62 protein-coding genes (1 of these 62 only partly in view) are annotated in these 54,678 nt (G+C 70.6%); 7 read left to right on the top strand and 55 right to left on the bottom strand.

The annotated features are described in order from the left end of the window. From AQJ46_RS46540 to AQJ46_RS46560, 5 genes are all read right to left on the bottom strand, one after another. On the bottom strand, nt 1–1,897 hold a 1,897-nt coding region (locus tag AQJ46_RS46540), incomplete at its 3' end, for a PHP domain-containing protein (protein ID WP_159064193.1). Next, complete coding sequence (locus AQJ46_RS46545; RefSeq protein ID WP_063803940.1) at nt 1,890–3,413, bottom strand: Y-family DNA polymerase; 1,524 nt, start codon at nt 3,411–3,413, stop codon at nt 1,890–1,892. The genes AQJ46_RS46545 and AQJ46_RS46540, both read right to left, overlap by 8 nt. Nucleotides 3,414–3,419: 6 nt before the next feature. Next, the gene (locus AQJ46_RS46550) at nt 3,420–4,085 is read right to left on the bottom strand and encodes a hypothetical protein (protein WP_225887611.1); all 666 of its coding nucleotides are present in this window, start codon (nt 4,083–4,085) and stop codon (nt 3,420–3,422) included. A 223-nt stretch (nt 4,086–4,308) separates the two neighbouring features. Beyond that, complete coding sequence (locus AQJ46_RS46555; protein WP_059211412.1) at nt 4,309–5,226, bottom strand: trypsin-like peptidase domain-containing protein; 918 nt, start codon at nt 5,224–5,226, stop codon at nt 4,309–4,311. A 22-nt stretch (nt 5,227–5,248) separates the two neighbouring features. Continuing rightward, the gene (locus AQJ46_RS46560; protein ID WP_059211508.1) at nt 5,249–5,695 is read right to left on the bottom strand and encodes a hypothetical protein; all 447 of its coding nucleotides are present in this window, start codon (nt 5,693–5,695) and stop codon (nt 5,249–5,251) included. A 266-nt stretch (nt 5,696–5,961) separates the two neighbouring features. Between AQJ46_RS46560 and AQJ46_RS46565 the strand changes: the two genes are divergently transcribed. The 4 genes from AQJ46_RS46565 to AQJ46_RS46580 all read left to right on the top strand — a co-directional run bounded on the left by AQJ46_RS46565 (nt 5,962) and on the right by AQJ46_RS46580 (nt 8,245). After that, the gene (locus tag AQJ46_RS46565) at nt 5,962–6,450 is read left to right on the top strand and encodes a hypothetical protein (protein WP_059211413.1); all 489 of its coding nucleotides are present in this window, start codon (nt 5,962–5,964) and stop codon (nt 6,448–6,450) included. A 94-nt stretch (nt 6,451–6,544) separates the two neighbouring features. Next, nucleotides 6,545–6,730 (top strand): hypothetical protein, encoded by a 186-nt coding sequence (locus AQJ46_RS46570; RefSeq protein WP_059211414.1) that lies wholly within the window; start codon nt 6,545–6,547, stop codon nt 6,728–6,730. After that, nucleotides 6,727–7,038, top strand: coding sequence for a hypothetical protein (locus AQJ46_RS46575; RefSeq protein WP_079072775.1), 312 nt, complete (start codon nt 6,727–6,729; stop codon nt 7,036–7,038). Before AQJ46_RS46570 ends, AQJ46_RS46575 begins: the two co-directional genes overlap by 4 nt. 226 nt (nt 7,039–7,264) lie before the next feature. Beyond that, nucleotides 7,265–8,245, top strand: coding sequence for an ATP-dependent DNA ligase (locus tag AQJ46_RS46580; protein WP_079072776.1), 981 nt, complete (start codon nt 7,265–7,267; stop codon nt 8,243–8,245). Between the two features lie 167 nt (nt 8,246–8,412). Here the strand turns inward: AQJ46_RS46580 and AQJ46_RS58635 are convergent, their stop codons facing one another. The 15 genes from AQJ46_RS58635 to AQJ46_RS46655 form a co-directional block, all read right to left on the bottom strand. After that, a complete protein-coding gene (locus tag AQJ46_RS58635; protein ID WP_059211415.1) occupies nt 8,413–12,093 on the bottom strand; it encodes a LysM peptidoglycan-binding domain-containing protein in 3,681 nt (1,226 codons plus the stop codon). Between the two features lie 7 nt (nt 12,094–12,100). Next, nucleotides 12,101–12,556, bottom strand: a complete 456-nt coding sequence (locus AQJ46_RS46590) for a pilus assembly protein TadG-related protein (RefSeq protein WP_059211416.1) — start codon at nt 12,554–12,556, stop codon at nt 12,101–12,103. After that, on the bottom strand, nt 12,553–13,002 hold the full coding sequence (locus AQJ46_RS46595; protein WP_059211417.1) for a TadE/TadG family type IV pilus assembly protein: 450 nt from the start codon (nt 13,000–13,002) through the stop codon (nt 12,553–12,555). Before AQJ46_RS46595 ends, AQJ46_RS46590 begins: the two co-directional genes overlap by 4 nt. Continuing rightward, complete coding sequence (locus AQJ46_RS46600) at nt 12,999–13,406, bottom strand: TadE family protein (RefSeq protein ID WP_059211418.1); 408 nt, start codon at nt 13,404–13,406, stop codon at nt 12,999–13,001. Before AQJ46_RS46600 ends, AQJ46_RS46595 begins: the two co-directional genes overlap by 4 nt. After that, entirely contained in the window at nt 13,406–13,633 is a 228-nt protein-coding gene (locus AQJ46_RS46605; RefSeq protein WP_059211419.1) for a hypothetical protein, read from the bottom strand. The genes AQJ46_RS46600 and AQJ46_RS46605 overlap by 1 nt, the downstream gene beginning before the upstream one ends. Nucleotides 13,634–13,660: 27 nt before the next feature. Then, entirely contained in the window at nt 13,661–14,557 is an 897-nt protein-coding gene (locus AQJ46_RS46610) for a hypothetical protein (protein ID WP_059211420.1), read from the bottom strand. After that, complete coding sequence (locus tag AQJ46_RS46615; RefSeq protein WP_059211421.1) at nt 14,554–15,450, bottom strand: type II secretion system F family protein; 897 nt, start codon at nt 15,448–15,450, stop codon at nt 14,554–14,556. The genes AQJ46_RS46610 and AQJ46_RS46615 overlap by 4 nt, the downstream gene beginning before the upstream one ends. Further along, nucleotides 15,451–16,992 (bottom strand): CpaF family protein, encoded by a 1,542-nt coding sequence (locus tag AQJ46_RS46620; protein ID WP_059211422.1) that lies wholly within the window; start codon nt 16,990–16,992, stop codon nt 15,451–15,453. Further along, on the bottom strand, nt 16,989–17,837 hold the full coding sequence (locus AQJ46_RS46625; RefSeq protein WP_059211423.1) for a P-loop NTPase family protein: 849 nt from the start codon (nt 17,835–17,837) through the stop codon (nt 16,989–16,991). The genes AQJ46_RS46620 and AQJ46_RS46625 overlap by 4 nt, the downstream gene beginning before the upstream one ends. Before the next feature lie 6 nt (nt 17,838–17,843). Then, entirely contained in the window at nt 17,844–18,524 is a 681-nt protein-coding gene (locus AQJ46_RS46630; RefSeq protein WP_059211424.1) for an SAF domain-containing protein, read from the bottom strand. Between the two features lie 28 nt (nt 18,525–18,552). After that, nucleotides 18,553–19,572, bottom strand: coding sequence for a hypothetical protein (locus tag AQJ46_RS46635; protein ID WP_059211425.1), 1,020 nt, complete (start codon nt 19,570–19,572; stop codon nt 18,553–18,555). Next, nucleotides 19,566–20,165, bottom strand: a complete 600-nt coding sequence (locus tag AQJ46_RS46640) for a hypothetical protein (protein WP_059211426.1) — start codon at nt 20,163–20,165, stop codon at nt 19,566–19,568. The genes AQJ46_RS46635 and AQJ46_RS46640 overlap by 7 nt, the downstream gene beginning before the upstream one ends. Nucleotides 20,166–20,300: 135 nt before the next feature. Beyond that, nucleotides 20,301–20,807: a helix-turn-helix transcriptional regulator gene (locus tag AQJ46_RS55805; protein ID WP_059211427.1), complete on the bottom strand. Its 507-nt coding sequence runs from the start codon at nt 20,805–20,807 to the stop codon at nt 20,301–20,303. A 594-nt stretch (nt 20,808–21,401) separates the two neighbouring features. Beyond that, nucleotides 21,402–21,713 carry a hypothetical protein gene (locus tag AQJ46_RS46650; protein ID WP_059211428.1) on the bottom strand — a complete coding sequence of 104 codons (312 nt, stop codon included), beginning with the start codon at nt 21,711–21,713 and terminating at the stop codon, nt 21,402–21,404. Next, a complete protein-coding gene (locus AQJ46_RS46655) occupies nt 21,706–22,803 on the bottom strand; it encodes a hypothetical protein (RefSeq protein WP_059211429.1) in 1,098 nt (365 codons plus the stop codon). The genes AQJ46_RS46650 and AQJ46_RS46655 overlap by 8 nt, the downstream gene beginning before the upstream one ends. Before the next feature lie 301 nt (nt 22,804–23,104). On the opposite strand from AQJ46_RS46655, the gene AQJ46_RS46660 reads away from it, so the two are divergent. Then, a complete protein-coding gene (locus AQJ46_RS46660) occupies nt 23,105–23,689 on the top strand; it encodes an Erv1/Alr family FAD-linked sulfhydryl oxidase (RefSeq protein ID WP_059211430.1) in 585 nt (194 codons plus the stop codon). A gap of 167 nt (nt 23,690–23,856) precedes the next feature. Here AQJ46_RS46660 and AQJ46_RS57985 read toward each other — a convergent pair whose 3' ends face one another. After that, the gene (locus AQJ46_RS57985; RefSeq protein ID WP_225887613.1) at nt 23,857–24,150 is read right to left on the bottom strand and encodes a hypothetical protein; all 294 of its coding nucleotides are present in this window, start codon (nt 24,148–24,150) and stop codon (nt 23,857–23,859) included. A gap of 106 nt (nt 24,151–24,256) precedes the next feature. Here AQJ46_RS57985 and AQJ46_RS57990 point away from each other — a divergent pair, with 106 nt between their 5' ends. Beyond that, complete coding sequence (locus AQJ46_RS57990) at nt 24,257–24,496, top strand: hypothetical protein (protein WP_225887614.1); 240 nt, start codon at nt 24,257–24,259, stop codon at nt 24,494–24,496. Between the two features lie 160 nt (nt 24,497–24,656). Here AQJ46_RS57990 and AQJ46_RS46670 read toward each other — a convergent pair whose 3' ends face one another. The 32 genes from AQJ46_RS46670 to AQJ46_RS55810 all read right to left on the bottom strand — a co-directional run bounded on the left by AQJ46_RS46670 (nt 24,657) and on the right by AQJ46_RS55810 (nt 51,240). Continuing rightward, nucleotides 24,657–25,625, bottom strand: coding sequence for a hypothetical protein (locus tag AQJ46_RS46670; RefSeq protein ID WP_159064194.1), 969 nt, complete (start codon nt 25,623–25,625; stop codon nt 24,657–24,659). Between the two features lie 137 nt (nt 25,626–25,762). Then, entirely contained in the window at nt 25,763–26,245 is a 483-nt protein-coding gene (locus AQJ46_RS46675; RefSeq protein WP_059211432.1) for a hypothetical protein, read from the bottom strand. After that, nucleotides 26,242–26,373: a hypothetical protein gene (locus tag AQJ46_RS58640; protein ID WP_263972915.1), complete on the bottom strand. Its 132-nt coding sequence runs from the start codon at nt 26,371–26,373 to the stop codon at nt 26,242–26,244. The genes AQJ46_RS46675 and AQJ46_RS58640 overlap by 4 nt, the downstream gene beginning before the upstream one ends. Further along, nucleotides 26,373–26,918: a hypothetical protein gene (locus AQJ46_RS46680; RefSeq protein ID WP_059211433.1), complete on the bottom strand. Its 546-nt coding sequence runs from the start codon at nt 26,916–26,918 to the stop codon at nt 26,373–26,375. The genes AQJ46_RS58640 and AQJ46_RS46680 overlap by 1 nt, the downstream gene beginning before the upstream one ends. Beyond that, nucleotides 26,915–27,415 (bottom strand): hypothetical protein, encoded by a 501-nt coding sequence (locus tag AQJ46_RS46685; protein WP_159064195.1) that lies wholly within the window; start codon nt 27,413–27,415, stop codon nt 26,915–26,917. The genes AQJ46_RS46680 and AQJ46_RS46685 overlap by 4 nt, the downstream gene beginning before the upstream one ends. Nucleotides 27,416–28,190: 775 nt before the next feature. Continuing rightward, nucleotides 28,191–29,381: a hypothetical protein gene (locus AQJ46_RS46690; RefSeq protein ID WP_159064196.1), complete on the bottom strand. Its 1,191-nt coding sequence runs from the start codon at nt 29,379–29,381 to the stop codon at nt 28,191–28,193. A 73-nt stretch (nt 29,382–29,454) separates the two neighbouring features. After that, nucleotides 29,455–29,913, bottom strand: a complete 459-nt coding sequence (locus AQJ46_RS46695) for a hypothetical protein (RefSeq protein WP_059211436.1) — start codon at nt 29,911–29,913, stop codon at nt 29,455–29,457. A 335-nt stretch (nt 29,914–30,248) separates the two neighbouring features. Then, nucleotides 30,249–31,031 carry a hypothetical protein gene (locus AQJ46_RS46700; RefSeq protein WP_059211437.1) on the bottom strand — a complete coding sequence of 261 codons (783 nt, stop codon included), beginning with the start codon at nt 31,029–31,031 and terminating at the stop codon, nt 30,249–30,251. Further along, a complete protein-coding gene (locus AQJ46_RS46705; RefSeq protein WP_059211438.1) occupies nt 31,028–31,279 on the bottom strand; it encodes a hypothetical protein in 252 nt (83 codons plus the stop codon). The genes AQJ46_RS46700 and AQJ46_RS46705 overlap by 4 nt, the downstream gene beginning before the upstream one ends. An 89-nt stretch (nt 31,280–31,368) precedes the next feature. Next, a complete protein-coding gene (locus AQJ46_RS46710) occupies nt 31,369–33,654 on the bottom strand; it encodes an HsdM family class I SAM-dependent methyltransferase (protein WP_059211439.1) in 2,286 nt (761 codons plus the stop codon). Nucleotides 33,655–33,960: 306 nt separating this feature from the next. Beyond that, nucleotides 33,961–34,602, bottom strand: a complete 642-nt coding sequence (locus tag AQJ46_RS46715; protein WP_059211440.1) for a TetR family transcriptional regulator — start codon at nt 34,600–34,602, stop codon at nt 33,961–33,963. 141 nt (nt 34,603–34,743) lie between these two features. Next, a complete protein-coding gene (locus AQJ46_RS46720) occupies nt 34,744–35,859 on the bottom strand; it encodes a DNA-processing protein DprA (protein ID WP_059211441.1) in 1,116 nt (371 codons plus the stop codon). 167 nt (nt 35,860–36,026) lie between these two features. After that, nucleotides 36,027–36,407, bottom strand: coding sequence for a hypothetical protein (locus AQJ46_RS46725; RefSeq protein WP_059211442.1), 381 nt, complete (start codon nt 36,405–36,407; stop codon nt 36,027–36,029). Between the two features lie 162 nt (nt 36,408–36,569). Further along, entirely contained in the window at nt 36,570–37,130 is a 561-nt protein-coding gene (locus AQJ46_RS46730) for a hypothetical protein (protein WP_059211443.1), read from the bottom strand. 229 nt (nt 37,131–37,359) lie between these two features. Further along, nucleotides 37,360–37,920 (bottom strand): hypothetical protein, encoded by a 561-nt coding sequence (locus AQJ46_RS46735; protein ID WP_059211444.1) that lies wholly within the window; start codon nt 37,918–37,920, stop codon nt 37,360–37,362. A 185-nt stretch (nt 37,921–38,105) separates the two neighbouring features. After that, complete coding sequence (locus AQJ46_RS46740) at nt 38,106–38,516, bottom strand: hypothetical protein (RefSeq protein ID WP_059211445.1); 411 nt, start codon at nt 38,514–38,516, stop codon at nt 38,106–38,108. Nucleotides 38,517–38,636: 120 nt separating this feature from the next. Further along, the gene (locus tag AQJ46_RS46745) at nt 38,637–39,623 is read right to left on the bottom strand and encodes a DUF6884 domain-containing protein (RefSeq protein WP_059211446.1); all 987 of its coding nucleotides are present in this window, start codon (nt 39,621–39,623) and stop codon (nt 38,637–38,639) included. A gap of 27 nt (nt 39,624–39,650) precedes the next feature. Then, nucleotides 39,651–39,998 carry a hypothetical protein gene (locus AQJ46_RS46750; protein ID WP_059211447.1) on the bottom strand — a complete coding sequence of 116 codons (348 nt, stop codon included), beginning with the start codon at nt 39,996–39,998 and terminating at the stop codon, nt 39,651–39,653. Then, on the bottom strand, nt 39,985–40,971 hold the full coding sequence (locus AQJ46_RS46755; RefSeq protein ID WP_059211448.1) for a DUF4007 family protein: 987 nt from the start codon (nt 40,969–40,971) through the stop codon (nt 39,985–39,987). The genes AQJ46_RS46750 and AQJ46_RS46755 overlap by 14 nt, the downstream gene beginning before the upstream one ends. Nucleotides 40,972–41,005: 34 nt before the next feature. Next, nucleotides 41,006–41,347 (bottom strand): hypothetical protein, encoded by a 342-nt coding sequence (locus tag AQJ46_RS46760; RefSeq protein ID WP_059211449.1) that lies wholly within the window; start codon nt 41,345–41,347, stop codon nt 41,006–41,008. A gap of 199 nt (nt 41,348–41,546) precedes the next feature. Further along, a complete protein-coding gene (locus AQJ46_RS46765) occupies nt 41,547–42,566 on the bottom strand; it encodes a hypothetical protein (protein ID WP_059211450.1) in 1,020 nt (339 codons plus the stop codon). A gap of 233 nt (nt 42,567–42,799) precedes the next feature. After that, nucleotides 42,800–43,288: a hypothetical protein gene (locus AQJ46_RS46770; RefSeq protein WP_159064197.1), complete on the bottom strand. Its 489-nt coding sequence runs from the start codon at nt 43,286–43,288 to the stop codon at nt 42,800–42,802. A 181-nt stretch (nt 43,289–43,469) separates the two neighbouring features. Then, nucleotides 43,470–44,474 (bottom strand): hypothetical protein, encoded by a 1,005-nt coding sequence (locus AQJ46_RS46775; RefSeq protein WP_059211452.1) that lies wholly within the window; start codon nt 44,472–44,474, stop codon nt 43,470–43,472. Between the two features lie 67 nt (nt 44,475–44,541). Then, the gene (locus AQJ46_RS46780; RefSeq protein WP_063803945.1) at nt 44,542–44,835 is read right to left on the bottom strand and encodes a hypothetical protein; all 294 of its coding nucleotides are present in this window, start codon (nt 44,833–44,835) and stop codon (nt 44,542–44,544) included. A 102-nt stretch (nt 44,836–44,937) separates the two neighbouring features. Further along, nucleotides 44,938–45,828: an N-6 DNA methylase gene (locus AQJ46_RS54940; protein ID WP_059211454.1), complete on the bottom strand. Its 891-nt coding sequence runs from the start codon at nt 45,826–45,828 to the stop codon at nt 44,938–44,940. A gap of 204 nt (nt 45,829–46,032) precedes the next feature. Next, complete coding sequence (locus tag AQJ46_RS46790) at nt 46,033–47,334, bottom strand: Eco57I restriction-modification methylase domain-containing protein (RefSeq protein WP_059211455.1); 1,302 nt, start codon at nt 47,332–47,334, stop codon at nt 46,033–46,035. Between the two features lie 78 nt (nt 47,335–47,412). Continuing rightward, nucleotides 47,413–47,748 (bottom strand): hypothetical protein, encoded by a 336-nt coding sequence (locus AQJ46_RS46795; protein ID WP_059211456.1) that lies wholly within the window; start codon nt 47,746–47,748, stop codon nt 47,413–47,415. A 59-nt stretch (nt 47,749–47,807) separates the two neighbouring features. Continuing rightward, nucleotides 47,808–48,356 carry a hypothetical protein gene (locus AQJ46_RS46800; protein ID WP_059211457.1) on the bottom strand — a complete coding sequence of 183 codons (549 nt, stop codon included), beginning with the start codon at nt 48,354–48,356 and terminating at the stop codon, nt 47,808–47,810. Between the two features lie 157 nt (nt 48,357–48,513). Next, complete coding sequence (locus AQJ46_RS46805) at nt 48,514–48,936, bottom strand: hypothetical protein (protein ID WP_059211458.1); 423 nt, start codon at nt 48,934–48,936, stop codon at nt 48,514–48,516. A 131-nt stretch (nt 48,937–49,067) separates the two neighbouring features. Next, entirely contained in the window at nt 49,068–49,865 is a 798-nt protein-coding gene (locus tag AQJ46_RS46810) for a hypothetical protein (RefSeq protein ID WP_059211459.1), read from the bottom strand. An 81-nt stretch (nt 49,866–49,946) separates the two neighbouring features. Next, on the bottom strand, nt 49,947–50,516 hold the full coding sequence (locus tag AQJ46_RS46815) for a hypothetical protein (RefSeq protein ID WP_059211460.1): 570 nt from the start codon (nt 50,514–50,516) through the stop codon (nt 49,947–49,949). A gap of 109 nt (nt 50,517–50,625) precedes the next feature. Next, a complete protein-coding gene (locus AQJ46_RS55810; protein ID WP_159064198.1) occupies nt 50,626–51,240 on the bottom strand; it encodes a hypothetical protein in 615 nt (204 codons plus the stop codon). A 398-nt stretch (nt 51,241–51,638) separates the two neighbouring features. Between AQJ46_RS55810 and AQJ46_RS46825 the strand changes: the two genes are divergently transcribed. After that, entirely contained in the window at nt 51,639–53,243 is a 1,605-nt protein-coding gene (locus tag AQJ46_RS46825) for an ADP-ribosylglycohydrolase family protein (protein WP_107117476.1), read from the top strand. Nucleotides 53,244–53,336: 93 nt separating this feature from the next. Here the strand turns inward: AQJ46_RS46825 and AQJ46_RS46830 are convergent, their stop codons facing one another. Then, nucleotides 53,337–54,050 carry a hypothetical protein gene (locus tag AQJ46_RS46830; RefSeq protein WP_059211462.1) on the bottom strand — a complete coding sequence of 238 codons (714 nt, stop codon included), beginning with the start codon at nt 54,048–54,050 and terminating at the stop codon, nt 53,337–53,339. Further along, on the bottom strand, nt 54,047–54,678 hold the 3' portion of the coding sequence (locus tag AQJ46_RS46835; protein ID WP_059211463.1) for a MerR family transcriptional regulator. It continues 490 nt past the right edge of the window; only the last 632 of its 1,122 coding nucleotides appear in the window; its start codon lies beyond the right edge, outside the window — the gene reads right to left on this strand; it ends in the stop codon at nt 54,047–54,049. The genes AQJ46_RS46830 and AQJ46_RS46835 overlap by 4 nt, the downstream gene beginning before the upstream one ends.

Below are 54,678 nucleotides of genomic sequence, written 5' to 3' on the forward strand. Positions count from 1 at the left end.
CCGGTCCTGGGCGTACAATCGAAACCGCGATGACCAGATCGTTGAAATTCTTCGGTTTGAGTCTCGGAAGCATCGACATCTGCGCTCTTGATTCAACCTGGAAAACTCCGTGAGTTTCCGCGTGCGCGATCATCGAATACACATCCGGGTCGTCCGGGGGGATCGATGAGAGATCATATTCGACGCCGTGGTGCTCGCATATCAGATCGCATGCCGTGTGCAGGGCCGACAAAATCCCCAGTCCGAGGATGTCAATTTTCAGGAAGCCTGCTGCCGCGCAGTCATCTTTATCGCCCTGCAGAACCGATCTTCCCTTTGCGGTAGCCCACTCGACGGGCATGAATTCGGCTATTCTGCGGCGGGTGAGAACCATTCCGCCCGAGTGTACACCGAGGTGGCGCGGGAGCGTGTACAGCTGGGATGCGAGGTTCCGGACGTCGTCCGGGATCTCGGCTTCCTTGCCCGGCGGCTCGTGGTGGATGTGCCGTGTCATCTCGTCGATGCGTGCGGCCGGATATCCGAGAACCCGCGCGGAATCCCGGACGGCCAGGCGCGGCTGGTAGCTGATGATGTTCGCGACCTGAGCGGCGTGATCCCGGCTGTAGCGCTCGTAAATGTACTGGATGACTTCTTCGCGGCGGCCGTTCTCGAAATCCACGTCTATATCCGGGTCCGTCTTCTCCAGGTGAAGAAAGCGTTCGAAGAGAAGACCGTGGCGGATCGGGTCGACGCCGGTCACGCCGAGCACATAGCAGACCACGGAGCTGGCGGCCGATCCGCGGCCCTGGCACCATATATTCGACCGTCGTGCGAAGTCGCAGATATCGGCCACAATGAGAAAGTAGCCCGCCATTTTCATGGATTTGATCATGGTGAGTTCGTGGTCGAGCTGCCGCCACGCGGCCCGTGCGGACGGCTCGCCGCGTGGTCCGAACCGGCGCGTACACGCCTGTTCTGCCAGATGCCGCAGCCACGAATCCTCGTCGTACCCGTCCGGGGTGTCGAAGCCGGGCAGCTCGGGCCGCAGCCGGCCCAGGTCGACCACACTGGCGCGGCCGAGCTCGACGGTGGCCTGCCACACCCCGGGGTAGCGGGCCAGCGCGCGGGCCATCTCGTCGCCGGAGCGCAGGTGCGCGGTCGGCGCCGGCATCACCACCCCCGCCGCCCGCTCCAGGTCCTCCCGCCGGCGCAGCGCGGCCAGCGCCTGGGCCAGCGGGGCCTGCCGGGGCCGGGCATGGCGCACCGCACCGGATGCCACCACCGGGCAGCCCACCCGCCGCGCCGCGACGTACGTCAGGTCGTTGCGCGTCGAATCCAGCGGCAAGAAGTGGTTCACGATCTCGGCGAACACACTGCCCGCGCCGAACACCTCCATCAGCCGCTCGAGGCGGCGGGCGATCCCCACGACATCGCCGGCCTCGTTGTGCGCCTCCGGCGCCAGGCACCCCGGCAGCACGGCCCAGTGCCCGCCGGCCGCGGCCTCGGCGAGCGCGGACAGGTCGTAGCGCGGCGCACCCTTGGCCCCGGCCAGCTGCGCCGCGCTGATCGCCACCGACAACCGGGAGAACCCCTCCAGGTCCCGCGCGATCACCACCGGAGTCCCCAACTCCGCATCGTGCAGGGACAGCTCGGCGCCGTACACCGTGCCGATCCCCGCCTGCGCTGCGGCCTCGGCCAGGCGCCGCGCCCCGTACAGGCCGTCGCGGTCGGTGAGCGCCAGGCTGGTGATGCCGAGCCGGGCCGCCTCCTCGGCCAACGCGCCCACATCCGACGCCCCCTCCAGGAAGGAAAAGGACGAGTGCACGTGCAGCTCGGCCCACTCCCGCTCCCCGCTCCCGCGGTCCGGTTCGGCCGTACGGGGCGGCAGCGGGAGGAGGGCGGCGAAGCGGTCAGCCATAAAAGGCCTCCGCCAGCCACTGGCTCCGGCTGATCACCAGCAGCCACGCACGGCCGTCCTGCGTGGTCACCTGCATCCGGGCGATACGCCGGGCCCGCCCCGGCTCCCACCACTGCTCCAGCACAGGCCACGGCCCGGCCCAGCCGGTCACCGCCGCCTCGCCGTGCCCCTCGATCCGCAGCACAGCCGGCGCCGACGGCACCTCCAGCCGGGCCGAGACCTCCACCAGCGACCCGCGCGCATCCGTGAGCACCGCAGGCAGCGGACGGGCGAACACCATGGCCGGGTGCGGAGCGGGCAGGCGGCCCGGCCACGGGCCCGCCGGACGCCGACGGACCAGGTCGTCATCCCCGAAGGGGATCCGCCGCACCCGCTCGGCCGGACCGCGGCCGCCGCCGAACTCGACGCGCCTGACGGCCTGGTGGCCGAGCAGCGCCTGGAGCCGAGCGGCCGCCCGCTCCACCTCCTCCGGAGTGAGGGCCTCGCCGAACAACGCCTGCTGGCGCCCCGAAGCCGCACTCAGCGCCTCCGGACGCAGCACCAGCTTGGCGATGCCGCCCGCCACGTCCCCGCCGAACGCTCCGGCGTCCGCCCATGCCTGCAGCACGCCGCGGACCCGCTCGGCCACCGCCAGCGCCGACAGACGGCCCTCGTGACGAAAGACCCGGCTCAATCCCGCCCCGCCGCCTGCGAGTTCGACCGCGACTTCCAACCGGGCGCAGGTCAGTGCGGCCTGCCCCAGCCGCTCATGCAACTGCTCGGCCAACGCCTTCGCCACGAACGTGACCGGCTCGATCCGCTGCTCGGGCGGCTCGAAGGCTTGCGCCACCCCATACCGCTCTCCGGCCGGCAGGGCCGTCAACGGGCGAGCCTCCACGCCGCCCGCCGTACGGTGCGCGTCCGCCGCAGCAGCCCCGAACCGGGCCGCGACCCGTTCCTCGGGCAGGGCCGCGAAGGCTCCCACCGTCCTCACACCGAGCCGCTCTAGCAGTGCGGCCAGCCGTGGCAGACCGAGCACGCCCACGGGATAGGGAGCGAGGAACCCGGCCGTGGCGCCGGCCGTCACAATGCGGTCCTGCCGAGCGGCCAGTGCGGCCGCGAACACCGTGTCCGCCATCCCCACTAGCGCAAGATGCCCGCACTCGGCCACCGCCGCGCGCAGCCGGTCCGCCAACTCCTCTTCACCGCCCCAGTACCGGGCCGGCCCCCTCGACGGCGCCGCCACAAGCCCCGGCCGGATCACTTCGAGCTGCGCCAGAACGTGCTCCTCCAAGTGACGCACCACGGGCTCGAACGCCCGAATCTCCGCCTCGAGGTCGCGGTCCACCACCCGCAGTTCCGCACACCGGCCCTGCGCCACCCGCACGCGCATCCGCCGTCGCACGCCCGCCGCCCGTGCGGCCGCCGAGCACGCCAGGACCACGCCCTTGGACACGACGGCAACGGCGGCCTCCGGCTCCGCTTCGGCCACCACGACCGGCCAGTTCGGCACCCACAGCGCCACCACTCTGCCCACCGCGGCTCACCCCACTACCCGCAGGGCAGCCCGCCCCGCCGCAGGCACACGCACACCAGAGGTCGGCTCCCCGGTCGGCTTCGCGATGGCCGTCACCGACCCGTCGGGCCCGGGAAGCCACAGATCCGCCTGCCGCGGGCGTGCCGCCGCACCGCGGCCCGTCGAGGTGACCGTCACGCGACGCCCCCGCAGAACCCCGAATCCGTGCTCAACCCCGACCCACACCGGAGAGCTCACCTGCAGGGACAGGTCCGCGCCCTCCCACGGCTGCACGGTCAGAAGCACCGCGCCACTGCGCCGCATGATCGCGGCCAGCCGCCGCGCGATGCGGGCCGGCGCCGGGGGCACCGGGCCCGTCAATACCACCGGCACCGCTTCGAGGAGGGTCGCCAATACCTGCGGCCACTGCCGCCCCGGCTCGTCGACCCACAGACCGGCGCCCACGTCCAGTCCGGCATCGGCGGCCGCGAGCGCCCCCAGGTCGGGCAGTCCGACGGCTGCCCAGCCGGCGGATTCCGCCGAGACCTCTGCCGCGAGGGCCAGCAGCAGCGGCATGTCCCCGCCAGCGCTCACCGCCGTTCCGGGGCGGACGTGGCCGCCGGGCAGCAACGCACCGAGCGGCGACTCTGCCGGATCACCAGCGCCGCCTTGCTCCGTCTGCTCGATCGCCACCGGTCCCGCATGCACACCATCGAATTTCGGTCATCAGTTCGATTAATGCAAGTCGAACGCATGAGCGAGCATGAAAGAGTGATCTTCTGATGTCCTATGTCAGGTATGCGGCTTTTTGAAGCAATTGATGCTGCCCGCGCGTAGGCCGCGGCAGACGGACCGCAACTCGTCAGCCGATGATTCCGGACAGGAGACGGAGTAATCCAGGAGCGTGCGGGGGGCCTCAGGATCCTGCCTGGTCGGGCACCTTCGAGGCGGGATCGGTGAGGAGCTGCCGGTCGACCGACTCGTCGAACGGACTCACCAGCGGCTTCAGCGGCCTGTGCCCCCGCTCCACGATCGCGTCGATCGCCGAGCGCTTCCATACGATCCCGACGTCGCTCCCCTCGGCGATACGGCCGCTGTAGATGCCCACCAGATCCCAGACCGGGCCCGTTCTGCGCACACCGTCGGCCGCCAAGTACGTGGTGTGCGCGTCGGCATAGAAGACCACCGGAGAACCGGACTGGCCGGGACGCGCACGGCAGTCGATAAGAGTGCTGGGCAGGTCCTCCCAGTCCATTCCCGGCGGCCAGGCAACCGTTCCCCTGGCCCACACACCGATGGATGCGCTCGCACGGAACGGATCGAAGCCGATCGGGTAGCCGATGACGAACATTTCCGTGGTCAGATCCACGCGCGCACACGCCGGGCCTGCGGCCGAGTAGGCGATGAGATCGAGGTTCTCCTCAGACTCCGAAGGCAGAGGGTAGGCGACGACGTCGACGTCCTTGCCGTGATCAGGGTGCTCGAGCCACAGCGGCCGGCCATCCTCGTCACCGAGCTCCAGCACCAGGGCCGTCCACCGCAACGTCGGCCCCGCCATCTGCACCAGCACTCGGAGCGCACTGATCTCTGCGCCACTGGGCCGATCGTTGTCCTTGCTGTTGCGCCCGGTCACCACATGACGATTCGTGATCAGGAACGGCTCTCCCGCACGGTTGCGTACGACGAACGCCGTCGCTGCCCGGCCACGCTCGACCGTCGCCATGGGCGAGAGGGGCTGAACGTAGAGCGAGGCAAGCGCGGGCACCTCCAATACCCGGCGCGAGCCGCTGCTCAGGCCGTCGTCGACACGTCGGGAGGAGGCATCCGTTGTCATGGCGAGAGGATATGCGGCGGGTCTACGGCCGCACCTCTCCCGCAGGGGGCACCCCGAAGCTGAGCGAATCCACAGTGCGCGCCTGAATCACCGGGCCGTGCTGCACGCCACCGCTGATCGTGTTGTGGACTTCCACGACGTGCTGGTCGTTCTGGCGGGGTGCCAATTCGTCTAGCACTGCCCGCAGTTCGGACGCGGCGGCAGGATCGGCCAGCAACGTACGCCGCAAACGCGTACGCCACTCAGCCTGGACATCCGAGACGGTCTGCTCATCGCCGGACTCCATCGCCGCCGTCAGTTCTCCGCGCGAGGTCTCCAGCTGCCCTTCGATCGATTCCTCCCCAGCGCCGGCACGGCGGGAAAAGAACGAGACGATGCGGTCACGCGCACGTCCCCAGGAATCCGTTGCCATCTGCTGAACGACTGCTGTAGCACCTGCGGCAGCCAGCGCCATCAACTCCGCTTCCATCAAACCCCCTTCGCAGCAGCTGAGGCGGCCACCGTACTCCCTTACGCAGGCCAGGACAGGGGGCGGTCGACCGTGGCCCACCGCGGCGACCGGGCCGTCGCCGACACCCTTACCGCGAGCTACGCCCGCCCGGCGCCACCAGCCGCACCAGCACCCCGCCCAACGGTCCGCCTCTCGACGGGCGCTCTGGTCGCGGTTCCGCCAGCGCGGTGCGCGGTGATGGACGCGAGTGTGGCGCGTGTGGTGGGCGCGGCGGCCCGGGGGCCGTGGCCGGCGGCTGGGTCTCCGTTCTCGGTCAAGGGCGCCAGCAGCAACGGCAGTTGCAGTCCGACCGAGAGCATCGGTGTGAAGCTGCGCGTCGGGAGGCCTATAGCGCGTGTATCGCGAGCACGAAGCTGCTGTCGGCGGCCTGGTGGCGGTTCTCCAGCCTGGTCTGGGACGAGCAGTCCACGTCGGAGCAGCGGCGAGCTTCCTTCACCGAGGTGCACGAGGCGTGGGTCCGGTTCAGCACCGCAGTCGCGTCCGTCGCCGTCGCCGGGCCGGTGTCCGCCGCAGAGGCGGCAGATGAGTTACGTGTGGCCATGTACGACTGGGAGAAGGCCGGCATGGACTGGTTCGCGGCGGCCCTGCGTGAGGGACACGGTCGGCTCCCTGAATGCGACGAGCGCTTCAAGCAGGCGTGGCAGGCGAAACGCGCTCCTGACCGCGCCTTCCAGCAGGCCGCGCGGAAGGCCCTGGGCACGGACCAGCCATAGCGAGATCCCCTTCGACGTCCACCGCCGCGCCGCGTTCGGAGTCCGTCATGAGCACAGCTATCGTGATGGCACTTTTGCCACTAGATTTGACGTCATGACTGCCATCACTCTGCGGATCCCCGACGCCATGGACAAACCGCTGCGCGACGCCGCAGCCGGCGCCCCGTCGCTGAACGACTACATCTTGCGCGCCGTCCGGCGGCAGATGACCCTCGACGCCGCCCGCAAGCTCGTCTCCATCGCTCCCCTCGACCTGGCAGGTGAGGGCGACGCCCTGTGACCATCCGCAAGGGTGACGTGTGGGACGTCGACACCGGCAAGGGCACCCGTACCGTCCTCATCGTCAGCCTTGACGGGCTCGCTGAGGCCTACAGCGCTGTCGTTGCCCTGGTACTCCACGCTCCGGCACAGCACCCCGACACGGCGATGAGTGTCCATCTGACCACTCCGGTCGACGCCTCCCTCGTCGCCGTCAACCTCCTCCAGCTCTCCGCCATCCGCTTCGAAACTGGCACGCTGCACGGCAATATCGGCCCCGAACAGCAAGAACTCGTCGACAATGCCCTCCGCGCGGTCCTCGACCTGTAGACGGCACGCCGCCCGCGAACGGCTGCGAGGGAGCGAGCTGTGCTCGCGGGGCGTCCCATGGGGATATGGCCGTCTCCACGATCGTCCCGATGCGATCACGTTCAGCTCGTGACCTCTCTGCACCCGCTCCGAGGCGAACGTCCGTTCCGTGCGCAAAGCCCTGTCTGAGTCCATTGACCGGGCGACACTGCTCACCGTCGCCCGCTTTCGGTGGAGGACGTTGACCATGCCCCCCACCTGGTCCCTGCCGGAGCCGATGCTTGCCACTCCCACACCCGGCCCCACGCTCCACCCCGGGCACGCGGCCGAGCCGAAGTGGGACGGCTACCGGGCACTGCTGGGTCGGTGGACCGGCGACCGGGTCATGATCCGTTCCCGCAGCGGAGGGAACCTGACGCCGGCGTTTCCCGAGATCGTTGCTGCCGCCTCCGAACTGCCAGACGACACCGCACTCGATGGGGAGCTGGTCGTGTGGGAGGACGACCGGCTGGCCTTCGAGCGTCTTCAGCAGCGTGCGCACCGCAGGGCGGCGACCGCTGCGCGTGCGGCCGAGCAGTGGCCGGCCCACTTCGTCGCCTTCGACCTGCTCCGGGCGGGCACCGACCTGACCTCGCAGCCGTACAGGACTCGCCGCGCGGCGCTCGAACGGCTCTTCGCCGACCACAGCTTGCAAGCTCCGTGGACGCTGTGTCCCTCCACTACCGACCCGAAGAAGGCCGCCGAGTGGTTGGAGTGGTCGGCGGTCGGGCTGGAGGGGCTCGTCTTCAAGCGCCTTGATCAGCAGTATGTCTCCGGCTTCAGGGCGTGGCGGAAGTACCGGTTCCGGCACACGACCGAGGCCGTAGTAGGCGCGGTCACTGGCGCCCCGACCGCTCCCACTACGGCCCTGCTCGGTCGCCTCGACGCCAGCGGAAGACTCCAGTACGTGGGCCGCACCACCGCCTTGAACCTGTCCGTCCGCCAGGCCCTGGCCGCCGAGCTCCAACCGGGTGGGACCGCGCACCCATGGACTGGATGGACCTTCTCCGCCGGATGGGGCTCACGTGAACAACTTGCCGTACAGCTGGTCGAGCCGGTCATGGTCGCCGAGATCGCGGTCGACGTGTCCCGGGATGCGGCCGGGCGCTGGCGGCACCCGGTCAGACTGGAACGCGTCAGGAGCGATCTGATTCCTGACGATGTCCCGCTGTTCGGGAAGGACGCCTGATCTTCGTCGGCTGGCCGCCGACCGCGCCTCGGTGCGGACGGACAGGTCCTGCGCGGACTGGGCGGCAGGGGACCAAAGGTGGGATGGGCCGGACGTCGGCGACCATGCCCAGGGACCCGACCAGAGACGTATACGCCGTCGTTGCTCGCGGAAGCACGGGCCCTGTACTAGGCGGAGGCGATGCGGTTGGCGTCCCTCAGCGCGTTGATCAAGGAAACGGTCTCGGGGGCGGCGTCGCATCCGCTTTCCAGAGCGATGCGGTTGAGTTGCTGGGCGGTGCGTTCCAGGCCGGCCTGGTCGCCGGTTTCGCTGTAGATGGTGAAGAGGTCCCGGTAGAGCAGTTCCGACTGGACGTCGCAGGTCAGGCCCTTTCCTGCCGAGGTCGCGGCCGCCCGGTAGTCGCCGGCGGCCATGCGGCGGACGGTGAGTTCGTGGGCGACGTCGACGACGGCGGAGATCATCTCCTGGATGTCCTGCTCGGCCCAGACGTACTTGGACTGGTCGATGTTGGAGAACGGCCTGCCGCGGACGAGGGCGAGCGCCTGGGCGAGGGCGATGTCGGCGTCGGAGCCGGTGTGGTGCATGCCGTAGCGGTAGAGCTCCTGGAACTGCGCCCAGTCGCTGGTGACTTGGTCGTTGAAGGCGTACACGCCGCCGGCGATGGGGGGCAGGTAGGCGCCCTGCGGGTCGTCGGCCGGCAGCCGGGGGTCGCGGCCGAGCCAGGTCCGCAGTTTGCTGACCATGGAGTTGCGGGCGTTGGCCAGGATCCGCTGGCCGGGCCAGACCGCCTCGTCGAGCTCGTGACGGGTGCCGCCGGGGTGCAGGACCATCCAGGCGGCGATCTCGGTCAGTGCGTTGCGGCGGTAGGACTCCACCTTGCCCAGCGTGCCGACGACGTCGACGGGGCCGAGCACGCGGATCTGTGGAGCGGCCGGCGGATCCGGCGGCGTGGTCAGGGCGGCCAGCACGCTGGAGGTGGACGCGGTGACCCGCGGGGCCGGTCGGCTGGGCGCCTCCTCCTGCCCCCTGCTGCCGGACTGCGTGGCGGGCGCGAGCGCGGATGCCTCCTCGGTCTCCGGGTCCGGGGCGCCGTCGGGCTCCTCGGTGCCGGTCGGGGCCGGCTGCTGTTCCTCCAGGACTTCGGTGAGGACCTGCCCGAAGTCAGCGTTCCCCGCGGGCTTCTCGCCGTCGCCCGTCTCCGGGGCGTCGCCGTACGCCTCGCCGTGCGGGTCGTCTTCCTCGTGCGGATCCGGTTCGACCGGCTCCTCGTCGTAGCCGCCGGTGTGGTCGGGGACGCCCTGGGCGGCCAGCGACAGGCCGGAGACCGTCGGCGCCAGGGCGCTCATGCCGGGAAGGGCGGTGGCCAGGTCCTCGCCCGCTTTGGACATGGTCACGCTCACGATGCCCGGCACCGGCTGGGCGGCGCCGGTCTCCGGAGCGAGGGCGGAGTCGGCCGGCGCGGGGAGCGGGACGGGGCCGTTGGGCGCCGGCGTGCCGTCGGGGGCGTGCGTCCAGGCCGGGGCGGGGACGTCGTCGGTGCGGTTCGCGGTGCTCAGCAGCTGCAGGAGCGGCTGGTAGGTCTCGTCGTCCACGCGCTGGAGGTCGACGGCCAGTTCGTGACCGGGGAGTTGGACCGCGTCTCCGGGCGTCGCGGGGAGAGTCCAGGAGCTGGGCATCTGGGGCGCGGCGTCGGCTGCGGTGATCACGGCGATGGCGGTGCGGGGCCGTGAGGCGAGCAGGTCGGCCAGGACGTCGGCGTCGGCCTGGCTCGGCACGCCGGGGCACAGGAGGATCTTGGGGATCCAGGTGTCGCCGCCGTCGTCGGTCAGTCGTGCCGCGGGCAGGTGGTCGAGGTCGGCGGCGCCGAGGGCGCCGCGCTGGAAGGCGTCGTGGGCCACGAGTTCGTTGACGGCGTCGGTGACCTGGTCGTGGTACTCGACGTGCGCGGGGAAGACCGAGGCGAGTTCTTCGCCGATGCCGGCCAGGATGACGGTGGCGTCGTCGGTGAGCTGGGAGTTGGCCAGTTCGAGGGCCAGGGCGAGCAGGACGGCGCGCACGTCCGTGCTGGTGCCGCCCAGGCGCAGCAGCCCGACGGACTCCAGGTTGACCAGGACGGGGTCGTTGCCCTCGGTCTTGCCGAGGCTGACCAGTGCCGGGTAGGGGGCGGTGACGTCGCGGGCTTCGTCGGGGGTGAGGAGATGGGCGCCGCGGGCGGGGCACCACCACACGTCGGGCTGGCCGTCGAGAAGGGCGAACGGGGCGACGGGCGGGGTGGGGGCGGCCAGGTGCAGGGCGATGCCCTTGCTGGTGATGCGGACGGCGTCGACCTCGGGCAGCGGCCGGCCGGCCTGGGCGCAGTTGGCGGCCAGGGTGCGCAGCGCGAGGCCGACGAGGTCGAGGCCGCTGGCGTCGGAGGCGGCCCGCAGCTCCTGCTCGACGTCGGCGGCCGGGGTGTTGGGGTCGGGCATGGGGATGCGCCGCTTGTGCCGGCGGCGGCGCTGCTGCTGGGCCCGCCGGGCGCCGAGGACTGCGAGGACGGCCGCGGCGAACAGGCTGGTCACCGCGACGGCGGTGGTGAGAACGGAGGAGTCCTCTGCCTGGTCGTCGGCGGGTTCGTCGCCGGCGGTCTCGGGGGCGGCGGTGTCGTGCGGGGCGGCGGTGGCCGGGGTGTGCGGTGCGGTGCTGGCCTCGGGGGCTGCCGTGTCGGGGGTGGCGCTGGCCTCGGGCGCGGAGGTTTGCGGAGCGGGAGTCGATGCCTCCGCCTCCGGCTTGTCCTGCTGGCCTTCGGCGTGGCCGGTGCCCTGCTGCGTGTCGTCCGGGGCGGTCGGGGTGTCGGCGTGCGGTGCGTCCGGAGTGCCTTCCCGGTCGTCCTGCTCGGGCGCGGAGGGAGTCTGCGGCGGGGCGCTCTCGCCGGTGTCGGCCTGCGGGTTGGGCAGATCGAGCTTCCAGCCCGGGTAGATCTTGTCGGGGTCGCTGAAGGTGCGGCCGTCGGCCTGCTGGTGGCCTTCGTTGAGCTCGGCGATCTCGGGGTACGCGTCGGCGTCGCCCAGCTCCTCCTCGGCGATCCCGGAGAGCGTCTCGCCGGGCCGGACGGTGTGGGTGTCGGTCCCGGTCTGCGGCGCCAGGCCAGTTGAGGCGTTCCAGTCGTCGGGCATGGCGAGCTTCCAGCCCGGCTGCAGGACGCCGCGGGTGGAGAACCGGGTGCCGTCCACCATGGTCTTGCCGTTGTTCAGGGCCGCGATCTCCCGCCAGCGGGTGGCGTCCCCGAGCTCCTGGAAGGCGATCTTGGACAGGCTGTCGCGGGGCTCGACCGTGTAGCCCTTTGCGCGGGTCGTCTGGGCCGGGGACGTGGCGGAGGCGGGCGTGGCGGCTGCTGTCTCCGTTCCGGCGGTGATGGGGGCGCTCACGCTGGTCGGCGCCACCGGGGTGGCGTTGGTGGCCGCGGAGGCGGGGGAGGCGATGGCGGTGCCGGTGGGCAGCAGGATCAGGACGCCGCCGACGAGGAGGGCGGCAAGCCGCTGGACGCCGAAGGCGGGGACGTGGACGTCGGGCCGGCGCCCGCGCAGCTGTGCGGGGATCTCCAGCAGGGTGCATACGGCGAAGACCAGCCAGCCGATCCACCCGCCGGCCAGGACGACGGCGAAGAAGGGCGCGCCGAGGTTGCGGGTGGTCAGCAGGCCCGTTATCTCGTCGACTGAGATGCCGTCCGGCAGCAGGACCCTGGTCAGGAACCACAAAAGCACCGGCAGCCCGGCCAGCAGGGCCACCAGGGCCACCAGGCTGGCCAGGCTGCGGACGACGTCGACGGCCCGGATCTTCTGCTTGGTGCGGGAGCGGGACGAGGTCATGGCAGGCTCAATTCTCCGGTGCGCCGACGCCGTGCAGCAGTTCGGCCGAGGCGTGGCCTTCGACGTCGAGGGTGGACTGGCCGATGATCTGCAGGAAGACCGTGCGGCGCTGGGTGGTCACGTCGACGTTGATGGTCGTGCCGTCCGCGTCGAAGGTGACCGTGCCCTTCACCCCGGCGTTGGCGAGGTAGCGGCGGGCCTCGCGGGCGGCGGCGGCCGTGTCCAGGACGACGGCGTCGCCGGTGATGGCCTGGGCGGGGTCGATGGCCTGGCCGCCGGCCCGGGCGGCCTCGGCGGCGACGGCATCGGCGTGCTCGATGTCGCGCAACTTGCCCCCCAGGTCGAACGCGATGCCGATCATGATGAACATCGGGATGACCATCATGATCCACCACAGTGACAGGGACCCTCGGTCACTGCGCAAGATATCCCGGCGCCGGAGATGTTCGTCGGTGGTCTTCATCGCTGCCTGTACTTGTCGATCACGGAGGTGAATTCGGACTCGACGGTCTTGCTGCCGAAGCCGGTGCCGAGGTCGGCGAGGTTCACGGTGCAGGTGACCTTGGCGGTCACGGCGCCGTAGGCGCCCAGCGGCGCGGAGAACCCGGAGGTGTCGACGGTGATGCGGGTGCTCTTGCAGCGCAGCTTCTGGTCGCTGAGAGTGGCGGCGGCCGCCGCGCGGGCGTTCGCCGCGGCTTCGCCGGCGTCTCGGGCGATGGAGGCCTCGCGGGCCGCGTCCGCGGCGGCCGCGTCCACGGCCTGGTCGGCCGTGACGATCCGTCCTCCGGCAAAGGCGATCATCAGCACGAAGATGGCGGCTGGCACCCACAGCACGAACTCCACGGCGACGCGGCCGCGGTCATCCCCGAGCCGGGGCCCGCGACGCGCCGGCCGCTGCCTGGCGGTCACGGATTTGTCCACCTCTCCACGGGGCCGGTGGCGCGCTCGGACACCGTGATGTTCAGGCCGATCACGGACTGGGCCTTGCCCGTGACGGTGAACTCCACGCGCTGGCCCGTCGTGCCGGCCGTGCTCACGCGGGGGTTGATCAGCGTGTCCCCGATGCGGTCGAGGACGTGGTCGGCGCGTTCGACGCCCTCGCCGAGCTCGTCGCCGTAGCCGCGGGCCCCGGCGACGCCTTCACGGGCGGCGGTGGTGGCCGCGGACTTCGCGAAGTACACGTTGCACGCATCCACCACCATGAACACCAGCAGCAGGACGGCGGGGAAGCACCACAGCATCTCTATGGAGGCGTCGCCGTCGTCGTCTCTGAGCCGGCGCCGTACGCGCCGCGCGAGTGCGGGAAGGTCCATCACAGCCCAGTCATGTCGTCGAGCTTGCTCTGGCCGAGGGTCTTGAACGCGGCGATCGCGAGCGCGGCGAAGGCCACGATCCCGACGATCCACATGATCATGGAGATGTTGTTGTCGCCGCGGTCGTCGTCGGCACGGGCGTCGGCGATGTTCCGGGCGGCCGCGCCGAGCAGCCGCTCGACCTGGGCGTGGGCAGCGACCGCGAGGCGCAGGGGGAGGTTGTTCATGAGCAGTAACTCCTTCAGTTCACAAGGTCAGACGAGGAAGATGCGCAGGACGGCCGGGAAGCCGAAGAACACCAGCAGGACCATCGACAGCAGGGTCACCGGCACGATCAAGCTCTCGCTGGCCGCGTTCGCCCGCGCCTGGTCGGCGGCGGCCTGTTCGTTGGCCAAGCTCTCGGCGCGGCTGCGCAGCGTGGAGTAGATGGCAGCGCCGTCGGTGCCGGCGCTGGAGACGATGTCGGCGATGTCCTCGGCCGCGGGGACGTCGAGTTCTTCGGCGATGCGGCGCAGGGCCTCCCAGGCGGGCACCCGGTCGAGGCGGGCCTGCAGCAGGGCACCTTGGATCCGGCGGAACACCCAGCCGGAGCCGACCTCGGCGGGCCGCTCCAGGGTGTCCTGGGCGCCGGAGGAGGAGACCCGCTCCATCGCGGCGAGTTCGGCGTAGGCCATGATCGCCTGGGTGGCCTCGGCGCGGGCCCGGGAGGCCCGCTTGGCGAGCTGGGCGTCGGGAACGAACCACATGCCCACGCCCGCGAGCAGCCCGACCAGTCCGGTCAGGACGAGCGGCAGCTGGATGTCGGCCAAGGCGAGGATCAGGGTGAACATCGACGGCAGCAGCAGGCCGACGCCGAAGTGCAGCACCTTGGCGCCGAAGAACTCCCCGACCCGCTCGCCGACCAGGTTCAGGTTCTTCACCGGCACGGTGATGCCGGGCCAGTCCTTGACGCGGCCGGCGACCAGGTCGCCGATGCGCTCCAGCAGCGGGGCCTGCCCGTCCGCCCGGCGTACGGGAGCCACCGCCGGGCCGTGCAGCCGTTCCAGGGCGGGGCCCAGGGCGGGTTCGGCCGGGAAGAGCTCGCGGATGACCAGGAAGAGGCCGAGGCCGAAGCCGGCACCGACCGCGATCGCGAGAGCTAGCGGGGTCATACCGCCACCACCTCCTCGTGCTGCTCGGTGCGGCCTGCGGAATCGGCCTGGTCGCCGAGGAAGCCGGGCAGCGGCTTGTCGGCGCCCAGCTGGCTCATCCACCAGAACAGGGCCATGACCGAGGCCATCAGCACCACCATCACGACCATGCCGATCGGCGTTCCGTAGGGGGCGACGTAGGACTTGTTGAAGCTGAAGCCGAGGATGACGGCCACCGTGATGGCGCAGATCCACCGGGTGGTGGTGCGGTGCTTGGCCCGGTCGGCCTCCACGTCCCGGCGGCGGCGCACGACGTCCTTGGTGCGGTCGCCGAGATCGGACAGCACATCGGCCAGACCCGGTCCGCGGTCCTTCATCCGCAGCAGCAGGGCCGCGGCCACCAGGTCGGCGCGGGGGTCGCCCAGCGCCTGGGCGAACGCGGTCAGCGCATCGCGGGCCTCCACCCGCGACTGGAGCCGCACCGCCAGGTCGGCCACCTCGCGCTCGATCTGCTTCGGCGCGGTACGCACCGAGGTGGCGATCGCGTCCTCGATACCGGTACCGGTCTTGACCAGGTCGGAGAGGCGCTTGGTCCACTGCGCGAGCGCGTCGAGGCGCTCGATCTGTTCGTTCGCCGCCTTGTTGGGGTTCAGCAGCCACGGGAGGAAGAAGGTCGTGCCGGCGACCAGCAGCGCCGACGGAAGCCATCCCGTGATCAGCCAGACCAGCATCGCGGCGCCGGCCGCGGCGGTGATCTGAAGGCGCAGTCGGCGCCGGGCCTGCGGCGGGCGGGCCCGCTTGACCTTCACCGGGCGCGCCACGGCGGGCGCCGTCGTGCCACGAAGGCCCGCGATCAGCAGCCACAGTCCGCCGGCCAGGCCGGCGGAGACGATTCCGGCGATCAGCACGCCCATCTACGCCACCCCCCGCCGTTCCGCGGCCGGCCAGGAGCCGACACCGGTGTAGGAGGTCAGCCAGTCGGGGTTGAAGCCCACCTGCATCAGCTCGTCCAGGCAGGCCGGGTGCGTGCCGGTCGGCACCGCCCGCAGGTCACCGGGACGCGGCGCGAAGATCTTGTTGGTCGAGGGGGCGCCGGACAGTTCGCTGAACTCGCCGGTCACCTCCAGGACCTGGGAGACGTAGCGCTGCTTGCGGCCGCCGCGCTCGGACTGGTCGTCCATGTGGATGTGCACGATGAAGTCCAGCGCCATCCCCGAGGTCAGGTAGGCCAGTTCCTGCGTCATCCCGCCGCCGTGCTGGATGCACAGCTGCGCGATACGGGAGAACACCGCGTCGGCCCTCTTGACGTGGATCGTGCACAGCGAACCGCCTTCACCGGCGGACATCGCCTGCAGCATGGGCACGATCTCGCGGGAACGGACCTCTCCGACGATCATGCGGCGCAGCATCATGCGCAGCGACGGGGCGATGAGGTCGGCGAGTTCGATCTCACCGACTTCCCGGCCGTCGACCCGCTCGCCGTTGCCCTCACGGGCCTCCATCGGCACGACCTGCTGGAGGTGACCGATCTCGTGCAGGAAAAGCTCGTACTCGGTCTCCAGGGTGCCCACGCGTTCCTGGGGGTCGATCTCCCTCGCGAGCGCGATGAGCATCGTCGTCTTGCCCACGCCCTGAGTGCCGCTGATCATGATGTTCTTCCGGGCCGCCATGGCGGCCTTGAGGAAGTGCAGCAGGCTGTGGTCGATCGTCCCGGTCTCGGCCAGCTTCTCCAGCGTCACGTCACGGATGCGCTGCTTGCGTACGACAACGTGCGGCCGGTGGGTGACCTCGATCATCGCCTGCAGTCGGGAGGTGTCCGACAGACGAAGCGCCAAGGTGGGCTTGTGTTTGGACAGACTGCGCTCGCCGGCACCGTGGCGTCGGCCGAGCATCTGCAGGAATTCGACGAGTTCCTCATCGGATTCCGCGATCGGGTCGACGAGCTGGTTGGGGCGGTCGGCGTAGTCGATCCACACCTGGTCACAGCCGTTGATCAGGATGTTCTCGACGCCGGGGTCGTCGAGGTAGGGCTGCAGACGCCCGTGGGCGAACTGCGCGTTGAACACGGCCTGGGCCAGGCTGCTCTCGTCCTCGGGCGTCGGCGACACCTGGCGCACGGCCGCGAAGTCGGCGGCCCACCGCGCCACGAGGTCGTAGATGTGACTCCAGCCGAGCTGCTCGGCGTCCTCGGCCGGCATCTCACGCTTGTGCTTCTCCTTGTAGGCCGCGTGCTCGGGCGCCATCAGGCGGCTGAGGTCGTCGCGCAGCGACCGCACCGTGCCCCAGTCCCACAGCCGGCGCAGGCCTGTAGCGCGGCCGGGGCCAGCCGCCGGAACCGGCGCCGCGGCGGTGCCCGGCGAGAACGCGGAGGCGGCGCCGGCGGTGGACGCGGGGGCGGCCAGGGGGTAGGACTCGGGCCCCGCAGCGGGGTACAGAGGTCTGCCACGCTGCGTCATGCGTTGCTCCCCTTCAGTCGGTCGAGTGCGGTCAGGGGACGCAGGCCGGGCGTGTGCAGACGCTGCTGCTCCTGCACGGCCAGGTTCTGGAGCTTGCCGGACATCACCGCGGCAGCCCGCAGCAGCTGCGACTTGCCGAAGCCGCGGCCGCCGTCGCCGCCGTGGGTGAGGACCTGGGCGGCCTTGGGATCGAAGGGCAGCTCGGCGAAGACGGGCAGCTCGAGCTTCTCCGCGATGTCCCGCGGCGAGTAGGGGCCGTCGTCGATCACGATGAGTCCGAGGCGGGTGGCCTCCCGGCCGTGGTCCATGAGCATCTTGCGCAGCGCCTGGACCCGCGGCTTCGCGGCGTGGGTGGAGCGCAGGGTGCGCCGTACGACCACGGCGGTGATGTCCGCGCTGCGGGCGACCGCGTTGGCCGCGCCGGTCGCGCCGGAGCGGCCGAGGTCGATCAGGACGTCGTGGCCGGGCTCCTGGTGCTGGAGGCGGTCGGCGAAGAACTGCCCCAGCCGGGGCCAGGTCTGGTGCAGTCCGGCAGCCTGGGCCGGGTCGGTGAGCCCGGGCAGCAGCAGCCGCTCGAGGGACCCCGGCTCGGAGAGGTCCATCACCTGATGCCAGAAGTCCTGCTCGAGGTGGCCGCGGCGGTCGGAGACCTGCAGATGGTGCAGGCCGAAGTCGCCCAGAACGCGGGACTCGAGGTAGCCCGCCGCGACCGACCCGCCGTCCGGGTCGCACTCGGCCAGCAGGACCCGGCGCCCGTCACGCAACGGCCAGGTGAGCAAGGCGGCCAGGGCGGTCGCGGTGACTCCGGGCCCGCCGCTCGCACCGCTGAAAGCGATCACTGCCATCGGTGGTCAGCTCCCCGAATCCGGGACGATGACGAGGGTGACCGCGTCGTCGGCGGCCCACTGGGCGAGCGTGGTGCCGTCGATCGAGTTGACGGCCAGGTCGACCACGCGGTCGCCCGAGTTGTCCGCGGCGCTGACTTGGATGACGGTGGCCTGCAGGCGCTCCGCCTTGCTGTCCGCGTCGTCGCCGCTGGCGGCCGCCGATTCCTTCGGGGTGTGCACGGCCTCGACCTTCTGCCCGGGATCCAGACGGGTCGCCGGGAGACGCGAGAGGGTCACGCCCACGAGCTGCTCGCCAGCCTTGACCAGCGGATCATCGGTCACGGACGAGGCGGTGAGCAGGCTGCCCTCCTCCAGGCCGACCGTGGTCCGCTTGCCGATCAGCTTCTTCAGGTCGTCGGCCGGCACCGGCTTGAGCGCCGGATCGGTGGCGATGCGCGCCTCGACGAGGTCCTCGGCCTTCAGCTCCGCGCCCATCGGCACGTCGCGGGCGACGGCGACCACGGCCTCGCGGTCGCTGGTGGCCAGCCACAGCCAGCCGCCGCCGGCCCCGCTGACCGCGATGAGGGCGACGCCCAGGGCGATCCAGCTCGAGCGGCGGCGCCTGACGACGGGCTGGCGCACCAGCGGCCGGGGCGCAGGCACCCCGGCGGCGTCCTGGGCCGGGTTCGTGGCGGTGGTGCTCATACCAAAAGTTCCTTCGGACGGGAGCGGTTCACGGCTTGGCGACGACCTGGGCCTCGCCCACGGTCAGCTGAACGGTTGCCGAATCACGGGTGGTGGTCAGGTCGCCCTGCTGGCCGCCGCCCTCCCAGTGAATGGCCCAGGTGGTGGTGGCCTTGACGTTGAAGGCGTCCTCGGACTGACCGGCGGAGGTCTTCGTGTAGCGGTAACCGCAGTCGGGGGAGGCCTCGCCGCCGTACTCCTTCTTGTACGGCGTGCCCGCCGTGGTGCAGACCTCGGCGCCGCCGTCGCCCATGTCGTAGACGATCTTCTTGACCGTGGCGGTCGCGGTGACGGTGATGCCGGGCGCGGACGCGCTCTCCGTGACCGGACCCCAGGTGCTGGCGCTCTTGTTGTTCCAGATCCACACGGGCATGCCGACCAGGCCCGTCTTGCCCTCGCCCGGGGCGGTGCCGATGTCCGCGCCGAGCAGCCGCATCTTCTTGATGGCCTCCTGGGCCAGTTCCTCCGGCGTGGGGCCGCCGCCGAAACCGGGCGGCGGGTTCAGGCTCCAGGTCGTACCGCCGGTGAGCTCCCGGCCAAGACCGGGGCAGGTGCGGTTGTAGACCTTGCCCTTCGCGCGCTCCTCCTTGCCCGCGGGAGCACCGGTCATGTAGTCCCACTCGGGGGAATCCGGGTCCGGCTGCGGGTCCACCAGATCCCAGTAGCACTCGTCCGAGGAGTTGAACCACCCCACGCCTTCGCGATAGCAGGGGACCTCGCCGACGATCTTGCCGTCAGGGTTCTTCCAGTTGATCACGCACTTCGCGCTGCCACCGCCGCCCGTGCTTCCCCCGCCGGCGGAGTCACCGCCCCCGCCGCCGGAGCCGCCGCTGCCGGCGGATCCCCCTCCGCCGGCGTTGATGTCGCAGTCCGGGACGAGTTCGGGGCAGGTCACCCCGCCGCTCGGGTCGCCGTCGGCGAGCGCGGCGCCGCCGGGCACCGTGGCGGCCAGGAGTATCGCGGCCAGGACAGCGCCCGTGACCGCGAGCGGTCTGCTCGCGCTCAGCATGTGCTGTCCTTGTCTATCGTGGAGTCGATGATCAGCCACTGCCTGCCGGTCCACTGGACCTTGGACGTCTGCGTGTGACGGCGGTTGTCGCCCTCGAGCTCCGACTTCTTGCCGGTCTTCTTGTTCTCGGGCACGAAGTTGGTGCTGTCCACGCAGTCCACGACCGTGGCCGTCTTCGGGTCCGTGCCGATCGAGAGCGCGGTGACCTTCGGCGACAGCTTCGGCTCGCCCTTCACCACCAGGTCGTTGTCCTGGTAGTAGATCGCGGCGACGCGCACCTTCGCCAGCGCCTTGTCGCCGGCGTACTTGGTCAGCTCCGTGCCCTTGAACGAGCCGGAGCCGTAGATCTTGGCCGTCTCCTTCCACATCCCCCGGTAGACGGCCAGGATCTCGTCCGTGGCCTCCTGGCTGGGGTCCGGGGACGGAGTGGCCGATGCCGTCGGGGACGGGCTGGCGCTGGAGGCGGTCTTGGAGTCGTCGCTGGATGAGCAGCCGGCCAGCAGGGCGGTGGCGGCGAGCAGCGCGACGGCGCCGGCGGTCCCGCGAAGACGATGCCGGCGCCGACCAGTGCGGAGCGGGTGTGCCACGGTCATATCCCCCTCAATGTGTGGTCAGGAGCACTCGGATTAACGGGAGTTAGCCTCGCGGCGACGGCGCCCGGGGCGCCGTTCGGCCTGTCGTACGCGGTGCGGTCTGCTGGCCCCGGCGAGACCGGAGGGGTAGCGAGCCTACGCCGCAGGCGATACAGCAGTCACGGTGTTTTCGCCGGGTGAGGCGGCCGGCCGTCGGCCGGAAAGGCCCGTGCGTGCCGACTTCAGGGCCCGGCGCAGCCGGGGGACCCGTGTGCCCAACACGTGGGCGGCCTTGGGGATCAGTCCGTCCTCCAGACGGGACCGTCCGCGCTCGACCCGGGACCAGCGGCTGGCGGCTATGCCCAGCAGGACGGCCACCTCGCGCTGGGTCAGACCCGCGGCCAGGCGTAGCCGGACCACGTCCTCGGACGCCTCGGCCTTGAGCAGGGCCGAGACCTCGATGCCCAGCGCGGCCGCCAGGGCCCGGACGGTGCTCAACTGAGGCCGTCGGCGCCCCTGTTCGTACAGGCAGATGTGGGTCGGTCCGATCCTCGCCCCGTATGCCCGTGCGAGAGCCGCCAGAGCGGGCTGGGACAGACGTGCGGAGGTGCGCAGGCATACCAGCGCCGCGGGGTCGAAGTCGGTGATGCCGCGGCCGGCCACCCGGGCCCCACCTCCCCTGTTCTGTCCCCGCAGGCGTCGCTGCTGTCCCCCGGCCGCCGGCGGCCCGGAACCGAGTTGGCGGGGCGGCGCAGACGGGTGCCTCGTCCGATGGTCTGACGGACGGGAGGATAGCGATCGCACAGTCGACGCACAGGATTCCTGTGACGCCAGGGTGAACCCCGAACCGGTCGTTCCGGGCGGGCGCGCCGTAGAAGGCGGCAGCCGTCGGCCCCGGGCCCGGCATCGGCGTCCCCCCTCCCGCTGCGCCAAAGTCCCCAACCAGTCGTTCCTTGACTGATTCTGAGCGGTAACTTACCCGACCCTGACACGGGCGTTTCCGCACGTCAAGATCCATTCGCAGCGGCAACTTCCGCTCTTTTCTTGTTTGTCCACACTTGTCATCTACGGCTCCAAGATCCCGGAATGTGAATCCTGTCGGCTCTGCCGTTGCGCCCCCGCTCCGCACCCTCGCTCGGTCAACCCGCCAGGTCGTCAAGGGCATCGGTCGGCCATCGGCCACCCCGCGCACGCGATGCGGCTGCCCGGGCGCGAGTGCCCACGCCTGTCTGTAAGGACCCACAACTGTGGGTGACATCACGTCTTCTCCACAACATCGGGGCCCGCGGGCTGGTCGCTGCCGCGAACGCTGCGGCGCGCGGCCCCGCCCACGGCAGTGAGGCAGCCGGTGACGCCCACAGCGATGTGGAACAGGGCGCACGCGGCGGCGATCAACGCCCCGAGCGCGCCGGGGACGACGACCAGCCGTCCCCACGGAGCAGGCAGGTAAGCGGCCGTGACGACGGTTCCCGCACAGCTCATCGCCAGCACGGACCACAGGACGCCGCGCGCGAGCGGCTGGGCGACGGCCGGCCGCCCGGCCTGGCGGACAGGGACCTCGCTACGCATGCGCTTCACCCGCCCACAGGACGACGGCGGTCGGGTCGCCAGCCCGGGCCACGGCGGTCCGGGCGTACCGCAGCCCGGCGGCCAGGTTCGCCAGCTCGTCCGCGACGTCGTCGAGCACCCCGACCGGCGCGGCCTGCTGGACGAGGCGCTCCTGACGCGTGCCCTGGTACGCCCTCCTGTCGGCCCCTCGCACGGGCCGCGGCCCGGCATCCCTGCTCAAGTCCCCCTCCAGCAGGGCCCTGCTGCGCACGGCCGCCACCGCCGAGACGGCCAGGTGCCGGTAGCTGTCCTCGTAGTCCTTCAGCAGCGCGGGCGCTTCGGGGTTCCCCTCGGCAGCGGCCGCCACCAGGCCGACGGCGTCCCACAGGTACCGGTGCCCGAGCGAGTGCGCACGCTCCAGCTCCGGGCTCGGCGCTGCCGCGGCCGCCCGCTCGATCATCTGCTGGGTGGTGAGCAGACGGCAGACCCGGAAGACCTCCGGGAGGTCGCCGCTGACGATCCTGACCTGCTGCCGCGCCGCCGCTGCCGCGCCGGCGGGCACGCCCCACGCCAGCGCGATCCCACAGACCGCTGCCCACAGCAGGCCGTGCCCGCCGGGGACGTGGCGAGCCAGGAGTGGTCCGGTGAACAGCAGGGTCAGCAGGAAGACCCCAAGCCGGACCACGCTGAGACTCACGGGCAGCTCCCAGCCGTTGGCGCGGCGCACCTGAGGGGCCGGCTGACGCCCCCACACCGCGCGGGCCAGGAACGTCCGCCAGCCGCCGATGCCCAGGGGAGCGAAGACACCGATCTCGGCGGGGTAGGCGTCTTCCAGGTCGGCGCGGCCCGACGGGCACTCCCACCGGATCCACCCGCGTCCCGTGTTCTCCAGGGGCTGCCCGAGGTGGTGAAGGGCGTTGAAACTCATGTCGGGGTGGGCCGCCAGTGCCTCGGCGTGCCGGCGGACCGCTATCCGCCGCTCGCGGTCCCACCGTTGGCGGTCCCCGCCGAACGGAAGCGGCCACAGGTCCAGTTGGGCGCTCTCCGGCGGAACGTGGCTCGCGCGGGCGTCGGCGGGGGCGGTGGCGTGGAACGAGAAATGACCCGGCATGGTGGAGGCTCCTCGTGAAGACGGTGTGGGGTGCGCGTCATCACATAGGGGTGCCAATTCGGGGATCCGTGTGACACCGGAAGCCGGACTTCTTGCCCAGGCACCGTCGCAGGTCGGCGCCGGGCGGACCGCTCTGCGACCAGAAGCGGTCGATCTCCGTTCGCTTTCACTCGACTTCTGGCTGAAGTGAAGGGATGCGCTCGCCTTCCGGTTGGTTGTGGTCGGCGCCGTTCCGGAGCGCACAGGGCGGGGACGCTCAGATGGGTACACGTGTGTCCTGTCCCAGGGGAGCGAGCGAGCCGTGAACGTTGACCATCGCCATGAGCGTGATATTGCCCGCGAGTTGGGCAGTCCGGCTCCTTACGACCCGACCTGGCTGAACGGTCAGGGTCGCGCCCTGGACGTGGACAGCAGTGCGGTGGCCCGGTTGTACGGGGCCGCCCAGGACGGCTGCGATGTCTGCCGCGAGGACCTGCTGGAGCAACTGGGCCGAGACCCGGGACAGGTGGCCGCGCTGGCCCTGTGGGCCTGCACACACGTGATGGAGGTCTTCAACGACCTGCCCATGGAGATGCTGGAGCGTGGCGACCCCGCCTTCCGACAGCTGGCACGGGCCTACTCCAACAGCACTTTCCAGCACGGCTTCGAGGTACGCGAACTCACTGATCTGCACGAGGTCTGCCAGCGTCTGGACCGGCACGCCCTCCAGCCCGCCGCGGAGCGGGCTCTTCAGGTGCTGATCGCAGAGCCAGCCGATCCGGTTCTGTTCGGCTCCCTGACCGGCGCCTATACGCCCGGCGACGAGGAGGACGCCCAGGACTACTCCCTCACAAGGCAGTTCGTCGGCTCGGAAGTCGTCATCACCCTCACCCCGCAGGTTGACTGAGACCACCCGCGCCGCGGCGGCCGGGCCCTGAGCACTTCCGGCTGCCACATCACGCTCGCGCAGAATCCCGTCCCTGCGGCGGTCAATCTCCGCTGTCACAATCCGGGTTCGGTCCACCTTCGACGGCAACGGACACCCTGGTCGGAACCCGGTCGTCCGACCCGCTCTTACAGGGCGGCGGTGAAGTCCGTGCGGTGAGCCGCGGTGTAGGCGTACTCCCGCTCGGACCAGCGGATGCGCTCGGTGATCTGGTGGGGTTCGGCGAGTTGCGGGCCGGGACGCGTCATCTGGCTGCTCCACCAGCGGGCGTTGCGTTCCTGCCGGTCGAGCATGGCGTCGACGAGTCGGGCACGGTCCTTGGCGTCGAGCCCGTAGGCGTCCGCCAGGACACGGACCTGCAGGGCCTGGGCCGCGGCCGGCGGCGCGTCCTCCCGCGACGACACGGCCCAGGTCCACGCCATGTAGCCCAGGTCCTCCAGAGGCTCGCCGGGGGGCGGCGGTGTCCCAGTCGATGAGCGCGACCGGCACCTCGTCTTGGAACACCGCGTTGTTCGGACCCGGGTCGTGGTGGCAGATCACTGGGTGGTGCCCGGCCAGGTGGCTGCCCCGGGTGGCGTCGTGCAGGGCGCGGAGCAAGGCGCCAGCCGTGGCGATCTGGAGGTCGCTCCAGCGCTGGAAGCGCGCGGGGACCCGGCCGGGCACGTAGCTGAGTACATCGCGGCCGGCCTCGTCGACACCGAGGTGGCGAGGGGCGCCGGTGAAGCCCTGCCGCTGCAGGTGGCCGAGCAGCTGCGCCACGAACGGTGAGGCCGGGGTCGTCGGCCGCCGGACGGTGTCACCGGCCTTGACCACACCAGGGGTGATCCGCCCGCCGGACAGCGGCTCCTCGTTCTCCATGCCCTCATCCTGCCCGCTCCCGATCCGCCAGGTGTGCCTTCGGCTCAGGCCTGCCCGGATAGGGGGGAGGTCACTTGGCCTGGCCGTCGAACGTGGCGCGGGTGCCGTCACGTTCGACGGCCTCGACGGTGACCGGGCCGGGTACGGCGGTGGCCGGCAGCTGCAGCTGGACGGTCTGGGTCGCGGTCCGGCGCGGTGCGATGGGCGCGTCCGCGTAGTCCAGTACCGGCCGGGCCGTGGCGGCCAGGGCCAGGTCGTCTCCCGTCAGCACGCGCACGGTGACGTCCAGGCCCGGCTTCGACTCGGGCTGGTCGTTGACGACGGTCAGGTCCAGCGTGGCCGACCGCCGGCCGTTCTCGGTGGCGTTGAGGGTGAGCGCCGAGATCCTCAGCCGCTTGTCGTACCAGGAGCCCAGCGGCAGCACGGCTCCGGCGGACGACGGGGCCGTGGGCGACGGGTCGGACGAGGCCTGGGCGGTGCCGGGCAGGGACCCTTCGAAGAAGACCGCCTCGGCCTGGGCCAGCCCCTCTTCGGTGGTCTCGGCGGTCACGGTGGCCCGCTGCCCGGCCGCCTGCGCGGGAACGGCGATTCCGAGGTCGGCGGTGAAGCGGGCGCCGGGCTTGACCTTCGTGTCCTCATCGGGGTCCGGCAGTCCGCTCAGCCCGGTGTCGTGGAACAGCACCGCCGGCCGTCCCAGGTCGCCGTAGCGCACGGTCACCGTGGTGTCCGGGAGCAGCGCGATCTCCGGGCCGGTGTTGGTGAACACGGCCTTCGTCCGGAGCGTCTGCCATCCCGTGGGCACGTCCTGGGCCGACGAGGTGGGTTCCGTCTTCTCGAACGGCTCCAGTGACAACTTCCAGGATTCGTCCGCCACCGTCACCGAGCTGCCGATCGCGGCTATCCCCTCGGGAAGCGCGCCCACCTGGTCGGCCGCGGCGGAGGTCCGCGAGGCTTCGGGTGCGGAGGAGGTGTTCGACGAGCAGCCGACCGCCAGCAACGCTGTCAGCACGGCCAGTGCAGCGGCTTTGCTCTTACGCATGGTCGGCATGGCAGCCTCTCGGTCTCGAAGTAGTCCTTCAACAGGGATCATGCCAAAGCGAGTTCCGACGGAACCGCGTCAGCGGTTGATCTTGGCTGAACGTGATCGTGCACGAAGGGCGCCCGGCCTCGGTGTACTCAGATCGTGCGGATGGACGGGAAGCGCCGGGGTCCTGGCTCGCTCACACCCGGGCGCAGGGCGTGGGCGACGTAGCACGAGATGCGGGCCCCGGAGTGGAATGTGACCTTGAGCCCGTACGGGACGGCTCCTCGTACCGGCCGGGCGCCGTAGACCTCCACGTCACGGATCCGCCGGTCCTGACTGCCGGTCAGTACAGCGGCGAGGTACTCCTCGACCGCGGCCAGCGCCGTTGTGCCGTGAGCCGGAAGCATCACCGGCGGAGTGGCAGGCGGAGGCGGACCCAGCGGGTCTGCGGACGGCCGCGGCTGGCCAGAGCTGACGATCTGGAGGTAGATCGTCGCCCCGGTCGGCAGCGTCATCCGCAGGCCGACCCGGCTGACGGTGTAGCCGGCCTCGGAGAAGGTGGCGACGCCGACGACAGCGGACGGGTCCTGCTCCACCAGACTCTTGAGGAAGGTCTCGAACTCGTGCGCGTTCACCGGGCCTCCGCCGCACTGGTGACGGTCGTGGCGCCCGGACCGGACCGGCCGGCTGCCGCCGGCTGGTGGGCGACGAGGTGCTCGCCGCATCCGGCCTGCGCCCGTCGGCTGTCCACCAGGGCGGGCATCAGCTGTTCTCCTTGCCGTTGGGACGGGCGACCTGTTCGTAGGGCTCGTCCGGGTGCGGATATTGCGGCTGCTGCGCGGCGTCGAAGCCGCGCCGGTGCGCCGCATCGGCGCGGAGGACGAAGAACGACTCCTCGTCCTCTCCTCGGTTCCCGAACACGTACTCGTAGCAGCCCTCTCCGTAGTGGTGCCGCCTGCGGACCGGGGCGCCCTCGAGCAGGCCGGAGCACCAGTCGGCCGCCTCGTCGCGGGAGGCTTGGACGCGCACGACTCCGTCGTCCATGTCGCAGACGATCCACGGGACGCGGCCGCCCGGCGCGCAGTACTGGTGGCGGAAGGAGTCCAGGGACGGAAAGTCCTGCTCGCTGCGGCCGGCCGGGAATGTCCCGCGGAGGTCCTTGCCCTTCCAGAAGCGGACGCGCCGGTCGGTGCCGTACCGGGCGGGGCGCAGTTCGTACCGTCCGTCGGAGGTGACGTAGCCGTCGAAGCCCGTGGCGCGCATCAACGTGCGGGGCTTGATGGGCGGCGGCACGGTGCCGGTGGTCATTTCTGCTCCAGGTAGCGGGCGATGCGGGTGGTGGTGGGGTCGAGGTATTTGCGTTGCGTCGTGGCGTGGACGATGCGGCCGTTGACGGCGAAGGTGAGCCGGAGGTACCCGCGGCCGTGCTTGCGCAGCATCACGGTTCCGCCGAGCTCCTCGCGCTGGGTGATACGCCAACCGGCCCAGACGGCCTCCGTGAGGACACGCACCTCGTTGGCGCTGGTGCCGTCGCGGTCTTCCAGGGTGGCGACCGCGGGGACCGGGAGGCCGGCGGAGACGGTGGCGGGCGGGTTGGAGGCGAAGGGCTCCGGCCCGGCCGAGGCGGGAGTGAGCATGCCGTCCGCGATGCCGCCCTCGCGGGCCTGCTTCCAGCGGCAGCCGTAGCAAGTGCGTGTGATGTCCCGGCACCCGGCGTGCACCAGGCCCTCGCAGCGCATGCAGCGCACACGCCGAACGGATGCGGAGTCCTGCCCGCACGAGTCACAGGAATGGATCTGGCTCACTCGGAGCTCCCTTGGGTCGGGTGGGCGTCGTGGAGGGGGCCCGTCGTCTCGGGCGGCGCAGCCTTGCCGGTCACTGTCCGGACCAGTTGACGGATCCGGGCTCAACACCTCGTCGATGCGTTGCCTGGCGGCAGGCCGCCAGCGGGCTTCGGCCCGGCTCCCGCGCGTGTCCGGGGGAGTCCGCGTGTTCCCCGGACCGGGCGTCGGCCGGACGGGTGTACGGGGCGTTGTTGCGGGTTACGGGTTCCTTCGGCCGCGGCTGCCCTGGTGACGGGGCATCGTGAGGCAGAAAACGAATAGCGCGGTGATCGCCACGCCGACGACTACGCCGGCAGCGACCGGGGTGCTGGGCTCGATAAACCACACGCTCCCAAGAGCCACGGCAGCACTCGGGAGTCCGAAACGCCACGCCCAAGCCGTCCACGCTGCACGTACGGCGGTGCTGCGGTTCATGTCTGCTCTCCTCACTGTGGCCTGACACTCCCTCAGGCCGACGTCGCCGGGGACAGCCCCACCGCGAACAAGATACATTACTAAAAATAAATACGCAATTCTCTGAAGTGTGAGGGGCCTTGGGATTGCGACGGGGGAGCGGGACCGTGCCGCCACTTGTCCACGGCGGCGACGGGCGTCATCGGATCAGTATTGGCCGCGGCAGGCGGTGTACCCCAGCAGGGCATGGCGGAGGGGGTGAGCACGACCTGCGGTCCGTGCCGATGCGGAAACCCGCGCAGGCGGTGCGCCATCCGACCCGGGCGGCCGCCCGTTCCTCGCCTCACCAGTCCCAGCCCTTTTCGCGCGCCTGCTGAGCCTCACGCTCGCGGATCTCCTTCGCCTTCGCCCGGCCCAGGTTGGCCAGCTTCACGTCGCGGTGCCCGGCAGGGTCCTTCTGCTGTGGATTCACCGGGATCACCCCGGTGCCCGGCTCCTGGCCCTCCTTCAGCAGTTCCCGCTTCGTCCAGTACGGGTCGACCCAACGGAGGGACTCCAGGGACTTGCGCGGCCCGTGGTGGACGACCTTGTAGTGCCCAACGCGGTGCTGAGGCCCGTACTCCGCCCCCGTTGGCACTGACACCCCGTCGCGTGCGCTCTGCTGCTGGGCACGGACGCGGTTTGCGTGGAGCTGGGGGCCGATGTGCCACCCCACCCGCACATAGAACGGATCACGCGTGGGTGCCTGCCGCTTCTTGCCCTTGACCGCCGGTGCGGGCGGCGGCTCCTGCACGTCCCGGTTGTCGCAGCACAGGTACGTCATCACCGACATCAGGCCCGACAGGATCTGGCGCACCATCTTCTTCTCTGTACCGTTCGTGGTGGTGCCGTGCCAGGCGTTCGTCTGGTCGATGACGTCGTCCAGGGTGAACGGCTCCTCGGTGGAGGGCAGCCGGAACAGCGGCGTGACGGCGTCGTTGTACTCGTCGGGCCCGGGGTCGCTCCACTCGATCCACGGCATGACCACCAGCCCCTCCGACCGCTTGTCGGTGGTGGGACAGAACGACTGCCCGATGTGCCCGGTCAGGAAGTACGCACGGATCAGACCCTCACGCCCGTTGGTCGAGCGAAACGGCCACGGGCGCGGGAGCGGCACCATCGGGCTGATGTGCGGCAGCCGCTGGAACAGCCCGCCCGGCAACTTCCCCTTGAGATCGGCTCGGTAGAGGGCGGCGGCCATCTCCGGATTGATGTCGTAGGCGATGCGTCCCTGGTGGCGCCACAGGTCCACCACGGCGTACCGCGCGATGTGATCCGTCAGCGACACCAGGTCGTCCCGGGGGACCTGTGCCCGGACGGCGTGGGACCACCCGCTCGGTTCGCCGCGCCGCATCCGCCTGACGTTCTCCTGGGCGCCGGGAATGGGGCTCAGGTCAGCCCACAGCCGGTTCGTGCTCGCGAGGATGCGTTCTACCGCGTTATTCGTCTCCTGGGCCCGGCGCATTCGCGCCGACGGCCTGGCCGCCTTGGCCACCGTGAACCTCCTCGGGTGCGCGCGGGTTCGCCCTGGGTGCCTGGCACTTGGCGGCGTCCGGCACGGATGGTGATCAGAGCGGCCGTTCGGTGAGCGGGCCGTGGTAGTAGTCCAGGGCCGGGATGTCCAGGGCGTACTCCGGCTCGCCCTCCCGGACGAACTGAGGGGAGGGGGTGTCGGGAACGCCGGGCGGCTCGGGGTCCCACGTTCCGTTGTGGGTCCATGTGTCCCCGGCCTCGTCGACATAAGCCCGGTCGGTGCGGTACGTGCGACCTTCGTAGACATACGTCGTCGGGGCGGACTCCCCGACCTTGTGGAGGATGCCGATCCTGTTGACCAGCTCCTTCAGCGATGCCGTCGCATCGCCCTCGACAGCGGCTGCGATCGGCATGCCCTCGGCGTTGGTGATCCCGGTCATCTCCCAGATCCGGCCCTCGAAGTCCTTGTACTGCGTCCCCGCAGCGCTGTCCCAGTCGGCGCCGTCGAGCTGGTAGACGGGCGGGGCGAGGCGCAGTGCGGCCGATGCGGGCATGGCTACTCCCTGGGGGATGGCTGAAGTGGATAGCCGGAGGCGAACCGGCCAGAATCACCATACCCGCAAAAAAATAAGTAAGCAATATAACTGGCTCACGCCGGTGTACGGGCGTTGAGGACACGTCCCGAGTCCCTCGGCAGGCCGAGGGACAGCGGCTGCGATCGAAGCCATGGACAGGGATGTGACGGGGTGACACCCTTTCCCGGCACCCGTGAGGGCGCCGCTGGTGAGCGCCGCTCGGTAGGCTGGCGACCGTCGTAGGTGCCCCACGCCCTGAGGGCCAGCGGACAGGTCTGCCGTCGGCGCCTTCTCGCACGTCGCGAACGCGGCACTCAGCGCCTACTCGGCCTCGACAATCCATTTCCCGGCGAACTTCCACGCCCGCTGCGCGCCCCAAGGAGCGGTCCGAACAAGCCCGTGAGGGACTCCACGGTTACGACCAGGGCAAAGCCGGGGTCCAGTACGCGCCGGTCGCCCATGACGCTGTCGCGGTGGTCGCCGGGCTGCCAGGTGACACGAACCCACGGGCCACCGGGCCCGGTGTGGACCTTGACCGTACCGACGGTGCGTGTCTCCAGACGGACAGCGGCGATCACGTCCATGCCGACGGCCAGCCTGTCCGCGCGCACCGCGACGGCGGACCCTTGCGCGTACGCGACGAACGTGTCGGCGAGGAACTCCGCCATGCCGGAATCGAGCGGCCCCGTGAGATCCTCAAGAGCCGGCGGATGCACGACCAGGTGCTTCAAGCGCTCCGTCGCCGTCCGGGCCGAGTACATCTCCGCCACGCTCCACCCGGCCGACCGCAGGATTCGCGCATACCGGCCCAGCGCATCCCGCCGCGACGCGCGCTCCATCCCGCGACGCCTGGCGTCACGGCGGGACCTCACGGACTCCTCGAACTCCCCGTCGAGGTAGAACAAGACTCGCACGCACCCCTCGGCGCCGTGCTCCGGCACCAGGAACGCCCCCTGCGCGCTGCGGTCGCCCACCTTGTCGGTGAGCACCGCCAGCGCCTCTGCGGCTCCCTCCAGCGCCCCCAGGGCCGCGCGGATCGACGGCCGCGCCTCCTCGTACTCCGGAAGCGTCCCGACGTACTTCGTGTTGCTGCTCACTTGTGGTTCCTCTCCTCGTGGTCTCCGGCGGTGTCGCCGATATCGGGCCGCACGGCCTCGTTACGTCGCCCGCCGCACCACGGCGAACGGACGCGAATTCTGGATTCTCTGGACCGCCGCTGGGGGGCGTTCCGGTCGTGGGCGGCACCGCCCAGCTCGCCGAACCCGTCGAGGTGTTGCTCCGCGGCCGCGACCTTTCTCAGGTCGGGCAGGTGGCGCGCCAAGTCCTCGTCGAGGCCGCGAGGCATGGATCCGAGCGCGGCGTGTACGGGCCGGGTACCAATCGCGTTCGGGAAGGCGAGGACATGCGGGACGTCTGCGGTGGCCAGGGGCTCGGTCAGTCGGTGTATCCCATCTCAGCGAGCCGCTGCCACATGCGGGCGCCGGCGGCGTCGGATGCGGCCTGCACCTCTGCGAGAGAGACGGCGTACTTCTCCTCCCACAATCGGTAGCGGTCGTGCAGTTGGACCAGGCGGCGCCGCAGGCGGTCGTTGATCTCGTCCTGGAGCCGGTCGCGCAGGACTCCGAGAACGAGCAGGCGTTCTCCGTTGCGCGCACCCAGGTCCCGCCGCTCCCGCATGGTGTCGTCGATGTTGTGGGGCTCGGCGGTGAGTTCGGGTGCCAAGGCCCGCACCAGGAGATGGTCGGACGCGGCACGGCGCTCGGCAGCCGACGGCCGCCGAGGCCTGGCGCGGGTGGGGCCCGCAATCGGCTCCACGAGGTCGCGGACGTCCTGGAGCCATTCGTCGACGAGCCCCACGTACCCGTTGTGCAGCAAGGAAGCGATGTCGTGGCGCGAAGCGTCCCACCAGGTCGCGAAGGCGCCGGCCAGGGCGTCGTGGTCAAGAGGTCCGATCGGACCGAGACGGCCCTGCAGGGAGGCGAGCATGGCCTCCCGCGCGATTCCGGCGTGCACATGGCCCGTGCCGGCGCGGCTGCCGGCAGCGAGCGAGTCGAGGCCGCCGACGGCGGTGTCCTCCCACCACGTCGCGAAGGCTGCGTGCAGCCGGGCTTCGCACGGCGCGGTCAACGCCTGGAAACGGTCGGCGTCCGGGCGCTCGCTCTCCGGGAGGAAGTCGAGGTACTCGGTGTCCGCATCGTCAGGCCGCTCGGCGAAGAGATCCTTCGCGGTCAGCCCGTAGGCGTCCAGAAGTCCATGGTGCGCGTCGATCTCGGCGCGCGGCATTCCGCCGTACAGGTGCGCGCGGACGTCCTGCGGTTCGGGCGGAGGCTGGTTGTCGACGTACCGCCGGATGTTCAGGTTGTCGCCGTTGTCCGCCAGTTCGCGGCGGTCGACGACGCGGGCGAAGCCGGGTACGTCGACGGCTGCGTGGAAGGCCGCGGCGACTTTCGCGATGTGCTCCGGCAGCATCACGTTGCGAGAGCGCTCTGCCCGGTGCTCTTGGTCGGCGTTGATGATCAGTACCTTGCCCACCAGCTCGGGACGCTTCGCCCCCGCCGACCGCAGGACCAGAATGCACGCAGGAACGGACGTGGCGGTGAACTGCCCCGCCGGCAGGCCGATGACCGCCTCGATCGCGTCAGCGTCCAACAGTGCGCTGCGGATCTCCGCCTCGGCGCGGTCGCGGAAGAGCGGGCCGTGCGGGAGCACGGTGACCACGCTGCCCCCGCGGTCGCGGACGGCGTAGAGCATGTGCTGGACGAACATCCAGTCGGCTCGCCCCTTCTCGGGCGCCGTCCCGTACGGCATGCGCTCGGCCGCGTCGGCGAGGGTCTCGCGGGAGTAGTCCATGGAGAACGGCGGGTTGCTCAGCACCAGGTCGAAACAGCTGCCGTGCTGGGGATCGGCCAGGGTGTCACCCGTGCGCAGATCGAAGTGGCGGACACCGCGAAGGGACAGGTTCATCGCCGCCATCGCGGTGGCCCGTGGATTGGCGTCCTGCCCGGCGAGCATGAGGGCTCCGACGTCACCGGTGTGCTCGGCGACGTACTGGGCCGCCTGGATGAGCATGCCGCCGGAACCTACGCAGGGGTCGTAGACATGGGCGCCGGCGGAAGGGCGGGCCAGTTCGGTCATGAGCCGGACCACCGGGCCGGGGGTGAAGTACTCGCCACCGGCCGACGGGGAGGAGAACCTGGCGAGCAGGGTCTCGTACGCGGCGCCGATCATGTCCGGGTAGGCCAGGGCATCCTGATGCAGGGGGATGGCCGAGAAGCGGTCGATGAGGGCGCGCAGCCGGCGATCGGCGTGGGCAGCGTCAGCGCCATGGATGCGGGAGAAGTCCACGTGGGCGAAGGCGTCCCTGAGCTGCGGGTGGGCGGCCGCCATCGCGGACAACGCGGGGGATAGGCAGCGCTCCGCGATGCGGTCGGTGGCGGCCGCGATCCGGTCCCACCGGGCGGCCGGCGGGACGTACAGGCTCCCTGCTCGCTCGTGGGCTTCCGGGGAATCCGCGGTGTGTGCCGCCTGTTCGGCGTTGCTGCCCCGGGCCGTGGCGGCAGCGAGAATCCGCCTCCGGGCGCGTTCGAAGTCGTCGTTGGAGTGCTTCAGAAAGACCAGCGGCAGCAGATAGTCCTGATATTGGTGCGGGCTCAGCGGACCGCGCAGCACCTCGGCGGCGCCCAACAGGTGCCTCTCGAGCTGCGAGAGCGACAACGGCATGACGGACTTCCTTTGCACTGCCCCTGGGCAGCAGGATCAGAAGTGCCCGGCCGTGAGCCGGGGCACCGAAGTGGTCTGGTGTGGAAGGCCGGAACGCCCGGGTGGGCTCCGGCCCGAGCCGTCGCCGGCCCGTGGCCGTGGTCGACCAGTCAGCCCGTCGACCACGTGGGCGGCCTCGGGCCGACGCGGCACTCCCGAGAGGGTTGTGGTGGCTAGCCGACCCGTCCGGGCCGGCCGGGTTCGCGAACCACGTCACGACCGGGAGCGCGTCGCCGGCCGGAGCGCCCGGCTCGGGCTACTGCCGGGTCACGCGGTCGGCAGCTGGACGACGGTTCCGCCGGACACGGCCAGGGTGATGAGGTCGACCAGCATCTGGCGAACCACCACCGGGTCAGCTGCCTCGGGGTCGTGGCGGCCAGCGGCCGCGGCGAGCAGCACCGTCAGCGCCTCGGCCGCGGCGAAGGAGTCGTCCGTCGCGCCGGGCGAAGACGGACGGGTGGTGATCGCGTACTCCAGGTGTCCCAGGAGGCCGGAGAGCGCGCGGCGGCGGATCTCGGTGAACCGGCTGTCGCCCTCGGCCGCCCGCAGGTCGACCACTCGCAGGACCACCTCGTGCTCCCGCCAGAAGGCGAAGACGGCGTCCACCGTGCTCCCGGCGGCGCGACGCCCGCCGCCCCACCAGCTGCCGATCTCCGCGTAGATCAGTCCGTCGCTTCCCTCCTGCGCCGCGGGCCGGGCCAGCTCCAGGACGGCTGCGTCGACGTCCGCGAAGTACTGATAGAAGGTCGCGGGCGAGGTACGCGCGCGACGGGCGACATCGATCACTCTCGTCGCGTGATAGCCGGACTCGGCCAGCAGCTCCTTGAGGCAGAGCAGCAGTTGGCTGCGGGTCTTCAGGCCGCGTGCCCCGATCGGGCGCCCTGCGGTGGTCCGGATCTCCTCGGTCATGTCACTTCCTGTTCGGTGATCGCTCACGGATTCGATGGGGTGGGCGCCGGCCCGGCCCTTGCGGAGCCGGGCCGGCGGAGGCCGCCGTCTCATCCAGACCCGGCCTCCCGCCACGGGGCGTGTTCGCCCCCGCGATGTCGGTCAGGGCCGGGCCAGCGCCGCTGTGATGTCGTCAACGGACATGACGGCCTGGGCCGCTCCGTCCCGGATCAGCGTGTTTGTCCCCGCAGACAGGGACGACGTGATGGGCCCCGGCACCGCCAGCAGAGGGCGACCCTCCACCCGCGGAGTGTTCGCCGTGCGGCTGCCAATGGCCGCTTCGACCACGACCACCGCCGACGTGAGAGCGGTCATGAGCCACTGCCGCTGATTCGCACGGGCGGAGCTCAGCGGTACCCCGGGCGCGCACAGACTGACCACCAGGCCGCCCGAGCTGAGAATCCAGCGCTCGTGCCGGAGCATGGCCTCGCCGTAGGGGCCCGTCACCCCGCCCGCGTGCACTCCGATGGGCGTTGCGGCAGCCTCGCCCCGTACGAGCGCACCAGCGAGCGCCGCTCCGTCCGCGCCATGCCCGATGGCCGCCACAACGGTGACATCCCGGTCAGCCAGACCGCCCGCCAGGTACCCGGCGATGTGCTTGCCGTAGTCAGACGCGGCCCTCGACCCCGTGACGGCCACCGCCGTACCGGCCAGCTCGGCCAGGGACGCCGTGCCCCTGACCCACAGGCCCAGTGGCGCGTCCTCGCCCAGCGCCCGCAGCGTTTCGGGCCAGTCGATGTCCTCAGGTACGACATAGCGCGCGCCGTCGGCCTCGGCGTGGGCCAGGAGCGCCTCACCGTCGAACGTGGCGATCGACTCGAACGCCTGACGCCCGAAGCCGCCCCGCTCGGAGGTCTCGCGCAGACTCCCAAGGACGTCCACCGCCGGCTCGCCCTTCAACAGACGGGCCGTCGTTCCCCCGCCGTAGACGTGCGCCAGGGAGAGCCGTGCGATCCGCTCGGCGCGCGAAGCGCCCTGGGCCACGCGAAGCAGGCTGCGGGCCACGCTCCAGCACCCGTAGAACTCCGGAGTGTTCGGCGCGGCAGTGCGCAGCTGCGCGAGGAGGGCCTCGGGAATACGGAGGTCATCACGAAGTTCCATGCGTGCGATCTGCCGCAGCAGAACGCTGCGGTCGCTGCCTTCCATGTGGGCCACTGCCTGGCGGATGATCTCCTGCCGCTCGGCGGCTACCGCTTTCGAGTCGCGCGTGCTGCCCATGTGCACCTCCGTGATCGCTGTATGCCGCTGCCGACAGCCCCTCGGAGAGGGCCGGGCGGCAGCGTTGGCGGGGACAGCCCATGTGGCTGCCAGGCAAGGACGTCGGGGAACCCCAACGCCCACAACAGTACACACAAAAAAATAAGTAAGCAATTCCTGTTGAATGGTCAGTCACTCGCGAGGCCGACGAGCTTCTGCAACAGGGCGCGGGCGTGCACGGCCCGGGTGCCGGCATCCACGTCAGAGGCCCGCTCGATCAGATCCGAAGCCTCCCGGGCGAGGGTGTCCAGCCTGCGCAGCCGCGACTCTTCCGCGAGCGGATTCAGCTTGCGGCTGCGCTCGTCGCCCGCCGACCCGCCTCCGTGGCGCACCATGCATTCCTTGGATGTCAGGCGGAACTCTTGCTGAAGGCCTGCTTCCCACACCACCCATGGCCGCATGTCGCGCTCGCTGCGCGGCACGTGCTTGACGGTTTGGTTGCTGACGATCTCGACGATCTGTTCGCCGCGGTTCATCGCGTCGACCAGCATCTGCGTACGGGTGGCCATGGGAAGTCGTTCCTTTGCGGTTCGGTGGCGCCGCAGGGGGCGCCGCTGTCGAGGTGCGGCAGTCCACCGGCCCGGCGCGCGTGGGGTGGTGGGCGCCAACCCGCCCGCGCGGGAGCGGAATGCGCGCCGCTGCGCGGACGGCCAGGAGGGAAAGGATGTTCGCTACGCGCTGGTGGCGATCGCAGCGAGGGCTCCGGCCGGGCTGTCCGACCTGGACACGATCTGCGTCGCGCCGGGACCGCCCCACAGGGTCCAGACGTCCCCGTCCAGGCGAGGCTGCCAGGTCAGATCCCAGAACGTGCGGTCATCCTTGCTGATCCGCCACCGTCCCCGCTGGACGGAGCGCGCGGTGACTCCGTCCGGGAGCGCGCTGACCTCCGGGGCGGGTCCGTACATCCGCTCGACGAACGCGAGGTACGCGCCGGTCGGCTCGATCGGAGTGCGAGCGGTGAGGTCATCGATCTCGGACCATCCGCCGTCCAGGCGGTAGCCGCGTTCCGCGATGATCTGCCCGGCAGCCGTGCGCAGCGGTCCGCACTCGTACGACCACTCACCCGGCAGGGGAACCGCATTGCGGTCATCCTCGACGGCCCCTGACTTGCCCAGCAGCCGCAGCGTGGCCGTGCGAAGCTGCGCGTTCACGCGGATCTCGGCCGTGACAGGCCTGGTGTTCTCCTCGCCGCGTCGGGCGCGCGCCAGCCGTTCAGCGTCGGTCAACTTCATGTGCGGTGTCCTTCTGCGAGGTGGTTCGATCATGTGTCGATCGGAGGACGAACCGAGCCCGCCCCGACTCGGGTGGGATTACGGATCCGATCGGGGCGGCTGGCGCCCGGCCTCGTGGGTGAGCTGTCGGTCCTGCCGGGGAGTTGGTGCGTTGGCGGGCGACGGCCGCGGTGCTGTCCGGGGCTCGACCTGGGTCGAGCCGAGACGGACGGAACTTCGCCGGTGCCGGTCAGTAGATGTGGCGCCCGTCGGGCACCACGCGGCCCACCAGTCGCCACGGAGGCCCGTCGGTGAGCACGCTCGTGGGGCAGCGGTCCGCCCTGTGGCGCGGCACTTCGACGTCTGAGTCCGAGTAGAAGTACATGGTCAAAGGGCACTTCGTGCCATGCGTGCAGCCCTCACGCTCGGCGGTGAAGACGTGGTACACGTCCGGGGAGGTGGGGATTGCGGTGCGGAAACGCTCGGCGACTCGTCGGCCGTAGGTCTGCGGGTCCTCATGGCGGGTGCGACCACCCCACAGATGTATCCCGTAGACGAACGTCGTCTGCCCGTCCCGGTCGAGCCGCCAGCGCAGTGCGGAGCCGTATCGCGGGTTGTCCGGTGCGTTCTCGTCCGCACCGGCCGGTATCGCACCGGTCATGTCCAGCACGGTCTCCCGCACGCCCGTGAATGCCTGGGGAACCGCGAGCGCCCAGTGCGTCTTGCCGCTGTCACCGAACTCGTACCGCCACCGCCGCCGTGCCTGTGTTCCCCGCTTGCGCTGCTTAAAGAGCGGCTTGTTGCGCTTCATCGAGCTCTTCCCTCCGTCGACACCAACCGCACACAAAGATACATGCGGAAAAAGAAGTTAGCAATATGCGCAAGGCGATGTGGGGCCGCCCGCCGGCTGACAGAACCTCATCAACGGGCGGACGGCCCGGCAAAGGGGGTCGGCACGGCCGCGCAGTGCCGGTCCGCCGGGCCTGCTGGCAGACCTCAGTCCGTCGCGTGATGGGGATGGCCCACCTGCGGCTGTGTCCCCTCGGGGTGGACACCGTGCGGCCAGCGGCAGGTGATGCTCTCGCGGTGCGCGCCGCGGTGCTCTTCGCACAAGACCGTATTGTCGGCCGGCGCAGGACGGGGAGGGATCGGGATGACCACCTGCGGGACGCCGCGTTCGGCTTCGTCGTCCGCGTGCTGTTCCAGGGCCGTCGAGAGCGCTGTGCCGTGGATGTTGAGCGGCCGGGTGTCGCCGTCGTGGTAGGTGACGAGGGCGGTGTCGGCGTAGCTGATCCAGCCGTCGTCGTCCCTGCTGGTCTCGACGGTAACGGAAATGACGGCTTTCCCTGTGGATTCGCGGTCGGCGAGGGCTTCGGTGGCGGCGGACGTGAGCTCGCTGATGTCCATGTCTAGGTCTCCTGGTGATGGGCTCGGATTACGGATGTCGGCGCTGGGCGCCCTACTGAGACGGCTCGGGGGGAGGCGGCGGCGCGGGCAGCGCACCTGCTGCGGTGACCAAGTGGCTTCTCACCCAGCGGTGGTGTGTTCCTCGAAACCGGAGGCGGCCTGCTTCCACCACGACTCGCGCAGTGCGGAGTGCTCGCAGGCCTGCTTGCACAGGCCCCGGTGCTCGCCCATCCCGCCCGTGAGAGGAGTGAGCAGATGGGGAACGGAGGGGCGGAGCAGGGCAGCGTACTCCTGGCCGCCGAGGAAGATCACGTCCGCGTCGTCCAGGCCGAGCGCGGCGGTGTCGCGAGTCATCCTCTCCGCGGTGACGGCCTTTTCATCGCCGATCGTCACGTCATACGGGTGCAGAGGGCGTGTCAGCGGCACCAGGCCGTGCCGGGCGGACATGATGCGGATCAGGGAGTGGTGGGTCAGGGCGTCGGCCGCGGCCCGCAGGGACCGGTGGTACTGGCCCACGTACAGCTCCCCGGCCGGCCAGCCCTGCCGCTGACCCGGTGGAATCGGACGCTTTTCCGATCCGCACGCGATGATGACGACTCGTCGGCGCCGTACGTCGACGTTGCCGCGCTGCCGGGCATACTGCCGGCCGAGCGGGGTCAGGTACAGCGAGCGGCCCGTCTCCTCCCACGTCACCGGCCCGTCGTCGTACGGCTGGGGGCGGATTCCGGCGTATCCGGCGTTGTGGACGGCGCGCAGCGTCGTCCCGAGGAACCACGGTTCTCCCTTGTGGTAGGCCTCGTCGTCGCGGCCGGCGACGAGTTGGTCGGGGCGCCGGGCGGCGGTGATGACGGCTTCGTGTTGGCGTGCGGGCAGCTTGCGCAGGACGGCGGGGGCGGAGGCCACGGGCGGGGCGTCGCCGTGCTCGTCCTGCCACTGCTTCAGGGCTCTCCGGCCCGCAGCGGTCATCCGGTGCGCGCCGCTGCCGTCGTGGTGCGGGACGACCAGGCTGTCGGCCCGCAGGCGGGCCATCGCGGCGGCGTGGCCGGTGACGACGCCGTCCTCGTGCTCGGCGAGGATGGCGGCGCCGGTGGGGCTCAGGGTGCTCATGAGGTGCTTCTTTCGGATCGGGTGCGGTCAGGACGGCCAGGGGGCAAGCAGCGTCAAGTCGTTCGTCTCGGCACGACGCTGGTCGACGGCCTCAGCGGCCGTGATTCGGTCGGCGTGCCAGCGGTCTGCCGTGTGTCCGCTGGGGCGCCGGCAGCGTCGGCCCGGCTCGGCCCGGCAGCGAAGGCAGGGCAGCGAGCCCGGGCAGGTGTATCCGTCGACGAGGGAGTCGCAGGTGGGGCAGCGGCCGCTGCGCAGGGGCCGGCCGGCCCGGTCGACGAGGACGTTGGCGAGGAGCAGCTGCTGGTATTCGCGAAGGTAGACAGGTGCCGGCACCGGCTGGGTGACGGATACCTCGTCGGCCTCACGCGGGGACATCGGGTCCCTTCCTCCTCTGGTAGTGGGCGGCCAGGACCCGGGAGGCGAGGACGGCGGGCGGTTCGGTGTAGGTCAGCATGTCGTCGCCGACGGAGGATTCGACGACGTCGAACAGGCCCCAGCGCTGGGCGCCACGCTTCAAGGACTTGTGCAGAGCCGTCGTGTCGGTCAGCAGGATGCGCCCGGGACTTCCGGTCGCCGTCGCCAGTCTCGGCACGCTGATGCCGCCCGCGTTCGTACCTGCGGCGAGAGCTGCGTACGAAAGGCACGCGTACGCCACCGCGGCATCGGGAGCTCTGCGCCCGGCCTGCCGGTTCACCGACAGTTCGTGGCTGCGATCGCGTCGGTTGAAGTCAGCCTGCGGCGCGCTCCCCAGGACCCCGAGATCGCGGAACGGATTGGTCAGGACGTCTTCGATACTGGCCCGCGGCTGGTCGGGGGAAGCAACGGTCGGCGCGTACATGGTGACCAGGCACGAGATGTCCCGGGCGACCGTGCTGTCGGCGGGCACCCGCCAGCCGGCGTCCTCCGCGGCCCGGCGTACCAGCTCGCGCAACTCGGCCCGGGTGTAGCGGAACCGCCCGGGCTGCGCGATCAGGAAGTGCCAGGTGGGCACGGCGCACGGCACGGCGCTCAGCAGCCACCAGTGGAGCACCCAGTAGGTGGCGACGTCCTCCATATAGGGATCGGCGCCGTCTTCGTCGAGCAGCCAACGCCCCCGTGCGGTCGGCTCCAGCGCACGGCCGTCAGAGGACGCGACGAGGCCGAAGGCCTGCGCCCAGAAGCGCATTGCCCCGACCTGGCTGGCGCCGACGCCGAGCGTGATGTGGATGTCGGGACGCTGGAACGCCAGCGGGTCGGCCCGGAGGGCTTCATGGACTTTCAACAGCCATCCGTAGCGCGGCGGATAGCCGTGGTGCTGTCCGAAGGCGGGAACACAACCGGAGAAGTCGGCGAGAGGGGAGCGGGACATGACAAGGTCCTCCTCAGCAGGGGAGAGGCGCCGGTCAGCGGGACCGGGTGAACATGCGAGGGCCAGAGGGCCAGACGATCGTCACGTCCAGCTCGTGCAGCAGATCGACCAGGTCCGGGCTCGGAAGAGCGGGCAGTAGCACCAGACGGGTGGGGACCGGGGTGAAGAAGCGCGCGACGAGCAGGACTTCGCCCAGCGCACCCAGGACGGTGTTCGCCGCCTCGGAGCCTCGCGCCACCACAACTTCGTGGCGGGTGACGTCGAACAGGTCGACACTGAGCACATCGTCCTCTGCGATCTGAATCAGATAGCCGGCCACCTCCGCCTCGTGCGACGCGCGGATGAAGTCGTCGTATCCGACCAGCAGCTCATTCACTACGCGCCGTTGGGGACTTACCGCATGCGGGCCCACCCTGCGGATGAGCTCGGTCCTGGGGGCGCCGCGATGAAGGCGGTTTCCGGGCGAGGAGGCGGAAGACATCGTTCTCTCTCCGATGGTGGGAGGGGTAAGAGGGGTGCTGCGCTTCCGCACTGCCCCCGCCCGTGCCGACGCGGGGGCGGTGCGGCACTCCGGGTCAGTCCTTGGCCAGGGCGTCCTTCCCGACGGAACGAGCGAAGTCGACGGTCTCCTCCCTGAAGGCGCGGCGCGCGACCTGGGCGACGGCGCCAGCGATGTGGGCGCAGTCCTCGGCGAGGGTGGAACCGGCAGACGCGCCGTCGAGGGTGGTCACGTACTCGCCCTGTTCGTCGTAGAGCGAGGCGCCCCACACGTCGTCGTGCTGCGAAGCCGGCCGGTCGGCGTGCTCTCCGGACGAGATCAGGAAGTGCGGTCCCTCGTAGGTCTCCTCCTCGGAGGCCTCCTGAGTGAGCGAGACGGCCAGCGAGGTGAACCCGCCTTCTCCGCCGTCGTAGGCGGAGAAGCCGTACACGGCGAGAGCGGCGCGCAGCGCATCTCCCTCACTGTGCGGGAGGGCAATGTCGGTGGGAACCAGCTCGATACGCAAAGCGGGCGCAGCGACGTACAGCCGGCCGTGGGCGTCCCGCAGGACGTACGTCTGCTCCTGGCGGGACCATGCCGTGAGGATCGAGCGGGCCCGGGTGCGGCTCACGGTGCCGTTGTACGTCTCATGCCAGAACGGATCCGGGCTGTCGGAGTTGGGCCTGAGTACGGTGATCGTGTAGCCCGGGGCATCAACGATCTTCTTGGCGAAGGGGAAGAGCAGGGCGACGGGCATGGGCTCGCCCGTACCGATGGCCGGACGGTCCAGCCAGGCCCGCTCCCGTGTCACGGACTCGTGGGCGATGAGGGCGGCGGCGAGGAGCGCTGAAGCGTACTGGTGCTCGCGTTCGAGACGCAGGCCCGCTTCGGCGAGTTCGGCGCGTTCGTCCTCCTTTCCCTCGGCCGGCGGGTAGCAGGCGCTGTACTTGGCCTGCTTGTCCTGCTGTGCGCGGTTGTGGTCGAGCGCCTGATCCACCTGCTGCACGCGCAGCTGGGCGTCGCGGACCTCGGCGCTGGTCGCTTCCGCGGCTTCGTCGAGCAGGATGCGCTGGGTCTGGGTGCGGGCCATCTGGGCGAGGCGGCCGGGAGTGGTCATGGGTTGCTCCGTTTTCTGACAGGGCGGCGCTACAGGAAGGCGCGGCCGGAGAGTTGAGACCGAGAACGAGGTCCGGGCAATGCCGCGGAGCGGGCTTCCTGCGCCCGAGCGGGAGCGCCAGCAGGACGCATCGTGTCGCGGACCGTTTCGGCTGGGCTGAGCTTGATCCGGAAAGCGGTTCCGGGACCGTGAGCTCAGCCGCTCAGGATGCCGGGCGGGTGGATTGCGGGCAGTCAGTCCGAGGCGAGGGTGAGGGTAATGATCTTGGCTAGCTTGGTGACCGGCTCGTCGTCGAGAGTGAAGGACACCCTGCCGAAGGCGGCTTGCGCGGTGCCCCGATCGCGGTCGTCAGGGTGGACGATTGCGAAATCGGAGTCTTCCGCGTTCAGCTCCTCGTAGCTGGGCCAGGGCTCGGCGTGGCACGACTCGCAGTCCTCACCGTGGCCGCAGCCTTCCTGGTCGTGTACCCAGGTGCGGACGCGCTCGTACGCTTCCGGGGTTACCTGGATCAGCCGCATGCGGGCTCGGTCGCCGTGGCTCGTAGAGAGGATGTCGGCGGTCAATCGACCAGCCGTAAGACGACACCAGACACCGGAGTGGGCCTCGGGCAAGTGGATCGTGCCCTCGGTACCGATGGCCTGCGCGAGGACCGTGGCAGCAGCGTACGCGGCGGCGCGGCTCGCGGCTTTGGCAGCGTCGACTGCCATCTGCAGAGCGGACATGCCGTTGGCCTTCATAAGGTCGGGTACTGAGGCGCGGTGCATGGCGTTCCCATCTGTTGACGCTGACGGAGTGCGGGGGACCCACTGGAACGATCAGGGCCGACGACGGGATGCAGTAGCCGGTACTGCGAGCGGGCCTCGGTGCCGTCCCAGAAGGTGTGTGGCCAGAGCGGGTTCTTGATCAGGTGAGTTTGGGGCTCATGGAAGGCTGTGCTCCTGCGGCGAGGGCGCGCAGCTCGGCTTCTGACATGGGCTCGGCGGAGGAGGAGGCGAGGACCCAGCCGCGTACGGCGGCGCTCTGATCCGGGTAGCGCGAGCGGACGACGAGCGTGCCGCCGCCGGTCGCCATGGCGAGGGCGATCAGCTTCGCGGCTCTCTTCTGCCGCTCCCGCCGGAACCCTTCGGCGGATTCGGCTGGTACCCCGGCCTCCAGCCGGAGGGCGTCTGCCTGTTCGGTCACCCGGTGCGAGTTGATGTCCGCCGTGACCGTCGCGGTGTGGGCGCCGGGACCGGCCGCGTCGTAGGCGGCATCGAGGAGCGCGAGCGCCTTGTCCTCGACAGTGACGATCTTGATCAGGTGGTCGGGAATGCCGCAGTAGGCGGCGTAGTCGCGGGCGGCACGGAGCGCCCCGTCCGCAGTCCGGTATCCGGCCGTGACCGGCGTTCCCTCGCTGTTGAACGCGACGAACCCGCCCGAGCCGCTGGTGACGCCCCGGTGGAAGCCGCCGTCGATGCGCGCGGTCAGCTTCGGGTACTGGGCGCTCGTCAGGTGGTAGACGCCGACGTTCTCCAAATCGGCGTCCGGCGTGAGCAGGAACTCGACCTCTTCGTCTGCGGGAATCGGGGGCGTCGCCCAGACGCCCATGTTGGTACGGCGGACGTCGGTGAACCCCGCCGCTTCCAGACAGGCGGCGATGCCGTCGACGAGCGCGTCCCAGCGCTTGCCGGGCCCGGCCGACTTGGGCCGCCACGTGTGGCACTTCTGCGGGCTGTCCATGGACAGCTGCACCGAGGCACGACCGTTCGCCCCGCCGTGCGCCACGAACACCGCGTGACCGCCCGGCGCGAGGTCGTCGGTGTCGGGGAAGTCCTCGACGGGCAGCGCCTCACGGGCGGCCCGCACGTACCAGGCGGGCGCTCCCTCGTGGTAGCGGGGCTGGGCGGTGACGCTGGCCTTGACCGGCATGGGCTTTCCTTCGAGACGTAAGGGGGAGGGGCCCGGCCCCGCTAAGGGCCGGGCAACTACGGGCGGGTCAGCGCTGGTCCGCACCGGCCGTGCTGTCGGGTGCGGGCTGGTAGACGTCGCACGCGGGGAAGTTCCGCTTGAGGTCCGGGCCGCGTCGCCGAGTGGCCTTGCGGGAGCACTTCAGGCGGGGCGGGCCGTCGTCGACCTGGCGGGAGGTCAGGAAGGCGCAGTCGCCGCACTGGAAGTCGCGTGCGAGCGGGCGGAGCGTGGCCGGGTGCACGCCTCGGTCGAAGTGCTGGCGTATCGCGCCCCGGCCAGCGGCGGCGTCGGGAACGGCGGTCCAACCCGGTGTCTGGTTCATCAGCGTGTGGCCCTTCGTGGAGAACGGGTGTGCGGTGGCGCCGTGCGCGCCGCCCTCGCAACACACCCCACAGTACACACCAAAAAAGAATTAAGCAATCCTCTAGTTGTTGGTGGGGTGCTCGGCCAAGGTGTTGCGGCGAGCGATCGCACGGTCCCGCTCCTCGCGGGCCTGGGCGAGGCCGGAATCGCGGGTAAGGGCGTCTGCGCAGGCGATCAACACACCGTCGCCGAGCCCCCAGAGCAGGGAGTTGGCCGCGAGAACGGCGGCGCTCAACGGGTCGATCTCGACTCCGACCCACTCGCGGGCCGCGGGGTCCTTGCCCTGCCACCGCAGGTGTGCGGCCTGCGCGCGCCACATGTTGCCGCTGCCCGCCGCCGGCTCGCCGATCTGCTGGTCGCCCGGAGCGCCGACATTCAGCATGTCGGCGCCGAAGTCCACGATCACGTCCGGCGTGTGGAACGCGCCGCGGGCGGACTTCGACTCACGCCCGCGCAGCCTCTGCATGAGCCGCCCGAGGAGATCTGTCGCCAGGCGGCGGTCGGGGTCGGCTCCGAGTTCGAGAAGACCGTCACGGAACAGCAGGTGGACCAGCTCGGTCACCTCCGCCGCCGTCTGATCGGACACGGAATCGAGCCACAGGTGCAGCAGGCCCGCCCGTTCCACGAGGAAGGGGTGCCTGAACCACAGGTGCGTCCACATGTGCCGCATCGTCGTGACGAGTTGCGCCGGCCGCAGGGAAGCGATCAGCCGGGCTGCTTCTGGGGCTCCGGGATCGGCGTGGGGCAGCAGCGCGACCGTCGCGACGGTCCCCAACGGGATCTCCAGCCCGGATGCGGACGGCCAGACGGCGACGACGGTGTCGATGATCCGGCGCGCGTGTTCGTCCGCCTCCGGGAGGAACGCCTTGCGGGCGTGGGCCGATGGCAGCCACGAGACTTCGTCGAACGGGATGCCTTCCGGGTGCTCGCCGGGCTGCTGTTGTGACGGCATCGGGGATCTCCTTCTCGTGTTGTTGGGAGCTCAAGTCGATCGTCCGCGCGGCCGGCTTCGGCGTGGCGCTGGCGCCGGCTCCTGGAGTGCGCCCTGCGGGCAGCCGTACGCCGTGGCGGACCGTCTTGTCCGGGTGCGGATGGCGCGGGCCGCCGCGCGACGTGGTCAAAATACATTGACAGAAAGAATTAGACAATTGATTGGTTAAGGGGTGCCGTGTTCACGGCGGTAGGCCTCTGCCCCGCGGAACCGATCCAGAGCAAGCCGGAAGTGCACCTCTTCCTCAATCGCCCGCCACACCAGGCCCTGTGAGGGGTCGTCGGGAAGGTGAGGTTCGCCCTGGTTGCCGCGGATCACGGTGACGGTGTCGCTGTGCGGCCGTCGGGCCTGATGGAGCATGATCACCGTGGGCGTGCCATGGCCTGGGATGTAGCAGCCGGACGTATCGATGATCCACTGCGCGTCCCACTGGGGCAGGTAGGCCTCCACGAACCGGCGCCCGTACTCCCTCTTCATCCAGGCGTTCGTGGTCAGTTGAGCGATGCGCCCGGTCTCGGGCACCGCGAGCTCGAACATGAGCTGGCAAAACGGCAGCGCCAGCGAGAACTTGCCCGTGGCCACCTGCGGGTAGGCGGCCCGGATCCGGTCGCGCACGCCGGCGTCCGACATGGTGATGTAGGGCGGGTTGCCGACGACGGCGTGGTAGGAGCCTCGGCGCAGCAGCGGCTCGGTGGTGTCGAGGAGCGAGTCCGCGCAAGCCACCTGCACAGGCCAGGACGCCGGGACCTGGTCGATGCGCCGGCCCAGGATCGAGGCGGTGGCAGCCAGCAGGCGGTAGCGGGCCAGCACGGCTGCGTACGGATCGAGGTCAACCCCGCAGACGGCCTCAAGGGCACGCTCGACCGACCGCACCGTCGGTACATGCCCCGTCGGCGCCCGGCCGTAGGGACGGTGTGTACGGACAGAGTGGAACGCGGACATCAGGATGTGCCCGGTGCCGCAGGACGGATCGATCATCCGCACATGGTCGGGCCCGGCCTCCTCGATTCCCGGCGTGAGCGCGAGCTCCAGCAGCAGCTCGGCGATCCACGGAGGTGTCTGGCATAGGGCACGTGTTTTACGCGCTTCGGCGGACAGCGCCTGATAGCCATCACCGAGGACATACCCGTCGACACGGGGGCCCTCGTCTGACGCCGGGTGCCGCGCCCAGAAGTCCGCGGTGCGCTCCCACGCGGCCGAGCTCACCGTGCTCGCCCACACGGGGACGACCTGCGGGTCGGCGAGCGCCTCGAGCGCCGGATGGGCGTCGGCGAGGACTCCCAGTGCCTTGCGGGTGCCGTCCGGGCTGGAGGCGAAGGCGATGTCGTCTCCGAGCAGACCGTGCTGCCGGGCGTGCTGAACGAGGGCGATGGTGTGTGCCCAGGACACCGCGGCGCGGGGGACGACATCGCGGCCCAGGTCCTGGACCAGGCGCTCGTAGTCGCGGGCGGACGGGACAGGGGACATGACGGGTTCTCCGATCGATGGTCGACCGGGGTTGTCCGGGCCGGGACGTCGTTCCGGCCCGGGCAACCCGGGGGTGGTTCAGGAGCTGGGAGGAGGCGTGGGGCCGTTGTCCGGCTGGTGTTCGCAGAGCAGGGCGACGATCCGGGAGGCCGACACGGCGGCAGCCGACTTCAGGCGCTGGCCGGAGGAGAGGTGCCACCGGCGGTGGGGCGCTCCGCCGGGCACCAGGTGGTTGGGCAGTGCCGAGGCGGTCCACTCCGCGCCGCCCGGATCGGTGAGGCGGTAGGACGCGGACGCCGGCTGATCCCATGAGCCCTGCAGCTCGAAGGGGATCCCGGCCTGGGCGAGTGCCGCTTCGAGGGCCTGGTGGCGAACGTTCGTCCAAGCGGCGGGGGTTCGGTCGTGCGGATTCATATGCGGGGCTCTTTCTGGGGATTCGGCTTGTCGGTGGTTCGGGGCCGCGTGGGCGAGGATCAGTTGTTCGTTGTGGCGCTGGTCGCGACGGAGCGGCCCAGTTCGGTCAGATAGGGGCGGCGCGGTGGGCGCCCGACGCCGGTGTCGCCGTCGTCCGGATAGCTGTTGCCGTCGTCGTCCAGGAAGTGCACGAGACGGAATTTCGCGAGCTTGGCGTAGGTCTGCCAGGCGACCTTGGACGGGAGCAGCCCGTCCGGCTCCGCGCTGGTGAGAGCCCTTCGCTGAGAATCGCTGAGCAGCGCGAGGAAGCCGGTGTGGGTGATGACGTACCGCCGGGCGCCCGGCACGTCCCCGCCAGCCGACGCGTACGTGCCCCCTGCGGAACCGGCGTAGGGGTGCCGCCTTCCAGCCGCGCTCTGGTCCGTTGCGCTGGGTTGCCCGGCCGACTCCTGGGCTGGGATCAGGCCCTCGGGTGCGGGCCGTGCGAAGCCGTTGGACAGGGTCTGTTGGAGGACGTCCTCGCGGATGCGGATCGGCAGGAGACCCTGCGGATGTTCGGCGGCCGCGGTCAGATGTCGGCCGGCGGCGCCGGCGAGCTGTGAAGACATGAGGGATTCCCTTTCATCCGGGGAGCGGGTCGGCCGCGCCGGCAGACGCGGCGGCGATGACCTACGGGAGCTAGTCGGCGATCAGCTCGTCGAGCACGTCAGCGAGGGGAGGAAGGGCGGCCGCGTCCTGGACCCGCAGTTCGGGGCACGAGAAGGGTCAGCGCAGCTTCAGCCGGTCACAGAAGTGCCGTCCGACGTAGCCTTCCGGAACTCGGGCTCCGGCCCGCCATGCGTCGGTGAGGACGGCGTTCAGGGTGCGCTTGTCGTCGTCGGCGTGCGGGCCCAGATGCGGGCGGGTGACCCGCTTGGGGAGCCTGGAGAGCGGCCATTCGCCGATCCGGTGGGGCGGGAAGACGGTCCTTCCCCGCCTGATGGGGCCCTCGTGCCGGTGCCCCTTGGCGGTGTGGACGGAGCCGATGCGGGCGATCCCGCCGCCCGAATTCACCCTGACGTACGCGGCCTCGGGGTACAGCTCGGCGAGGAGCGCGCGGACGGTGCCGAGCACCGCCTCGGCGCTCTGTCGGGCTGCCGCACGAGCGGCATCCATCTCGCTGAGGGCATCGGTCTGCACGTCGTCCACGGTCGGGTTCTCCGTTCGCTGCGGGAGTCCTGGGGCCACCGGCAGCAAGTCGTTGGTGATGGTCGGAAGCTCATCGGGGGCGAGGGCCCACGTCGAGACCCGGTGACATCACGCTACACCCATAAAAAGAATTAAACAATCTCACTTGTGGAGATAGTGAGTGCCCCGCCTTGTGCGGCCGCGGGCTTGTACCCGTAGTGGATGAGCAAGGCCTTACACAGCGATCGGACACCGCCCTCCTCCCAGGGGCCGGGGCGTTGCCCGGACTCGGGCAACCCGGCGGGCGCCTGCCAGGACACGCTGACCTCGGGTCCGTGTGCCCCGACGGTGACACCGCTGTCTGCCGACTCGTTTCCGCCGGCCGTACGGACGTGGCGGGCGAGCATGCGCTGGATGTCACCTGCGAGTTCACGGGCCGCCGAGGTGCCCTCGCGCAGGGACTGAGTGAGCCGCTGGGTCTCCTGGTCGCTGATGGGGTGGAACACCATGCTGCCGGCTGCCCCGCCGAGAATCACGACGGTGTCCTGCTCGCCGTGAAGCACCTTGGCCTTCCCGGCCGTGACGGCGAGTCTGCGAAGGTCGGCACCGGTCAGGGGCTGCCGCTGCCCATGAGTGGGGCCGGCATGGCCGATGGCGAGAGCGCGGTAGTGCTCGGCGCGCACGACGGCCTGGGCGTGGCGGGCGTCCTCAAGCCGACTGGCAAGTTCGTTCCTTCCGGGTCCGGTCGACGCCGCGTACGCGTCCAGACGCCGCACGACCTCCTCGGCTAAGCCCGCCTGGAGGCCGGGGCCGGCGTGCTCGCATTCCGCCTCCGCGGAACGGCAGATCCAGTCGATCACCTGCGGCAGGTACGGAGCGCGGAACGGCCGCGCAACCGCCAGGGCGAGCAATTCCTCGGCGGTCGTCACGGACGTGGCGAGAATCGGCATAACGGGCTCCGGAAGCCTGCGCGCTGCGGTGGCCATCAGGGGGTACCCAGCGCGACGACAATGTCGGTTGAGGCGTGCGGGTCAGCGAGAGATGAGGTGCCGAGCGTCGATCAGCTCCCCGCCCGAGATCTTCTCCAGACTGGTCCATCGGGCACATAGCGCCATCACGTCCTCGGAGCCGTCTGAAAGCCGGACGCGGACCGGGTCGTGGGCGAAAGTCCGGGCGAGAAAGAAAGTGCTCGCGCGCTCCTCGGAGATCAGGGGCGAAGTCGGCTCGGCGGTGCTGGTCTTTCGGTATCGGGCGTTCGGTGAGAGCAGGAACGGGCACCCCGCGACTGGGTGGGTGGCGGCGAAAAGCGCGCACTCGACGCACATCGGGGGATCCACGGTCAGGTGGCTCTCCACCACCTGCGGCCCTCCGATCACCGCCCTGACCAGCTGAAGAGGACGGCTGCAGATCCCGCAGAGCTGCTCGATGATGGCCTTGGCCCTCCGGGAACCGTCGAGGTCGGAGAAGTCCGGGACCCCGTCGTCGCCGATGGAGGTGACGAAGGTGATCGGATAGCCGCGGCGGTCCCTGGGAAGCGCGGCGATCTGTGGCGGCAGCTGCGCGGCCAAACGGCGTGCGATGGCGTCCGTGTCGGGGGCCATGGAACAACTCCTTCAGGTACGAGGACGAGAGGCGTGAGCAGGGCCGCGCCCAGCAACTGCCGGTCGCAGGCGGGGAGGACGGAGGGGGTGTCCGGGGGCAGGGAGATCCTCAGGCCGGCAACTGCGGCGCGCGCTCGGCCAGCCACACTGGGGCGGGCAGACGCTCAGGGTCGTGCGGGACGGCGAGGAAGAACTCCAGGACTCCCAGGTACGGGGCGAACGGGTGCCCGAAGGGGAACGTGGAGCGCCGCAGTGCGCGCTCGTCCGTCATGTCCGTGATCCGGTCCTCCGCCAGGGCGTACGACTGGGTGAGCGCGACTTCTGTACGTTCGCCGTTCGCGTGCAGTACCGGGCACACCTTCAGAGCGTAGGCGGCGCAGAGTTCATGGAGCGGCGGCTCCAGGTAGTACCGGGCGTTGGTCTCGCCGATGAAGACCAGCTGGGCCGTGGGATCGATGGACCGAGTGCACAGGCCGCACTTCCGCTGGAGCATGAACTCCCGCTGCCGTACTGGACATTGCTCACCGAACTTCGGTGTACCGCGCCCTGGCGTGCACTGGCAGGTGAGGTGCCCGCCCCACTCGTGGTCCTGGGCAACGAGGAGCGAACCGTCGTCGTCGGCCTCGTACCAGGCGATATTGCCGGGAACTGGACGCCCGGCACTGTTGCGGGGGAGTCGGGCGACATCAAAAGGCATGGGGATGCTGCGCCACGAGGGCGTCATCGGTCACTCCAGTGAGGAATCAGAGGGCTGGAAAGGGCATTCGGGGCCAACGGGGCCCTGAGAGCGGGCTGTTGACGCCGTCAGTGATGGGAACGGTGCAAGGCGGAGCGCGGCTGGTGGTGCTCCTGCCTCGCGCATCCCGTCGCGGCCGCTTGCCGCAACAAGGGACACGATACACATGGAAAAATAGTTAAGCAATATTGACGGGCTGGCTTCGGCATGTCAGGCTGTTAACACGAAGCCGGGATTCCAGCAGTTCAGGGCGGCGCGGGCCAAGCCCGCCCCCTTACACCCCGGCCACCGACGCTCGCACCTACCGCGAGCCCACGGCCCAGCAGCTCTCCACATCCAGCCGTACCCCCTGGCGCACTCGCCGGCCCCCTCGTGAGGAGACCCGTATGTCCCGTGTCCGTCCCGCCCACCACACCGAGCCCCTCTGGACGCTGGCTCCGCGTCTTGACGCGCTGAGCACCGACCGGGCCGCCGGTGTCCTCCTAGGCGCGGCAGTGGGCGACGCCCTCGGCGTGCCTTACGAGTTCAAACCCCGCCTCCGCGACGACCAGCAGCCACGGATGATCGGCGGCGGCCTCGGCCCTTACGCCCCCGGCGAGTACTCCGACGACACGCAGATGCACACGTGCATCGCCGAAGTCGCGGCCACCGGACGGGACTTGCGCGATGCGGAAGCGCTCGACGCGATCGCCGCCAACTTCCTCGGCTGGATCAGCGGCGGCGCGAGCGACGTCGGATCCCAGACCCGGTCCGTCCTCCGCGCCGCTCGCCAGGGCCAGGGAGCCCCCGGGGCCGCCATGCTGGAGGCCTCGCGCCGCTTCACCGCCACCCACGCCCGCAGCGCCGGAAACGGCAGCCTCATGCGCACGGGCATCGTGGCCCTGGCGTACCTCGACGACCCCCAAGCCATGGCGGAGGCTGCCGCGACCGTCAGCGAACTCACTCACGCCGACCCGGACTGCCTCGACGCCTGTGTCCTGTGGTGCTCCGGCATCCGCGCGGCCGTGCTGCACGGCACCTTCGACGGCGTCCGGGAAGGGCTGGAACTCCTGCCCGAGGACCGGCGGCGGATGTGGGCGGCCCGGCTGGACGAGGCGGAGGCCAACCCGCCGCATCACTTCACCCACAACGGCTGGGTGGTGCACGCCCTCCAGGCCGCATGGTCCGCGATCACCCGCACCGCCGTCCCCGAACTGAGTCCTACCGATGGCAGCTTCCCGGCCGAGCACTTCCGCCTCGCCCTGGAGGCGGCCGTGCGGGCCGGGACCGACACGGACACCGTGGCCGCGATCGCGGGGGCGCTGCTCGGCGCCCGGTGGGGCTGCTCGGCGATCCCGCTGGAGTGGCAGCAGGCCGTCAACGGCTGGCCCCACAACACCGCACCCGATCTCGTCCGGCTTGCCGTCCTCACTGCCCAGGATGGCCAGGAAGACTCCGACGGCTGGCCCTTGGCGCCGCGCGTGCCCGCCCCGCCCGCTTCCCGCCGGGCCCGGGCCGTGCTGCATCCGGACGACCCGGGCCTGTGGCTCGGCAACCTGGCTGTGACCGCCTACGAGGGCCCCGCTCCGGTGGACGCCGTGGTGTCCCTGTGCCGGGTCGGCACCGGCCCGATCCTCATGGACACGGACGTCGAGCACCACCGTGTATGGCTGGTCGACAAGGACGGCCAGAACGCCAACCTCCACTACGCCATGGACCAGGCGGCCCGGGAGGTTCTGAGACTGCGCCGTGAGGGCAAGCGTGTGCTGCTGCACTGCGTGGCGGGCGAGAGCCGCACTCCCGCCATCGCGGCGATCTACAGCTTCCTGGCGTACGGCACCGATCCGGGCGCGGCGCTGCACGACCTTCACCGCAAGATGCGAGGACGGTGGCGGCTTCCGGCGCACGTGGAGATGTACGACGCGGTGTACGAACTGACCACCGGCGACGTCCCGCCGCACAAGCCGCGAAAGAGGTCCTGGAGGTCCATGGTGGCGCCCTGGACTTCGTGATCCGGAGTCAGCACAGCGGTGCGGGCCTGCCCAGAAGCGAGTCTTCTCGGGCAGGCCCGCACCGCTGTGTGCTCAGCCGCAGGGGCAGCTGGTCTAGCGCCGGCGGCCCTTACGACGTTTCGCGAGATCGTCGTAGATCGTTTTCCGGAGCCACATTTCCTTGAGCACGGGCGGCTTCTTGCGGTCGCCGGGGCGCCGATCCGGTGGAGGAACCTGCCCGCGGTTTTTGTAGGAGTGCATCGTGGAACGGGCGACGGGCTTCCCGCGCGTCGCGTTGCCCATGATCTCGCGGTATTCGTCGATGTCGAGCAGGTCGCCCGGATTCCCCTCCGGCGGCGGCTTCACCCACACCGGGCCTGCCCCGGTGTACTCCGCCCAGGCCTGAGGGCGCTTCTTCTGCACCCAGTCGTCGACCTCTGTTGCGTCCCACAGGCCGTCGTCACCGGCCGCAGGGAAGCCTTCGGCTTTCATCCAGTGCCCAATCCCCGACTCGGTCATGCGGTACCGCTGCGCGAGACCGTCCTTGCCCAGTCTTGTCGCTCCGGCAGCACTCTCCGGTTGCTCCTCGGCCTCGTCCGCTTCCTCAGCAGAGGAAGCCGTGTCCGGTTCGGCCGGCGCCGGTGTATGTCCCGGCCAGGACTGCGGGCGGTTGTGGCGCACCCAGGTGTCCACCTGCTGCGCATCCCAGCCGCCCCCCGCCAAGGGGGAGGGGAAGTTGAGCAGTCCTGTCCAGTTGTCCACCGTCCGGGGCGTCACGTCGTAAGTGGCGCAGATGCCAGCATGGTCGATCTTGCCGCTCCTGGTCATCCGCGGCTCTCCCCTCGGGCCACCTTGGAGCCGCGGGGCCGGCCCGTGGCCGGACGCCGGACAAAGCGGTACGCGGTGGACCGGTACCACATCGGCTCGTCGACGGCCGGTTCCTCGCCGTCGCCGGGGACCCGGTCGGGCCGCGGCATCCGCCCGTCCGACTGGTAGACCTGCAGCGTCGAGGCCTTCGGTGCCGGCCGGCCGCGGGCTGCGGTGTCGATCGCCCGGATCTGCTCGAGCGTCAGCAGGTCCTCCTCGTCACCGCCCGGCAGCTCGAGATCGTCACGCAGCCCTCCGGTCGCCTGGGCCTTCCGCTCGGAACCAGCCTGCTCCGCGCCGGACGTGCCCGTGCGGCGGGTGGCCGGCCTGGACCGGATGAAGCCGTACGCGGTGGACCGGTACCACATCGGCTCGTCGACGGCCGGTTCCTCGCCGTCGCCGGGGACCCGGTCGGGCCGCGGCATCCGCCCGTCCCGCTGGTAGATCTTCAACGTCGCGGGCTGTGGTGCTGGCCGGCCGCGGGCTGCGGTGTCGATCGCCCGGATCTGCTCGAGCGTCAGGAGGTCCTGGTCGTCACCGCCCGGCAGCTCGAGATCGCCAGCCGCCTGCGGCTGCTGCTCGGAAGCGG

The organism is Streptomyces canus (genome assembly GCF_001514145.1).
Taxonomy (GTDB): Bacteria; Actinomycetota; Actinomycetes; order Streptomycetales; family Streptomycetaceae; genus Streptomyces; species Streptomyces canus.

Excerpts from the sequence above, each read along its gene's own strand:
- AQJ46_RS46790 (WP_059211455.1), bottom strand. The coding sequence starts at position 47,334 with ATGTCCCCTGTCCCGTCCGCCCGCGACTACGAGCGCCTGGTCCAGGAC.
- AQJ46_RS46590 (WP_059211416.1), bottom strand. The coding sequence starts at position 12,556 with ATGAAGACCACCGACGAACATCTCCGGCGCCGGGATATCTTGCGCAGT.
- AQJ46_RS46815 (WP_059211460.1), bottom strand. The coding sequence starts at position 50,516 with ATGGCCCCCGACACGGACGCCATCGCACGCCGTTTGGCCGCGCAGCTG.
- AQJ46_RS46655 (WP_059211429.1), bottom strand. The coding sequence starts at position 22,803 with ATGCCGGGTCATTTCTCGTTCCACGCCACCGCCCCCGCCGACGCCCGC.
- AQJ46_RS46695 (WP_059211436.1), bottom strand. The coding sequence starts at position 29,913 with ATGCCCGCATCGGCCGCACTGCGCCTCGCCCCGCCCGTCTACCAGCTC.
- AQJ46_RS46670 (WP_159064194.1), bottom strand. The coding sequence starts at position 25,625 with ATGCGTAAGAGCAAAGCCGCTGCACTGGCCGTGCTGACAGCGTTGCTG.
- AQJ46_RS46635 (WP_059211425.1), bottom strand. The coding sequence starts at position 19,572 with ATGCTGAGCGCGAGCAGACCGCTCGCGGTCACGGGCGCTGTCCTGGCC.
- AQJ46_RS46740 (WP_059211445.1), bottom strand. The coding sequence starts at position 38,516 with ATGGACATCAGCGAGCTCACGTCCGCCGCCACCGAAGCCCTCGCCGAC.
- AQJ46_RS46580 (WP_079072776.1), top strand. The coding sequence starts at position 7,265 with ATGCCCCCCACCTGGTCCCTGCCGGAGCCGATGCTTGCCACTCCCACA.
- AQJ46_RS46780 (WP_063803945.1), bottom strand. The coding sequence starts at position 44,835 with ATGAACCAGACACCGGGTTGGACCGCCGTTCCCGACGCCGCCGCTGGC.
- AQJ46_RS46710 (WP_059211439.1), bottom strand. The coding sequence starts at position 33,654 with ATGCCGTTGTCGCTCTCGCAGCTCGAGAGGCACCTGTTGGGCGCCGCC.
- AQJ46_RS46830 (WP_059211462.1), bottom strand. The coding sequence starts at position 54,050 with ATGACCAGGAGCGGCAAGATCGACCATGCTGGCATCTGCGCCACTTAC.
- AQJ46_RS46770 (WP_159064197.1), bottom strand. The coding sequence starts at position 43,288 with ATGTCCGCTCTGCAGATGGCAGTCGACGCTGCCAAAGCCGCGAGCCGC.
- AQJ46_RS46705 (WP_059211438.1), bottom strand. The coding sequence starts at position 31,279 with ATGCCTCGCGGCCTCGACGAGGACTTGGCGCGCCACCTGCCCGACCTG.
- AQJ46_RS46560 (WP_059211508.1), bottom strand. The coding sequence starts at position 5,695 with ATGGAAGCGGAGTTGATGGCGCTGGCTGCCGCAGGTGCTACAGCAGTC.
- AQJ46_RS57985 (WP_225887613.1), bottom strand. The coding sequence starts at position 24,150 with ATGGCGTGGACCTGGGCCGTGTCGTCGCGGGAGGACGCGCCGCCGGCC.
- AQJ46_RS55810 (WP_159064198.1), bottom strand. The coding sequence starts at position 51,240 with ATGACGCCCTCGTGGCGCAGCATCCCCATGCCTTTTGATGTCGCCCGA.
- AQJ46_RS46615 (WP_059211421.1), bottom strand. The coding sequence starts at position 15,450 with ATGGGCGTGCTGATCGCCGGAATCGTCTCCGCCGGCCTGGCCGGCGGA.
- AQJ46_RS46765 (WP_059211450.1), bottom strand. The coding sequence starts at position 42,566 with ATGACCACTCCCGGCCGCCTCGCCCAGATGGCCCGCACCCAGACCCAG.
- AQJ46_RS46810 (WP_059211459.1), bottom strand. The coding sequence starts at position 49,865 with ATGCCGATTCTCGCCACGTCCGTGACGACCGCCGAGGAATTGCTCGCC.
- AQJ46_RS46755 (WP_059211448.1), bottom strand. The coding sequence starts at position 40,971 with ATGTCCCGCTCCCCTCTCGCCGACTTCTCCGGTTGTGTTCCCGCCTTC.
- AQJ46_RS58635 (WP_059211415.1), bottom strand. The coding sequence starts at position 12,093 with ATGACCTCGTCCCGCTCCCGCACCAAGCAGAAGATCCGGGCCGTCGAC.
- AQJ46_RS46605 (WP_059211419.1), bottom strand. The coding sequence starts at position 13,633 with ATGAACAACCTCCCCCTGCGCCTCGCGGTCGCTGCCCACGCCCAGGTC.
- AQJ46_RS46630 (WP_059211424.1), bottom strand. The coding sequence starts at position 18,524 with ATGAGCACCACCGCCACGAACCCGGCCCAGGACGCCGCCGGGGTGCCT.
- AQJ46_RS46625 (WP_059211423.1), bottom strand. The coding sequence starts at position 17,837 with ATGGCAGTGATCGCTTTCAGCGGTGCGAGCGGCGGGCCCGGAGTCACC.
- AQJ46_RS46555 (WP_059211412.1), bottom strand. The coding sequence starts at position 5,226 with ATGACAACGGATGCCTCCTCCCGACGTGTCGACGACGGCCTGAGCAGC.
- AQJ46_RS46750 (WP_059211447.1), bottom strand. The coding sequence starts at position 39,998 with ATGTCCCCGCGTGAGGCCGACGAGGTATCCGTCACCCAGCCGGTGCCG.
- AQJ46_RS58640 (WP_263972915.1), bottom strand. The coding sequence starts at position 26,373 with ATGCCCGCCCTGGTGGACAGCCGACGGGCGCAGGCCGGATGCGGCGAG.
- AQJ46_RS54940 (WP_059211454.1), bottom strand. The coding sequence starts at position 45,828 with ATGCCGTCACAACAGCAGCCCGGCGAGCACCCGGAAGGCATCCCGTTC.
- AQJ46_RS46725 (WP_059211442.1), bottom strand. The coding sequence starts at position 36,407 with ATGGCCACCCGTACGCAGATGCTGGTCGACGCGATGAACCGCGGCGAA.
- AQJ46_RS46620 (WP_059211422.1), bottom strand. The coding sequence starts at position 16,992 with ATGACGCAGCGTGGCAGACCTCTGTACCCCGCTGCGGGGCCCGAGTCC.
- AQJ46_RS46610 (WP_059211420.1), bottom strand. The coding sequence starts at position 14,557 with ATGACCCCGCTAGCTCTCGCGATCGCGGTCGGTGCCGGCTTCGGCCTC.
- AQJ46_RS46570 (WP_059211414.1), top strand. The coding sequence starts at position 6,545 with ATGACTGCCATCACTCTGCGGATCCCCGACGCCATGGACAAACCGCTG.
- AQJ46_RS46745 (WP_059211446.1), bottom strand. The coding sequence starts at position 39,623 with ATGAGCACCCTGAGCCCCACCGGCGCCGCCATCCTCGCCGAGCACGAG.
- AQJ46_RS46800 (WP_059211457.1), bottom strand. The coding sequence starts at position 48,356 with ATGTCTTCACAGCTCGCCGGCGCCGCCGGCCGACATCTGACCGCGGCC.
- AQJ46_RS46650 (WP_059211428.1), bottom strand. The coding sequence starts at position 21,713 with ATGCGTAGCGAGGTCCCTGTCCGCCAGGCCGGGCGGCCGGCCGTCGCC.
- AQJ46_RS46795 (WP_059211456.1), bottom strand. The coding sequence starts at position 47,748 with ATGAATCCGCACGACCGAACCCCCGCCGCTTGGACGAACGTTCGCCAC.
- AQJ46_RS46640 (WP_059211426.1), bottom strand. The coding sequence starts at position 20,165 with ATGACCGTGGCACACCCGCTCCGCACTGGTCGGCGCCGGCATCGTCTT.
- AQJ46_RS46730 (WP_059211443.1), bottom strand. The coding sequence starts at position 37,130 with ATGAAGTTGACCGACGCTGAACGGCTGGCGCGCGCCCGACGCGGCGAG.
- AQJ46_RS46735 (WP_059211444.1), bottom strand. The coding sequence starts at position 37,920 with ATGAAGCGCAACAAGCCGCTCTTTAAGCAGCGCAAGCGGGGAACACAG.
- AQJ46_RS46680 (WP_059211433.1), bottom strand. The coding sequence starts at position 26,918 with ATGACCACCGGCACCGTGCCGCCGCCCATCAAGCCCCGCACGTTGATG.
- AQJ46_RS46715 (WP_059211440.1), bottom strand. The coding sequence starts at position 34,602 with ATGACCGAGGAGATCCGGACCACCGCAGGGCGCCCGATCGGGGCACGC.
- AQJ46_RS46825 (WP_107117476.1), top strand. The coding sequence starts at position 51,639 with ATGTCCCGTGTCCGTCCCGCCCACCACACCGAGCCCCTCTGGACGCTG.
- AQJ46_RS46775 (WP_059211452.1), bottom strand. The coding sequence starts at position 44,474 with ATGCCGGTCAAGGCCAGCGTCACCGCCCAGCCCCGCTACCACGAGGGA.
- AQJ46_RS46600 (WP_059211418.1), bottom strand. The coding sequence starts at position 13,406 with ATGGACCTTCCCGCACTCGCGCGGCGCGTACGGCGCCGGCTCAGAGAC.
- AQJ46_RS46720 (WP_059211441.1), bottom strand. The coding sequence starts at position 35,859 with ATGGGCAGCACGCGCGACTCGAAAGCGGTAGCCGCCGAGCGGCAGGAG.